Annotated in this window: 52 protein-coding genes, 1 tRNA gene and 1 CRISPR repeat array (2 of these 54 cut by a window edge); of the genes, 16 read left to right on the top strand and 37 right to left on the bottom strand. The window is 71.6% G+C overall.

Going from position 1 to position 56,651, the window contains the following annotated elements; translation table 11 throughout:
- The 11 genes from BLS99_RS00565 to BLS99_RS00615 form a co-directional block, all read right to left on the bottom strand.
- A protein-coding gene (locus BLS99_RS00565; RefSeq protein WP_091041743.1) for a hypothetical protein crosses the window boundary here: on the bottom strand, positions 1-1,657 show its 5' portion. The gene continues 584 nt to the left of window position 1, outside the view; only the first 1,657 of its 2,241 coding nucleotides appear in the window; it begins with the start codon at positions 1,655-1,657; the stop codon falls past the left edge of the window.
- A gap of 3 nt (positions 1,658-1,660) precedes the next feature.
- On the bottom strand, positions 1,661-2,758 hold the full coding sequence (locus tag BLS99_RS00570; RefSeq protein WP_091041747.1) for a glycosyltransferase family 4 protein: 1,098 nt from the start codon (positions 2,756-2,758) through the stop codon (positions 1,661-1,663).
- Complete coding sequence (gene murJ, locus BLS99_RS00575; RefSeq protein WP_091041750.1) at positions 2,755-4,404, bottom strand: murein biosynthesis integral membrane protein MurJ; 1,650 nt, start codon at positions 4,402-4,404, stop codon at positions 2,755-2,757. Before murJ ends, BLS99_RS00570 begins: the two co-directional genes overlap by 4 nt.
- Positions 4,401-5,297, bottom strand: coding sequence for a hypothetical protein (locus BLS99_RS00580; RefSeq protein WP_218126131.1), 897 nt, complete (start codon positions 5,295-5,297; stop codon positions 4,401-4,403). The genes murJ and BLS99_RS00580 overlap by 4 nt, the downstream gene beginning before the upstream one ends.
- 10 nt (positions 5,298-5,307) lie before the next feature.
- Positions 5,308-6,237, bottom strand: coding sequence for a copper transporter (locus tag BLS99_RS00585; RefSeq protein ID WP_176953145.1), 930 nt, complete (start codon positions 6,235-6,237; stop codon positions 5,308-5,310).
- The gene (gene steA / locus BLS99_RS00590) at positions 6,234-7,415 is read right to left on the bottom strand and encodes a putative cytokinetic ring protein SteA (RefSeq protein WP_425432601.1); all 1,182 of its coding nucleotides are present in this window, start codon (positions 7,413-7,415) and stop codon (positions 6,234-6,236) included. Before steA ends, BLS99_RS00585 begins: the two co-directional genes overlap by 4 nt.
- Before the next feature lie 93 nt (positions 7,416-7,508).
- The gene (recN, locus tag BLS99_RS00595) at positions 7,509-9,245 is read right to left on the bottom strand and encodes a DNA repair protein RecN (protein WP_091041760.1); all 1,737 of its coding nucleotides are present in this window, start codon (positions 9,243-9,245) and stop codon (positions 7,509-7,511) included.
- A 59-nt stretch (positions 9,246-9,304) separates the two neighbouring features.
- Positions 9,305-10,204 (bottom strand): NAD kinase, encoded by a 900-nt coding sequence (locus tag BLS99_RS00600; RefSeq protein ID WP_245712118.1) that lies wholly within the window; start codon positions 10,202-10,204, stop codon positions 9,305-9,307.
- 176 nt (positions 10,205-10,380) lie between these two features.
- Entirely contained in the window at positions 10,381-11,178 is a 798-nt protein-coding gene (locus BLS99_RS00605; RefSeq protein WP_091041768.1) for a TlyA family RNA methyltransferase, read from the bottom strand.
- A gap of 68 nt (positions 11,179-11,246) precedes the next feature.
- Positions 11,247-11,447, bottom strand: coding sequence for a hypothetical protein (locus tag BLS99_RS00610; RefSeq protein WP_091041771.1), 201 nt, complete (start codon positions 11,445-11,447; stop codon positions 11,247-11,249).
- A complete protein-coding gene (locus tag BLS99_RS00615) occupies positions 11,444-12,085 on the bottom strand; it encodes a hypothetical protein (protein ID WP_091041774.1) in 642 nt (213 codons plus the stop codon). The genes BLS99_RS00610 and BLS99_RS00615 overlap by 4 nt, the downstream gene beginning before the upstream one ends.
- A gap of 166 nt (positions 12,086-12,251) precedes the next feature.
- Here BLS99_RS00615 and BLS99_RS00620 point away from each other — a divergent pair, with 166 nt between their 5' ends.
- Both BLS99_RS00620 and BLS99_RS00625 read left to right on the top strand, forming a co-directional pair.
- Positions 12,252-12,590: an SCP2 sterol-binding domain-containing protein gene (locus BLS99_RS00620; RefSeq protein ID WP_091041778.1), complete on the top strand. Its 339-nt coding sequence runs from the start codon at positions 12,252-12,254 to the stop codon at positions 12,588-12,590.
- A gap of 207 nt (positions 12,591-12,797) precedes the next feature.
- Positions 12,798-13,145 carry an SCP2 sterol-binding domain-containing protein gene (locus BLS99_RS00625; RefSeq protein WP_091044649.1) on the top strand — a complete coding sequence of 116 codons (348 nt, stop codon included), beginning with the start codon at positions 12,798-12,800 and terminating at the stop codon, positions 13,143-13,145.
- 81 nt (positions 13,146-13,226) lie between these two features.
- Here BLS99_RS00625 and BLS99_RS00630 read toward each other — a convergent pair whose 3' ends face one another.
- Positions 13,227-14,258, bottom strand: coding sequence for an HAD-IIA family hydrolase (locus BLS99_RS00630; protein WP_091041782.1), 1,032 nt, complete (start codon positions 14,256-14,258; stop codon positions 13,227-13,229).
- Positions 14,233-15,396, bottom strand: a complete 1,164-nt coding sequence (locus BLS99_RS25940; RefSeq protein WP_218126132.1) for a hypothetical protein — start codon at positions 15,394-15,396, stop codon at positions 14,233-14,235. Before BLS99_RS25940 ends, BLS99_RS00630 begins: the two co-directional genes overlap by 26 nt.
- Here BLS99_RS25940 and BLS99_RS25945 point away from each other — a divergent pair.
- Positions 15,373-16,731: a hypothetical protein gene (locus tag BLS99_RS25945; protein WP_176953146.1), complete on the top strand. Its 1,359-nt coding sequence runs from the start codon at positions 15,373-15,375 to the stop codon at positions 16,729-16,731. The genes BLS99_RS25940 and BLS99_RS25945 overlap by 24 nt on opposite strands.
- Here the strand turns inward: BLS99_RS25945 and tyrS are convergent.
- Entirely contained in the window at positions 16,721-17,977 is a 1,257-nt protein-coding gene (gene tyrS, locus BLS99_RS00645; RefSeq protein ID WP_091041786.1) for a tyrosine--tRNA ligase, read from the bottom strand. The two genes, BLS99_RS25945 and tyrS, sit on opposite strands and share 11 nt — an antisense overlap.
- 62 nt (positions 17,978-18,039) lie before the next feature.
- On the bottom strand, positions 18,040-19,887 hold the full coding sequence (locus BLS99_RS25950; protein WP_176953147.1) for an RNB domain-containing ribonuclease: 1,848 nt from the start codon (positions 19,885-19,887) through the stop codon (positions 18,040-18,042).
- A 231-nt stretch (positions 19,888-20,118) separates the two neighbouring features.
- Between BLS99_RS25950 and BLS99_RS25955 the strand changes: the two genes are divergently transcribed.
- Positions 20,119-21,099 carry a hypothetical protein gene (locus tag BLS99_RS25955; RefSeq protein ID WP_176953148.1) on the top strand — a complete coding sequence of 327 codons (981 nt, stop codon included), beginning with the start codon at positions 20,119-20,121 and terminating at the stop codon, positions 21,097-21,099.
- Positions 21,100-21,172: 73 nt separating this feature from the next.
- Here BLS99_RS25955 and BLS99_RS00660 read toward each other — a convergent pair whose 3' ends face one another.
- Genes BLS99_RS00660 through BLS99_RS00675 form a run of 4 tightly spaced genes read right to left on the bottom strand, consistent with a single transcriptional unit; the run spans position 21,173 to position 26,314 of the window.
- Positions 21,173-21,895, bottom strand: a complete 723-nt coding sequence (locus tag BLS99_RS00660; RefSeq protein WP_091041796.1) for a cupin domain-containing protein — start codon at positions 21,893-21,895, stop codon at positions 21,173-21,175.
- Positions 21,896-21,897: 2 nt separating this feature from the next.
- Positions 21,898-22,809 (bottom strand): DUF6807 domain-containing protein, encoded by a 912-nt coding sequence (locus BLS99_RS00665; RefSeq protein WP_091041799.1) that lies wholly within the window; start codon positions 22,807-22,809, stop codon positions 21,898-21,900.
- A 36-nt stretch (positions 22,810-22,845) separates the two neighbouring features.
- Positions 22,846-23,943 (bottom strand): Gfo/Idh/MocA family protein, encoded by a 1,098-nt coding sequence (locus tag BLS99_RS00670; RefSeq protein ID WP_091041803.1) that lies wholly within the window; start codon positions 23,941-23,943, stop codon positions 22,846-22,848.
- A 55-nt stretch (positions 23,944-23,998) separates the two neighbouring features.
- Positions 23,999-26,314, bottom strand: coding sequence for a beta-glucosidase family protein (locus BLS99_RS00675; protein ID WP_091041806.1), 2,316 nt, complete (start codon positions 26,312-26,314; stop codon positions 23,999-24,001).
- Positions 26,315-26,583: 269 nt separating this feature from the next.
- Between BLS99_RS00675 and BLS99_RS00680 the strand changes: the two genes are divergently transcribed.
- Positions 26,584-27,603: a LacI family DNA-binding transcriptional regulator gene (locus tag BLS99_RS00680; RefSeq protein WP_091041809.1), complete on the top strand. Its 1,020-nt coding sequence runs from the start codon at positions 26,584-26,586 to the stop codon at positions 27,601-27,603.
- 101 nt (positions 27,604-27,704) lie between these two features.
- Here BLS99_RS00680 and BLS99_RS00685 read toward each other — a convergent pair whose 3' ends face one another.
- Entirely contained in the window at positions 27,705-28,193 is a 489-nt protein-coding gene (locus tag BLS99_RS00685) for a DinB family protein (RefSeq protein WP_091041811.1), read from the bottom strand.
- Between the two features lie 18 nt (positions 28,194-28,211).
- Positions 28,212-29,291, bottom strand: a complete 1,080-nt coding sequence (bioB, locus tag BLS99_RS00690; RefSeq protein WP_091041814.1) for a biotin synthase BioB — start codon at positions 29,289-29,291, stop codon at positions 28,212-28,214.
- Between the two features lie 260 nt (positions 29,292-29,551).
- Between bioB and BLS99_RS00695 the strand changes: the two genes are divergently transcribed.
- The gene (locus BLS99_RS00695; RefSeq protein ID WP_245712156.1) at positions 29,552-30,451 is read left to right on the top strand and encodes a C40 family peptidase; all 900 of its coding nucleotides are present in this window, start codon (positions 29,552-29,554) and stop codon (positions 30,449-30,451) included.
- 52 nt (positions 30,452-30,503) lie between these two features.
- Here the strand turns inward: BLS99_RS00695 and BLS99_RS00700 are convergent, their stop codons facing one another.
- Positions 30,504-31,550: a TerC/Alx family metal homeostasis membrane protein gene (locus tag BLS99_RS00700; RefSeq protein WP_091041821.1), complete on the bottom strand. Its 1,047-nt coding sequence runs from the start codon at positions 31,548-31,550 to the stop codon at positions 30,504-30,506.
- Between the two features lie 269 nt (positions 31,551-31,819).
- Between BLS99_RS00700 and BLS99_RS00705 the strand changes: the two genes are divergently transcribed.
- Positions 31,820-32,110 (top strand): antibiotic biosynthesis monooxygenase family protein, encoded by a 291-nt coding sequence (locus BLS99_RS00705; protein ID WP_091041825.1) that lies wholly within the window; start codon positions 31,820-31,822, stop codon positions 32,108-32,110.
- 8 nt (positions 32,111-32,118) lie between these two features.
- Complete coding sequence (locus tag BLS99_RS00710) at positions 32,119-32,943, top strand: sugar nucleotide-binding protein (protein WP_091041829.1); 825 nt, start codon at positions 32,119-32,121, stop codon at positions 32,941-32,943.
- 33 nt (positions 32,944-32,976) lie between these two features.
- Here BLS99_RS00710 and uvrB read toward each other — a convergent pair whose 3' ends face one another.
- On the bottom strand, positions 32,977-35,034 hold the full coding sequence (gene uvrB / locus BLS99_RS00715; protein WP_091041832.1) for an excinuclease ABC subunit UvrB: 2,058 nt from the start codon (positions 35,032-35,034) through the stop codon (positions 32,977-32,979).
- Between the two features lie 78 nt (positions 35,035-35,112).
- Here uvrB and BLS99_RS00720 point away from each other — a divergent pair, with 78 nt between their 5' ends.
- Entirely contained in the window at positions 35,113-36,528 is a 1,416-nt protein-coding gene (locus BLS99_RS00720; RefSeq protein ID WP_091041835.1) for a hypothetical protein, read from the top strand.
- A gap of 56 nt (positions 36,529-36,584) precedes the next feature.
- Here the strand turns inward: BLS99_RS00720 and BLS99_RS00725 are convergent, their stop codons facing one another.
- The 6 genes from BLS99_RS00725 to BLS99_RS00750 all read right to left on the bottom strand — a co-directional run bounded on the left by BLS99_RS00725 (position 36,585) and on the right by BLS99_RS00750 (position 45,027).
- On the bottom strand, positions 36,585-37,451 hold the full coding sequence (locus BLS99_RS00725; RefSeq protein WP_091041839.1) for a hypothetical protein: 867 nt from the start codon (positions 37,449-37,451) through the stop codon (positions 36,585-36,587).
- Positions 37,452-37,717: 266 nt separating this feature from the next.
- Positions 37,718-38,908 (bottom strand): dephospho-CoA kinase, encoded by a 1,191-nt coding sequence (gene coaE / locus BLS99_RS00730; protein ID WP_091041843.1) that lies wholly within the window; start codon positions 38,906-38,908, stop codon positions 37,718-37,720.
- A 74-nt stretch (positions 38,909-38,982) separates the two neighbouring features.
- On the bottom strand, positions 38,983-40,482 hold the full coding sequence (rpsA, locus tag BLS99_RS00735) for a 30S ribosomal protein S1 (RefSeq protein WP_091041845.1): 1,500 nt from the start codon (positions 40,480-40,482) through the stop codon (positions 38,983-38,985).
- 210 nt (positions 40,483-40,692) lie between these two features.
- Positions 40,693-43,398: a DNA polymerase I gene (gene polA, locus BLS99_RS00740; protein WP_245712120.1), complete on the bottom strand. Its 2,706-nt coding sequence runs from the start codon at positions 43,396-43,398 to the stop codon at positions 40,693-40,695.
- A gap of 119 nt (positions 43,399-43,517) precedes the next feature.
- Positions 43,518-44,135: an ANTAR domain-containing response regulator gene (locus tag BLS99_RS00745; protein WP_091041848.1), complete on the bottom strand. Its 618-nt coding sequence runs from the start codon at positions 44,133-44,135 to the stop codon at positions 43,518-43,520.
- A gap of 151 nt (positions 44,136-44,286) precedes the next feature.
- Positions 44,287-45,027 (bottom strand): 5-formyltetrahydrofolate cyclo-ligase, encoded by a 741-nt coding sequence (locus BLS99_RS00750; RefSeq protein ID WP_091041850.1) that lies wholly within the window; start codon positions 45,025-45,027, stop codon positions 44,287-44,289.
- Positions 45,028-45,155: 128 nt separating this feature from the next.
- Between BLS99_RS00750 and BLS99_RS00755 the strand changes: the two genes are divergently transcribed.
- The 6 genes from BLS99_RS00755 (at position 45,156) to BLS99_RS00780 (ending at position 48,675) form a co-directional block, all read left to right on the top strand.
- Entirely contained in the window at positions 45,156-46,043 is an 888-nt protein-coding gene (locus BLS99_RS00755; RefSeq protein ID WP_176953203.1) for a phosphotransferase, read from the top strand.
- 60 nt (positions 46,044-46,103) lie between these two features.
- Positions 46,104-46,595: a hypothetical protein gene (locus tag BLS99_RS00760; RefSeq protein ID WP_091041856.1), complete on the top strand. Its 492-nt coding sequence runs from the start codon at positions 46,104-46,106 to the stop codon at positions 46,593-46,595.
- Positions 46,596-46,600: 5 nt separating this feature from the next.
- Positions 46,601-47,377: an SDR family NAD(P)-dependent oxidoreductase gene (locus BLS99_RS00765; protein WP_091041858.1), complete on the top strand. Its 777-nt coding sequence runs from the start codon at positions 46,601-46,603 to the stop codon at positions 47,375-47,377.
- A 34-nt stretch (positions 47,378-47,411) separates the two neighbouring features.
- Positions 47,412-47,864, top strand: a complete 453-nt coding sequence (locus BLS99_RS00770; RefSeq protein ID WP_091041862.1) for a MarR family winged helix-turn-helix transcriptional regulator — start codon at positions 47,412-47,414, stop codon at positions 47,862-47,864.
- Positions 47,854-48,564, top strand: a complete 711-nt coding sequence (locus BLS99_RS00775) for a VOC family protein (RefSeq protein WP_091041865.1) — start codon at positions 47,854-47,856, stop codon at positions 48,562-48,564. The genes BLS99_RS00770 and BLS99_RS00775 overlap by 11 nt, the downstream gene beginning before the upstream one ends.
- A gap of 37 nt (positions 48,565-48,601) precedes the next feature.
- Positions 48,602-48,675: transfer RNA gene (locus BLS99_RS00780), tRNA-Leu, on the top strand.
- 312 nt (positions 48,676-48,987) lie between these two features.
- Here the strand turns inward: BLS99_RS00780 and BLS99_RS00785 are convergent.
- The 4 genes from BLS99_RS00785 to BLS99_RS00800 are packed head-to-tail and all read right to left on the bottom strand — an operon-like array spanning position 48,988 to position 52,107.
- Positions 48,988-49,224 carry a hypothetical protein gene (locus BLS99_RS00785; protein WP_091041869.1) on the bottom strand — a complete coding sequence of 79 codons (237 nt, stop codon included), beginning with the start codon at positions 49,222-49,224 and terminating at the stop codon, positions 48,988-48,990.
- On the bottom strand, positions 49,221-50,102 hold the full coding sequence (locus BLS99_RS00790; protein WP_091041871.1) for a PrgI family protein: 882 nt from the start codon (positions 50,100-50,102) through the stop codon (positions 49,221-49,223). Before BLS99_RS00790 ends, BLS99_RS00785 begins: the two co-directional genes overlap by 4 nt.
- Positions 50,099-51,754, bottom strand: a complete 1,656-nt coding sequence (locus BLS99_RS00795) for a TrbL/VirB6 family protein (protein ID WP_091041874.1) — start codon at positions 51,752-51,754, stop codon at positions 50,099-50,101. The genes BLS99_RS00790 and BLS99_RS00795 overlap by 4 nt, the downstream gene beginning before the upstream one ends.
- A gap of 2 nt (positions 51,755-51,756) precedes the next feature.
- A complete protein-coding gene (locus BLS99_RS00800; protein ID WP_218126133.1) occupies positions 51,757-52,107 on the bottom strand; it encodes a pilin in 351 nt (116 codons plus the stop codon).
- Between the two features lie 495 nt (positions 52,108-52,602).
- Between BLS99_RS00800 and BLS99_RS25495 the strand changes: the two genes are divergently transcribed.
- Entirely contained in the window at positions 52,603-53,307 is a 705-nt protein-coding gene (locus BLS99_RS25495; RefSeq protein ID WP_143034638.1) for a hypothetical protein, read from the top strand.
- A gap of 406 nt (positions 53,308-53,713) precedes the next feature.
- Positions 53,714-54,355: a CRISPR direct-repeat array (repeat unit 29 nt; unit sequence CGGTTCACCCCCGCTCGGGCGGGGACTCC).
- Positions 54,356-54,399: 44 nt separating this feature from the next.
- Here the strand turns inward: BLS99_RS25495 and cas2e are convergent.
- The 4 genes in view from cas2e to cas5e are tightly spaced (at most 3 nt apart) and all read right to left on the bottom strand, a layout consistent with a single transcriptional unit that may run on beyond the window.
- Positions 54,400-54,738 carry a type I-E CRISPR-associated endoribonuclease Cas2e gene (gene cas2e / locus BLS99_RS00810; RefSeq protein ID WP_091041886.1) on the bottom strand — a complete coding sequence of 113 codons (339 nt, stop codon included), beginning with the start codon at positions 54,736-54,738 and terminating at the stop codon, positions 54,400-54,402.
- Between the two features lie 3 nt (positions 54,739-54,741).
- Positions 54,742-55,719, bottom strand: coding sequence for a type I-E CRISPR-associated endonuclease Cas1e (gene cas1e / locus BLS99_RS00815; RefSeq protein ID WP_218126134.1), 978 nt, complete (start codon positions 55,717-55,719; stop codon positions 54,742-54,744).
- Positions 55,716-56,399 carry a type I-E CRISPR-associated protein Cas6/Cse3/CasE gene (cas6e, locus tag BLS99_RS00820; protein ID WP_091041889.1) on the bottom strand — a complete coding sequence of 228 codons (684 nt, stop codon included), beginning with the start codon at positions 56,397-56,399 and terminating at the stop codon, positions 55,716-55,718. Before cas6e ends, cas1e begins: the two co-directional genes overlap by 4 nt.
- A protein-coding gene (gene cas5e / locus BLS99_RS00825) for a type I-E CRISPR-associated protein Cas5/CasD (RefSeq protein WP_091041891.1) crosses the window boundary here: on the bottom strand, positions 56,396-56,651 show its 3' end. Its footprint extends 512 nt past the window's final position; 256 of the gene's 768 nt are visible here — the last part of the coding sequence; its start codon lies off the right edge, out of view; the stop codon is at positions 56,396-56,398. The genes cas6e and cas5e overlap by 4 nt, the downstream gene beginning before the upstream one ends.

Raw genomic sequence — 56,651 nt, forward strand, 5'->3', positions numbered from 1 at the left:
AGGCGACCGCGGCGGGCACGGAGTCGCCGAGGAACCCGGCCGAGACCACCAGGACGCCCACGGCGCCCGTGCCGGCCATGACGGGGGCCTGGTAGCGGCGGGGCAGGCGCCACGCCGCGGCGGCCGCGAGGAGCCACAGGGAGGCGATGAACATGCCCGTGGCGACCGGCCCGAGCTCGTTCGAGGCGGAGTCGGCCACGGTGTAGTCGCCCAGGAGAGTCCCCAGGGGGTCCTCGGTGTGGATGATCATGGCCATCACGGTGACGATGATCCCGAAGGCCGACACGGTGATCATGAGGCTCGCGGGGCCGCGGCGGCCGGGGATGAGGATCGCCGCGAAGGCGCAGACCACGGCGATGGCGAGCGCGGTGAGCGGGCCGACGACGCCGGGGCTGGGCGCGGACCACCACCCGAAGAAGTCGGCGAGGATCGCGGCCGCGGTGAACAGGGCGCACACGAGCGCCGAGACGATGTTGAGCCGCATGAGCCATAGCGGCGGGGGCTTCACGCCGGGCTGGCCGGCGCGGCGCAGCAGGTGCAGCAGCGGCCAGGCCACGAACGTGAGCGCGAGGAACAGCAGGATCTGGAGCCACTGGGTGGCGGGCGCGGCGACGGCCGCGGCCAGGAGGCGCACGTCGGTGTCGTCGAACACCGCTTGGCGGTCGTCGTAGGAGAGCGTGTCGGGGGCGGCGCCGGCGGCGGTGCCCTTGACCGATTCCGGGAGCGGGGCGTCCAGGAGCGTCAGGATCGTGGCCGTCAGGTCGGTCAGGCGCAGGTAGCCGGGGCGCTCGGCGGGCAGGTCGAAGAGGTTGTGGCCGTCCTCGGCGCCGAAGTTCGCGACCGCGGCGAGGAGCCGGTTGGGCTTCTCGACCTGGCTGACGCCGGTGACGATGAGCGCGGCGTCGTCGCCGCGGGCCTCGTCGAGGGCGGCGATCATCTCGTCGAGCGCGGCGAGCTTCGACTCGCGCAGGTCGGCGTCGACGGGCAGGACCCCGCCGTCGACGACGGTGAGCGGGCACTCGGACAGGAGCGAGGCGAGGGCGCGCCCGGACGGGAGGTTCGGGGCGTACTCGCCGAGGCTGCCGACCGAGTTCGCGGTGGCGTAGGCGCCGCCGGGGCCGACGCCGGTGGCGCAGGAGGTCCCGGCCGCGAGCATGCCGATCTCGGCGCCCTGGTCGAGGTCGCGGTTGAGCGCGACCAGGTCGGTCATGCCGGTGACGGAGTCGCCGTTCGCGTCGGTGGTGATCGCGTCGCCGGAGACGGGGCCGCAGTCGGCGGAGTCGCCGTAGGAGCCGGCGACCGCGGGCGCGCCCGCGGAGAGGGTGAGCCAGCCGTCGAGGGTGCACGTGAAGCTGCGGCCAGAGTCGGTGTTCAGCTCGGCGAGCGAGCCGTGCTCGGCCAGCGCGGAGAGGTGCGGGGTGGACTCGGCGTCGATGTCGTTCCAGGACAGGCCGCCCACGCCCACGACGATCACGGCGTCGACGGTGTCGGGGATGGTCTCCTCGGGCTCGTCGGGGAGGAGCTGGATGATCGCGAGCGCCGCGAGCAGCGCGGCGGCGATCCACACGGCGACGGGGCCGCGGTTCTCGGCCACGGTGCGGGCCACCGATTTGCGGGCCTTGCGGGCGAGCCGCCCGGCGTCGAGGTTGCGCGCCACCGGTTATCGGCCGGTCAGTTCGAGGTAGAGCGCGTCGAGGGCGTCGAGCATCTGGGCCTCGTCGGGCCAGGTGGCGGCGCGGGCGAGGCTGGCCTCGCGGTAGGAGTCGAGCTTCGCGGCGTCGCCGAGGAGGCCGCGGACGGCCTGGTCGAGGGCGTCGACGTCGCCGACCTCGAAGTAGACGCCGGCGTCGCCCACGAGTTCGGGGATGCCGCCGGTGCGGGTGGTGACGAGCGGGACGCCGGCCTGGAGGGTCTCCTGGGCGAAGAGCTGGCGGGCCTCCCACTGGCTGGTGACCAGGGAGAGGTCGGCGGCGGCGAGGAGGTCGCCGACGTCGCTGCGGTGGCCGAGGAGGCGCACGTCGGCCCCGGCGGCATCGATGAGGCCCTGGAGGCGGTCGCGCTCGGGGCCGTCGCCGGCGACGGCGACGACGGGCGCGGGGTCGAGGGCCTTCCAGCGGGCCGCGGCGGCGATGAGGGTGTCGTAGTCCTTCTGCGGGTGCAGGCGGCCCACGGACAGGAGCAGGGGCCGGTCGCCGATACCGAGCTCCTCGCGGACGGCCCGGGGCTCGCCGGTGGCGCGGCGCGGCGGGGCCGCGACGGGCGCGAGGCGGGCGTCCTTGGCGCCCAGGCCGACCAGGTGCTCGTGGAGGTCGGAGGAGGCGGCGAGGGCGACGTCGACGCCGCGGGCCAGGCGCTTCTCGATCTCGTCGGAGACGCGGCGCTTGACGCCGGAGGTGATGAGCTGGTTGTGCCAGGTGGTGACGAGCGCGGCCCCGGAGGGGCGGGCGGCGAGCGCGGTGATCCCGGCGGTGAGCCCGTGGGCGTGGACGAGGTCGACGCCGCGGCCGGTGATGCCGCCGAGCGCGTTGCGGGCGGCCCACCACGCGAGCGGGAGTTCGGGCGAGGGCTTGGCGGTGATCGGCGCGGGCGCGAAGCGGGCGCCGCGGGCGCGGAAGCCGAAGCGCTCCTCGGTCTCGGGCGGGCCGACGACCAGGACGGCGTCGCCGCGCGCCACGAGCCCTTCGGCGACCGAGGCCACGTGGGTCCCGATGCCGCCGGTCGAGGGGCCGAGTACCAGTGCGATGCGGCGGTGGCTCACGTGTCTGCTCCACGGTTCTCGTCGGGTTGCTGTGCTTCTGACGACCGTATTCTGCCAGCGCGTCGCAGGACCGGGCGCACGACACCGGATCCCCCGATCAGGGCGGCGACGCCGAGGTAGACGACGCCGGTGGCGGCGCCGACGACGACGCCCTGGACCAGCGCCGAGTAGATCGTCTCGGCGTGGCCCCACAGGATGATGAGCTCCCGGGCGGCGAGCACGGCCGCGACGGCGCCGACGACGGCGGCGATCGCGGCCCTGGGGATGCCCGCGAGGCTGGCGCGGCCGGTGTGGCGCGCGATCGCGGCGGTGAGGGCGAGCCCGATGACGGTCATGCCGATGGACCACGCGATGGCGAGCGCGAGCGTGCGGTCCTCGATGGGCATGAGGTCGGCGAGCACGATCGCGGCGACCGCTCCGGCGGCCCAGCCGATCGAGGTGGCTCCGGCGGCGTACTTGTTGCGGCCGATGGCGTACAGGCCGCGCGAGTAGATCGCGAACATCGAGTAGCCGAAGAGTCCGAAGGCGAGTCCGGTGAGCGTGCTCTGGAGCTGGATCTGCGTCGCGAGCTTGCCGTCGGAGGAGACCGAGGCCAGCACGGTGCCGATGGGTTCGGCGAGGCCCGCGAGCGCGGCGACGCCCAGGCCCGAGAGCAGGAGGACGGCGCGGCCGGACTGGGCGAGGCGCCATTGGTATCGGTCGTGCTCGCCGAGGGAGAACGCCTCGGCGAGCACCGGGTAGGCGGCGGTCGCCAGAGGGACGGCGAGGATGGCCCAGGGCAGGAGGAAGAACGTCTGCGAGACGGTGAAGATCGCGGAGGGCCCGTCACCGGCCTGGTTGGCGAGCGCCAGGAGCAGGGCCTGGCACAGCTGCTGGGCGCCCACGGTGATGGCCCCGGCGATGGCGAGGGACTTCAGCCCGGAGGCGACGTGGGTCTCCATGCGCCAGGCGGGTCGGATCTTCAGGTGGAGTCCCCGCAGGGGGAAGATCAGGCAGCCGGCGAGGACCGCGACGCCGCAGGTGGTGCCGAGTCCGAGCAGGAGGATGTCGTTCTGGGAGACGGCGGCGGCTTCGTCTTCGCGGCCGGAGAGGCCGCCGTAGACGACGTACACGCCGGCCATGACGACGCTCGACACGAGCGGGGCCAGTGCCGGCCAGGCGAAGCGGCGGTGGGACTGGAGGATGCCGGTGAGCACGACCGCGACGCCGTAGAGCGGCAGCTGGGGGGCGAAGAGGACGAGCAGTTCGACCGCGGTGTCGATGGTCGCCTGGGCGACGTTGTCGCCGGGCATGAGCAGCGTGATGATCGGGCGGGCGAACAGGGCGACGAGGAGGCCGGCCGGGACCAGGATCGTCAGGGCCCAGGTGAGCAGGGCGGAGGAGATCCGGCCGACCTGGGCGGGGTCGTGGCGGGCGAGCGGCGCGGCCAGGAGCGGGATGACGAGGGCGGCGAGCGCTCCCCCGGCGACGAGCTCGAAGATGATGTTCGGGATGGAGTTGGCGGTCTGGTAGGCCGTACCGAGGCTGGCCAGGCCGATCGCCCAGGTGAACACCATCGTGCGGCCGAAGCCGGCCAGGCGGGAGGCGACGGTGATCGCACCGATGACCGAGGCGGCACGACCGACTTCGCGTCGGGTCTCGGTCAAGACTTGTTCCGACCCAGCTCGTCCAGCTGTCGCAGCACGGGCGTCTCGGCGATGACCTTGGTGAAGCTCCACTTCTCCGAGGCGGCGATGAGCGCGGCGACGCCCGCGAGGGCGACGTGGCGGCCGATCATGCCGGTCCGCGCGATGTAGGCGAGGCCGAGGAGAGCGCCGAGGGCGTTGGCGCCGCCGTCCCCGAGCATGGTCTTGCCGTCGAGGTCGTCGGCCAGGGCGGCGCCCGCGGCGGCCGAGACGGCGAGCGCGGTGTTGGCGCCGCCCCCGGCGGTCGCGCGGCGGGACTTGGGGCCCACGGGGCGCGAGAGCGGTGCCGAGGCGAGCGTGACGACCTTGAGGGCGCGGCCGGGCCGGAGGTCGAACAGGTTGATGACGTTGGCGGCGCCCGCGATGACGCCGCCGCCGACGCCCACGTTCCACACGCGCCGGGCCAGGCTGCGGCGGTCGTCGGTGAGCTCGCCGTTCTGGAGGTCGATGAGGGCCGCGGAGGCGAGCCCGGCGCCGGAGATGCCGAGGATCTTGACGAGGCCGGCGGAGACGCGTCCCTTGAGGAGGGCGCCGACGTGGCCCTTGAAGCCCTTGGCCTTCTCCCCCTTGGCGTCGGCGATGTCGTCGTAGAGGCCGACGGCGCCGGCGGTGAGCCCGGCGGCGGCCGCCGCGGCGGCGTAGGCCGGGGAGTTCGCCCCCAGGACCGCGCCCGCGGTGGCGCCCGCGGTGATGCCGGGGCCTTCGGCCAGGCTCACGGTGTCGCCCTTGTGGTTGATCCGTTCCAGGTCGGCGGCCCACTTGGAGCGTCGGATGAGGCCGATGGCGGCGATCGTGCCGCCCGCCGCGACTCCTCCGAGGAACGCCCTACCGACGGTGCGCGTCAACTGGCTCATGGCCGCGATACTAGGCGGCGTCGGGAAGCAGGCCGGAAGCGCCCTCCCCGATCCCGAGGTGGTCCACGGTCCCGGAGTTGACGAAGTCGGCGAGCGCGGCGATGGCGGCGATCTGACCCTGCGTGAACGCGGCGTTGTCGACGGTGGCGACCTTGCCGGTGTCGTCGCTGCGGATGGTGTTGACCGGGTTGCCGTCGCCCGCGGAGTTCATGGCCCCGTACAGGGTCGGGCTGTCGGCGGCGAACTCGTTGGTCAGCGTGACCATGCCGGCGTTGCGCTGCTCGGCGGTGGAGTCGGTGGAGCCGTCACCGGCGAGGATGAGGACGCCGTCGGCGGTGCCGGTGGGCGTGGTCTCGACCGAGAGCATCGTCAGGCCGTCGAGCGCGGTGGTGACGGTGGTGATGTCGCCGGGGGCGATCTCGACGGGCGCGCCGGCGACCTTCCCGGTGGTGACGGCGGCGAGGACGTAGCTCATGGCCTGGACCCCGTCGTAGGTGACGGGGGTGGTCACGGTCGCCGGGGTGGTGGTGTCGACGAGGTCGACGAGCTGGTCGGCGTTGACCGGGTCGAAGAAGTCGTCGAGGACGGAGATGCGGCCCGAGACGGTGGCCCCGGCGTAGCCGAGCATCTCGACGGCGCTGTCGACGGCGGCGGTGTCGGCGGCGGGCAGGACCACGACGAGGATGTTCTTCCCGGTGAGCTTGCCGGCCAGGTAGGCGGGGGCGATCTCCGCGGCGAACTCCTGCTCCTCGCCGAGCTGCTCCTCCAGCACCGTCACCTGGGCGCGGAGCTGCTCGTTGGAGTCGCGCAGCGTCTGGCTGGTGGTCTCCAGCGCCTCCATGGCGGGGCCGTTGAGGGCGGCGGTGCCGAGGATGAGGCCCACGGTGAGGGCGAGGAACACCGCGGTGAGGCTCACCAGGTGGTAGCGGAAGTTGATCACGAGAACAGCCTTTGGATCTGGAAGAGGAGCCCGTCCCACCAGTCGGCGATCACGTCCACGAAGGAGCGGCCGACGGTGGAGATGGCGACGGCGGTGGCCATGGCCGCGAGGCCGGAGACGATGAGCAGCAGGAGCGCGGAGATCGACATGTCCTGGCGGTAGAGCCGCGAGACGCCCTTGGCGTCGACGAGCTTGCCGCCCACGCGCAGGCGCGTGAGGAACGTCGAGGCCATGCCGCCGCGGCCCTTGTCGAGGAACTCGACCATGGTGACGTGGGTGCCGACGGCGCAGATGAGCTCGGCGCCCTTCTCGTCGGCCATGAGCATCGCGATGTCCTCGGAGGTGGCGGCCGCCGGGAAGGGGATGGCGGGGACGCCGAGCTTGTCCATGCGCTCCATGCCGGGCGCGCGGCCGTCGGCGTAGGCGTGGACGACGATCTCGGCGCCGCAGCGCAGGGCGTCGTCGGAGACCGAGTCCATGTCGCCGACGATCATGTCGGGCGTGTAGCCGGCCTCCAGGAGCGCGTCGGCGCCGCCGTCGACGCCCACGAGCACGGGCTTGAACTCGCGGATGTACGGCCGGAGGACGTCGATGTCCTCCTTGTAGTTGTACCCGCGGATGACGATGAGGGCGTGGCGGCCGTTGAACGAGGTCTTGACCTCGGGGACGCCGACGCCGTCGAGCAGGAGGTCCCGCTCGCGCTTGAGGTACTCCATGGTGTTGGCGGCGAACGCCTCCAACTGGATGGACAGGCCCTCTTTCGCGGCGTCCATGTCGGTGGCGACCGAGTCGGTCGTCTGCACGGTCCCCTCGGCGATCACCTCGCCGCCGAGGTATATCTTGCCGCCCTCGACGGCGACCGTCTTGCCTTCGCGGACCTTGTCGAAGATCGCGTCGCCGACGTCGTCGATGAGGATGATCCCGGCCTTGACGAGCACTTCGGGACCGAGGTTCGGGTAGCGGCCGGAGATCGACTTCGACGCATTGACGACCACGGGCACGCCCGTGCCCACCAAGGTGTCGGCGGCGACCCGGTCGAGGTCGACGTGGTCGATAATGGCGACGTCGCCGGGCTCGAGCCGGCCGCACAGCCGCTTCGTTCGGCGGTCGAGGCGGGCGGTGCCGACCAGCCGTCCGTCGGAGGAGTCGCCCTCCTGGTTCCGCCCGGGCAAACGCAAGCTAGGTACACGCATCGTGCATCATCATGCCATCCAGTGGCCACGCCCCGTGCGACGGCGCGCCGCTCGGGACCGGCGGGGCCCTGCGGACCCCTAGGACTTCATCTTCGCAGCCTCGGCGAGCAGCTCTTCGGCGTGGGCCACGCCCAGGTGGGAGTCGGGCATGCCGGCGAGCATGCGAGCGAGCTCACGCGCCCGGGCCGCGTCGTCGACCACGCGGACGCCGGAGACGGTGACCGCCCCGGACGTGTCCTTCGAGACGACCAGGTGGCGGTCGGCGAAGGCCGCGACCTGCGGCAGGTGGGTGACGACCAGCACCTGGTGGCGGCGGGCGAGCTTGGCGAGGCAGCGGCCGATCTCGATCGCCGCGCCGCCGCCGACGCCGGCGTCGACCTCGTCGAAGACCAGGACCGGCGGGCCGCCGATCTCGGCGAAGACCACTTCGATGGCGAGCATCACACGCGAGAGCTCGCCGCCGGACGCGCCCTTGTGCAGGGCGGCCGGGACCGAGCCCGGGTGCGGGCGCAGGAGCAGCTCGACCTCGTCGGCGCCGTCCTCGGACGCGCCCGAGAGGGACTCCTCGATGGCGAGGTCGACGCTGCCGCGCCCGGCCGGGCGCGGCTCGACCGCGGCAACGACCTCGGCGTGCGGCATGGCCAGGCCCTTGAGCTCGGTCGAGACCGAGTCCGAGAAGCGCGCGGCGGCGGCGCGGCGCGAGGCGCGGAGCTGGGCGGCGAGGTCGGCGGCGCGGGCGGTGAGCTCGGTGTGCTGGGACTCGAGTTCGGCGACGCGCTCGTCCGAGACGTCGAGCTCGCCGAGCCGCTTGGTCGCGTTGTCGGCCCACGCGAGCACGCCGGGCAGGTCCTCGGCGTACTTGCGGTACAGGGTCTTCAGGGCGGCCTGGCGCTGGTAGATCTCCTCCAGGCGCCGCGGGTCCGCGGAGAGGTCGTCGAGGTAGGACGAGAGGTCCACCGCGGCCTCGGCCAGGAGCGCCCCGGCCTCGGCCAGGCGCTCGGCGAACTCGGCGAGCTTGGGGTCGGAGTGCGCGTCGTGCTCCAGGGCGCGCGCGGCGGCGCCGACGGTGTCGGTGGCACCGCCCTCGCCGGTGGCGGGGTCGCCGGTGATCGCGCCGTGCGCGGTGGCGGCGGCCAGGCGCAGGGCCTCGGCGTTCTCCAGGCGCAGGGCCTCCTCGGCGAGTTCGGCCTCCTCGCCCTCCTGCGGGTCGACGGCGGTGATCTCGTCGAGTCCCAGGCGCAGCAGGTCGGCCTCGCGGGCCATCTCGCGGGCGCTGGTGCGCAGGCGCGACAGCTCGGCCGCGCAGGCGCCGAGCTCGTGGAAGACGGCGCGGTAGGCGTCGAGGACCTTGCCGTGGTCGGCCCCGGCGAAGCGGTCGAGCGCGGCGCGCTGCTCGGCGGGCTGGAGCAGCCGCATCTGGTCGGACTGGCCGTGGACCGAGATGGCGAGTTCGCCGAGTTCGGCGAGGACGCCGACGGGCGCCGAGCGGCCGCCGACCCAGGCTTTCGAGCGGCCCTCCGAGGAGACCGAGCGGGCCAGGAGCAGCTCGCCGTCCTCCAGGTCGGCACCGGCCTCGATGGCGCGCTCACGGAGTTCGAGCGCGGCCTCGGCCACGGCGAAGCGGCCCTCCACAAGGGCCCGTTCGGCACCGAGGGGGGCACGGGAGGCACGACCGCCGAACAGCAGACCCAGACCGGCGACGACCATGGTCTTGCCCGCGCCGGTCTCGCCGGTGATGCAGGTCAGGCCGGGATCGAGCGGCAGGGTGGCGTCAGCGATCACGCCCAGGTTCTGGATGCGAAGCTCCTCCAACACAGTTCAAGACTGTACTCGCACGCACCGACATCGGGCGGCTGAGTGCTCCGGAGTGCGAGCTAGATTCGGCCGTGGCGCCAACCGTCAACGGGGAGAGAGAGTTTCGAGACCAGGCGGGAGGCGAAGGGGCGGCCGGACATGCGGACCAGGCGCACCGGGCGCGCGGAGCGGCGGATGGTGACGGTGGATCCGGCGGTGAGCCGGGTGAGCTCCTTGCCGTCGGCGATGAGCGCGCCCTCGGTGCCCACCGACTCCACGCCGATGCGGATCTCCGAGGAGGAGTGGACGACCATGGGCTTGGCGAACAGCGCGTGCGCGTTCATGGGCACGACCACCAGGGCGTCCACATCGGGCCAGACCACGGGGCCGCCGGCCGACATCGCGTGCGCGGTGGAGCCGGTCGGGGAGGCGACGGCGACGCCGTCGCAGCCGTAGCGGGAGATGCGGGTGCCGTCGATCTCGATGAACAGTTCGAGCATCCGGGCGGGCTCGGCCTTCTCCACGGCGATGTCGTTGAACGCCCAGGAGGCGTGCTGCTCGCCGTCGGTGCCGGTGGCCTCCACGGTGAGCGCGGTGCGCTCCTCGACGCTGTAGTCACCCTCCAGCAGCCGCGAGACCACGGTCTCGAGTTCGCCGGTCTCGGCCTCGGCGAGGAAGCCGACCTTGCCGAAGTTGACGCCCAGCAGCGGCACGTCGGCCTTCACGGCGAGCTTGGCCGCGCGCAGGACGGTGCCGTCGCCGCCGAGGGCGAGCACGAGGTCGGCGGTGTCCGAGGTCTCCTCGTCGACGACGAGGAGGGCTTCGGGGCGGCTGAGGACGCGCATCTCGCCGGTGATGATGCGGACCGCGACGTCGGCGGAGCGGAGTGCGGCGGCGAGCTTCTCGGCGAGTTCGGCGACGTCCTCGCGGAGCGGGTGCGTCACGACCAAGACGCGGCCGGGCTTCTGCTGCGACCCCACTCGCGCTCCTTCACAGACGGTTACAGGGCCTCGAACTGTACACCGCGCGCGATGGGGCGCGGTATCGGTGAGCATACCGAAGAGAACGTTTTCCGATCACGGTTCGGGCACTTCGCGCGGGGAGCGGTCCCCGGGCGTGCGGTCGGCTTGGGACGCAAGGCGTTCCCGCGGCGGGGTCAGGCCCCGCCGGGACCGGCCGCGACCACGGCGTCGACGGTGTCGCGGGCGACGGGTTCGCCGTCGGTCTGCATGCGGCAGAAGAACTCCACGTTGCCCTTGGGGCCGGGGAGGGGGCTGGCGGCGACCGCGGTGGTGGTCCAGCCGAGGCGTGCGGCGGCCTCGACGACGTGCCAGACGGCGCCGGCGCGCTGGGCGGGGTCGGCGACGACGCCACCCGCCCCGACCTGGCCCTTGCCGACCTCGAACTGCGGCTTGACCATCGGGAGGATGAGCCCGGTGGGCCTGGTGCAGGCGGTGAGGGCCGGGAGGACGAGTTCGAGCGAGATGAACGAGAGGTCGCCGACGGTGAGGTCCACCTGCCCGCCGAGCTGGTCGGGGGTGAGGTGGCGGACGTTGGTGCGGTCGTGGACGCGCACGCGCTCGTCGGTCTGGAGCTTCCAGGCGAGCTGGCCGTAGCCGACGTCGACGGCGAGGACCTCGGCGGCGCCGCGGCGCAGCAGGACGTCGGTGAAGCCGCCGGTGGAGGCGCCCGCGTCGAGGACGCGCAGGCCGCTCGGGTCGACGGCGAAGGCGTCGAGGGCGCCGATGAGCTTGTGGGCGCCGCGGGAGACGTAGTCGTCGGCGTCGCCGACCAGGCGGATCGAGTCGTCACCGGTGACGCTGGTGGCGGCCTTGGTGGCGGGGATGCCGCGCAGGTGGACGCGCCCGGCCGCGATGAGTTCGCGGGCGTGCTCGCGGGAGCGGGCGATCTTGCGGCGCACGAGTTCGGCGTCGAGTCGGTAGCGCGTCGGCATGGCGCGGTCGCAGGCTTTCTAGTGAGTCGCCGCCCGGCCCGCTGGCGCGGCCGGGCGGTCGGGTGGCGTCAGGCGTCGTCGACGTTGCTGAGGATCTCCGAGAGGCGCTGCTGGACGCCCTCGAAGACGGCCACGTGCTCGGTGACGGGCAGGTCCGGGAGCGCTTCGAGGCGCCCGAGGGCGGCCTCGACCTCGGCTTCGACGTCGTCGGTGTCGGCGTGCGCGTGCAGCCGGGCCGCGACGGCCCCCGGATTCGGTGCGTCGGTCATGCGTCCCTTTCGTCGTCGCTGCGGTGCGGCGGGGCGGCGTCGGGGTTCGCGGGGGCGTCGGTGGAGGCGGGAGCGGGTGCCTCGGCGGGGGCCGGGGGCTCGGTGGGCTCCGCGGCATCGGCGGGCTCGGTGTCGCTCGCGGTCTCGGCATGCGCCGGGGCCTCGGTCTCGGGCCCGGCCTGCACCGGGGCTTCGGCCTGCCGCGAGGACTCGGCCTCGGCGGGCTTCGGAGCCTCGGCCTCCGGCGCGGTCGCCGCGCGCTGCGGGGCCTCGGTCTCGTGCGGCGGGTCGGCGAGCTTCGCCGCGGTGGCGGCGGCCTCGGCCTCGGCGAGACGGACGCGCAGTTCGCGGATCTGCCCCTCGGAGTGCTCCAGGCGCAGGTTGAGGTCGTCGAGGTCGGCCTGGGTGGCCACGCCCATGCGGGTGAGGCCGGCGTCGAGCTCGGCGCGGATGAGGCGGGCGACGTCGTGCGCGGTGCGGCCGCCGTGCTCGCGGAGCCGCTGGGCCCCGGAGCGGGCGTTCTCGGAGCCGGAGCGCAGGTCCTCGCGGACCTTGCCGGCGAACTCGCGGGCGCGGCGGGCGGGCTCGCCGGCCATGCCGAGCACGGTGTCGAAGTAGGCGCGGGCGCTGTCTGCCATGCGGTCCCACTCCTTTCGGGTCTGCCAGGTTCCCGGGACGGGGTCATGTCCCTTCAACGGTACTGCCAAGCTACCTGTGACCGGTCGCGACCGACGTGCCGTACTGGTCGGTAACATTCTGGTGGGCGCACTGCCGCGCCCGCGCCGAACGAAACAGGAGGGCCCCATGGCCACCATCGACGAATGCCGGACCGCCCTGGAGCAGTTCGCGGCGAACCTCGCTTCGAACCCGAAGACCGTCAAGAAGCTCACCGGCTTCGAGCGCGGCCTCGCCGCCGACATCAAGGACCTCGACGCGTCGTTCAACGGCCGCTTCGAGGGGGGCAAGCTGGTCGGCATCACCGACGGCGACAACCCGGACGCCGAGATCCGCATGATCGTCGGCTCCGACGACCTGCTCAAGCTGGTCGCGGGCGAGCTCGACTTCATGAAGGCGTTCACCGGCGGCCAGGTGAAGATCAAGGCCCCCATGATGGACCTGATGAAGCTCCGCCAGGTGCTCTAGGGCCGCTTGGGCCTCCGGGAGGAGGACCGCCCTGCGGCGTAGGGTGCGCGGGCGCGGGCCGTGAGGCCCGTCCCGCCCCCTGCGGCCCGCGGACGGTCAAATGCGTCCCGGTCGGACGCAACAGCATTCAGGCCACGTTGTAATCTCTGCGCAGCCGACCTCGCAGCCGAGCGGGTCGAGCTTCGTATGCACTACCGGGAGGACCGCATGGCCACTGTTGACGAAGTCCGCAACGTGTTGGAGAAGCTGGCGGGCAAGGTCGCCAGGAAATCCGACGAGCTCAACCTGGAAGACGACTTCGAACGCACGCTGGCCGTCGAAGTCACCGACCTGGGCCAGTCGTTCAGCGCGAAGCTGGCCGGCGGCAAGCTGACCGACCTGCTCGACGGCGACGCCCCCGACGCCGAGGTCCGCATCATCATCGGCTCTGACGACCTGATCGCCCTGTCCAAGAAGGAACTCAAGCCCGCCAAGGCGTTCCTGACCGGCAAGATCAAGGTCAAGGCGTCCGTGAAGGACCTCGCGAAGCTGCGCAAGGCCCTCAAGGTCGACTAGTGCCGCCGGGGCCGCGAGGCCCCGAGAGACGACGAAGCCCGGACCGCGGCAGTCCGGGCTTTTCGCTTGCGTCCGAACGGGTCAGGCCAGCAGCTTCTCGGCCGCCCCGCCGACCGCGACGGGCGCGCTGGTCGGGTCGTAGCCGGTCATGTCGGCCGCGGCCCAGCTCAGCTCGCACAGGGCCCGCCAGGCGTCCAGCTCCTCGCCGGCGCCGCTGAGGCGGATCTCCCCGCCGTCCAGGACGGCGGTCCAGCCGCCGCACTCGATGCGGTCTACCTCGTCGTTCCAGTCCGGTTCGGGGTGCGGCTCGGTCAGGGCCGCGAGGCTCCAGCCGAGGTACGTCGGCCGCTCCTCCGGCGCCAGGCGCAGCGCCAGGCGCGGCGAGACCACCCCGGTGAACACCAGGAGCGAGTCGAGGCCGGCCCGGTTCGCGCCCGCGATGTCGGAGTCGGGGCGGTCGCCGACCATGACGGCCCTGGCGCCCGGCTTGCGCGCCATGGCGAGCCGGTAGATCGGCTGCTCGGGCTTGCCGGCGACGAAGTCGGGGCCGCGCCCGAGCGCCGTGGCGACCGCGCCGACGAGCGCGCCCATGCCGGGCAGCGGACCGTCCGGAGTGGGCAGTGTCGCGTCGAGGTTCGCCGCGGCCCAGAACGCGCCGCCGCGCACCGCGATCGTGGTGTCCGCGAGCGAGCGCCACGTGGTCTGCGGCGTGTACCCGAAGGCGACCGCGCCGGCGGCCTTCGGGTCCTCGACCGGTACGAGCCCCGCATCGGTCACCGCGGCGCGCAGCGCCTCGGAGCCGGTCACGAGGACCTTGCCGCCCTTGCCGATCCGTTCGAGGATGCCCGAGGCCACCACCTGCGCCGAGGTGAGGACCTGCTCGGGCTCGGCGGGGATGTCCATGCCGCGCAGGGACTCGGCCACCGTCTCGGGACTGCGGGACGCGTTGTTCGTGACGAACACCGGGTCGCAGTGGAGCCCCGGAAGGGCCGCGAGGGTCGCGGCCGCTTCCGGGATCGGCTCGTGCAGCAGGTACACGACCCCGTCGAGGTCGAGCAGCGCCAGGTCGTAAGCGCTCGCGAGCGCCTCAGCGGCGCCTTTCAGTCGGGTCATCGGAATCCTCAGCGTCGGGGTTCGCCTGCTCGGAAGCCTGGCCGGACACCTGACCGGAGGGCTCGTCGGACGCCGGCCCGGACGGCTCGCGCTCCTCGCGCGGGGCCTCGGGCTCGTCGTCGTCCTCGTCCTCGTCGCCCTCGCCGTCGAGGTCGCGGTCGCGGTCGTCGTCTGCGTCTTCGCCGTCGAGGTCGTCGTCCTCGTCGTCGTCGTCCTCGTCGTCGTAGTCATCGTCTTCGGCGTCGCCGTCGAAGTCGTCTTCGCCGTCGCGATCATCGCGGTCGAGGTCGCCGCGATCGCGGTCGTCGCGATCGTCGTCCTCCTCGTCCTCGTCATCGAAGTCGTCTTCGTCGTCGAACTCGTCGTCATCGTCCTCGTCGTCGAGTTCGTCCTCGATCTCCTCGAAGTCGATACCCTCCAACTGGAGCAGGCGCTCGGCGGCGCCGGTCTCGCCCTCCTCGTCGGCGGCGACGGCCTTGGACAGCCACTCGCGGGCCTCGTCCTCCAGGCCGTCGGCCAGCAGGCCCTCGGCGTAGGCGTAGCGCAGGCGCGCGAGCCACGGCTCCGCCTTCGGCGAGTTGAGCGCGCCGACCTTGAGCATCGCGGTGGCGGCCTCGCCCATGCCCATGTCGCGGCGGGCGCCGGAGGCCACGATGAGCAGTTCGACCCGGACCTCGGCGTCGATGGTCTCGTCGCTGCCGAACTCCCGGTAGAGGTCGATCGCGCGCTCGGGGTGCCCCAGGGCGCGCTCGCAGTCGGCGATGAGCGCGACGTGGTCGTGCGTGCCGCTCAGGCGCTGCGCGGCGCGCAGCTCGTTGACGGCGAGCTGCCACTCCTCGGCGCCGTACGCGGCGACACCGGTCACCTCACGCACGATCGCCACGCGGGACGCCTTGCGGCGGGCGTAGCGGGCCTGCTCCAGGGCGCCTTCGACGTCGTCCTCGGCGAGGAGCGCGGCAGCGGCCAGGAGCCGGTTGCCGACGGCCTCGGCGAGCTGCTTGTTCAGGCTGCGGAGACCTTCACGGGTCTCCTTGTCGAGCTGGTCGAAGCCGTACTCGATGCCCTCGGGCAGGTTCGGGGCCTCGTCGGACTCGCCCATGCGGATCGGACCCTCGTGGCCGGCCTCGCGCTCCTCCAAGGGGCGCAGGTTGTCGCGCCCGCGGCGCTCCCTGCCGTCGCGGCCGTAGCGGTCGTCGCCGCGGTCGTCACGGCGCGGGCCGCGGTCGTCGCGGTTGCCGTAGCCGCCGCGGCTGCCACCGCGGTCGTCGCGGAAGCCGCGCCCGCCCCGGTCGTCGCGGTTGCCTTCGTAGCGGCGGGGGCCGCGGTCGTCGCGGTTGAACCCGCCACGCTGGCCGCCGCGATCGTCGCGGTTGTAGCCACCGCGGTCGCCGCCGCGGTCATCGCGGCGCGGGCCGCGGTCGTCGCGGTCGAAGCGGCGCGGGCGGTCGTCGCGGTCGAACGTGCGGGGACCCCGGTCGTCGCGGTTGCCTTCGTAGCGGCGCGGGCCGCGATCGTCGCGGTTGAAGCCTCCACGGTTGCCACCGCGGTCATCGCGGTTGCCGAAGCTGCGCTGGCCGCCGCGGTCGTCGCGGTTGCCGTAGCCGCGGTTGCCACCCCGGTCACCGCCCCGGTCGCCGTCGAAGCGGCGCGGGCCGCGGTCATCGCGGTTGTAGCCGCCCCGGTCGTCGCGGTTGAAGCCGCCGCGGCTGCCACCGCGGTCGTCGTCGCGGCGCGGGCGGTCGTCGCGGTTGCCTTCATAGCGGCGGGGGCCGCGGTCGTCACGGTTGAAACCACCGCTGCGCTGGCCGCCGCGGTCATCGCGGTTGAAGCCTCCACGGTTGCCACCGCGGTCATCGCGGTTGAACCCGCCTCGCTGGCCGCCCCGGTCGTCGCGGTTGAAGCCACCGCGGTTGCCACCGCGGTCGTCGTCCCGACGGGGACGGTCGTCGCGGTTGCCCTCGTACCGGCGGGGGCCTCGGTCGTCACGGTTGAAACCACCACGGCTGCCACCGCGGTCATCGCGGTTGCCGAAGCTGCGCTGGCCGCCGCGGTCGTCGCGGTTGCCGTAGCCGCGGTTGCCACCCTGGTCACCGCCCCGGTCGTCGTAGCGGCGCGGGCCGCGGTCGTCGCGGTTGTACCCTCCGCGGTCGCCGCCCCGGTCGTCGCCGTCGCGGCGCGGGCGGTCGTCACGGTTGCCCTCGTAGCGGCGCGGCCGGTCGTCCCGGTCCTCGTACCGCCTCGGGCGGTCGTCGCGGCCTTCACTGCGGCCGTAGCCGCCCCGGCTGCCCCCCCGGTCGTCCCGGCGGTCCCCGCCGCCTCGGCCCGAACGGTCGCCGTAGCCGCCGCCCTCGCGACGGCCGTAGCCGCCTCGTCGGTCTTCTCCACCCTTGCGGGCGCGGCCGTCTTCAGCCACTTGTGTCTCCCCCTCTGTTCACCGCGACAAAACCAATCAAGTGTAGGACTTACCCGATGATCTCCACCCCGGCGACGGTCTTCTTGCCGCGCCGGATCACTCCGTATTTGCCGTGAAGCAGGTCAGAGCGGTTGATAACGGCCTCGGAGTCACTGACGCGGACGTTGTTCAGGTAGGCCCCGCCCTCCTTGGCGGCGCGGCGCGCCTCGCCGAGGCTGGCCACGACCCCGGCCTCCTTCATCGCCTCCGCCACCGTGGCGTCCGGCTTGTGGATCTCGGCCAGGCCGGCCTCCACGAGCGCCGCGCGGAGCGTGGACTCGGGCAGCTCGCCGAGTTCGCCGCGGCCGAAGAGGGCCTGCGAGGCGGCGGTGACGTTCCGGGTCTCCTCCTCGCCGTGCAGGAGCGTCGTCAGCTCCTCGGCAAGGGCCTTCTGCGCCAGGCGCGCGGCGGGCTTCTCGGCCGTGGCGGCCTCCAGCTCCGCGATCTCCTCGTGCGACTTGAACGAGAAGTACTTCAGGTAGCGCACCACGTCGGCGTCGCCGGAGTTAAGCCAGAACTGGTAGAACGCGTACGGGCTGGTCAGCTCCGGGTCGAGCCAGACCGCGCCGCCCTCGGTCTTGCCGAACTTGGTGCCGTCGGCCTTGGTCACGAGGGGGGTCACGAAGGCGTGGACGTGGTCGCCGGTGCGGCGGCGGATGTAGTCGACGCCCGCGGTGATGTTGCCCCACTGGTCCGACCCTCCGAACTGGAGGGTGCAGCCGTGGCGGCGGTTGAGCTCGAAGTAGTCGTGGGACTGGAGCAGCTGGTAGGAGAACTCGGTGAACGAGATCCCGGCCTCCAGGCGCGACTTCACGACGTCGCGGGCGAGCATCTTCGAGATCGGGAAGTGCTTGCCGACGTCGCGCAGGAAGTCCACGACGCTCAGCTCGGAGGTCCAGTCCAGGTTGTTGACCGGGACGGCGGCGTTGTCGCCGTCGTAGGTGACGAAGGGAGACACCTGCGCGCGGATCTTCTCCACCCAGCCCGCGACGACCTCCGGCGGGTTGAGCGACCGCTCCCCCGCCTCCTTCGGGTCGCCGATCTGGCCGGTCGCGCCGCCGACGAGCAGCAGCGGGCGCAGCCCGGCCCGCTGGAGGCGGCGGGCGGTGAGCACCTGCATGAGGTGGCCGACGTGCAGGCTGACGGCGGTCGGGTCGAAGCCCACGTAGAACGTGAGCCCCCCGGCGTCGATGGACTCGCGGAGCGCGTCGGTGCCGGTGGAGTCCTGGATGAGGCCGCGCCATGCGAAATCGTCGAGAATATGCACGGTCTCATTGTGCCTTAGCGGCCGAAACGCGTTTCGGCGTGCGCGCGGGCGCGTGGCACGGCCTACGCCGGGGAGCGGTCGCCGGTCTCCCCGAGCGCGAGCCCGGCCTCGATGAGGACGCGCAGCTCGACCGAGGCGGCGGTCTTCGCGGCCTGCTTCGTCGGGCCGCTGCCCTCGGCGGCGACGGTCTCGCCGGTCGCGCGCAGCCGGCCCTCGCCGACGCAGGTGAACACCCGTTCGTGTGACGGGCCGTCGACGCTGAAGTCCCAGACGAGGTCCTCGACGACCCCGCGGGCGGCGTAGATCTGGACGGCCTCGGCCGGGTTCACCGCACCGTCCACCAGGAGCTTGCGCTGGACCTCCACGCGCGGTTTCGCGGCCGCGTCCACCGACAGGTCCGGCAGGTCCGCGAGCTGCGCCGCCAGCGCCAGCGCGGCCTGGTTGCGGGCGTCCTTCTTGTTGCGCTGCAAGCGCTTCGGAGACTCGACGCGGGTGTCGCCGTAGACGAGGGCGACCTGGGCGGAGAAGAGCGGGCCCTCGAAGGCGGGTTCGGCCTCGACTTTCCAGTGGACGTTCGTCTCGTTGCTGACGGGGCCGCCGAGGCGGTCCTGGAGGTAGACGTTGAGCACGGACTGGGCCTGCTGGGGCTCGTCGGCGAGGCGCCGGTTCATGCGTTCGCGCAGGGCCGCGAACTCGCCGCTGCCGTAGAGGTAGACGGAGGCGAACTCGCGGAGCTGGAGTTCGCGCGCGTCGAGGCGGCGGGCGGTGTCGGCGGCGAGGCCGGCGGGGGCGTCGCCGCGTTCGACGGCGTACTGGAGGACGCGCGCGAACTGCTTGTAGGGCAGGGTGGCGAAGTCGGCGGCCTCGGCGTGGCGGGCGGTCTCGGCCTGCGCCCGCTGCTTGAAGAACTCGGCCTTGGCGCGGCGCTCGGCGTCAAGGGCGTCGTTGACGTGCGCGGCGGCGTCGGCGAGGGCTTCGGGGCTGTAGGGGCTGGGGCGGCCGAGGGCGGCGGCGAGCAGGATCCGCTGGGTGACCAGGTCGGGGTAGCGGCGGATGGGGCTGGTGGCGTGGGTGTAGACGGGCAGGTTGAGGCCGTGGTGGCCGTGGACGGTGGGCCCGTAGGTGGCGGCGCGGGAGACCATCTTCATGCGGGCGCGGAGCGTCTCGAAGGCGGCGCCGTCCCCGGCGGCGGCGAGGGCGTCGAGTTCGTCGCGCAGTTCGGCGGGGTCGCCGGCGACGGCGGCGAGGCGGTGGTTGCGGAAGAGGATGGGGAGGTCCTCGCGCACGGCCCAGGCCGCGATCTGCGCGTTCGCGGCGATCATGAACTCCTGCACGATGATGTAGCCGGAGTTGCGCTCGCCGGAATCGAGGCGGACGATCTGGCCCTCCTCGTTGGTGGCGAAGCCGGAGAGCAGGTCGTAGAAGGCGAGCGCTCCCGCGTTGCGGCGGGCGGCGAGCATGGTGTGGGCGAAGCGGAGTGCGAGCGCGAGGGTGGCGTGGAGGGGGTGCGCGGGGTCGTTCGCGGCGGTGGCGGCCTCGGCGTGGGTCATGGTCCAGGCGCGGGTGAGGCGGCCGGGGCCGAGTGCGGCGTCGAGGACGCGGCCGGCGGCGTCGATACGGAGGTGGACGGCGAAGGTGTCGTTGGGCCGGTCGGGGGTGAGGGAGGCGGCCTCGACGACGGGTGCGGGGAGCATGTGGCGGGTGTGGTCGGACCGGTAGCGGGTGTGGACGCGCTGGCGCGCCTCGGTGTCGGTGGGGCCGCCGGTGCGCACGTGGTCGGCGGCGCGGGCGATGTGGATCCAGACGTCGAAGCCGTCGCGGTGGGGTTCGATCCAGACCGCGTCGTCGCGGTCGACTGTGGTCGCGGTGTCGATCATGACGCCGCATTCCGCCGGGTCGTATTCGGCCAAGTGCGCTCCTTCGGGTCCAGCCGCAATCTTGACATCCCCGCCGCCTTGACTGACAGCGATCCCCGCCTTACGGCGCGCTGCCGCGGTGGCCCGCGGCGGGCGGGTGGTGTGCGGTCGCGGCGCGCGATCGGCGGCGCCGTCGCCGTGGCGGGGGTCGGATAGTGTCGCGGCGGCTCCCTGGTTCTGCTCGGCCGCAGCGGTTTCGGCGCACGGGGCCGGGAGGTGGTCCGCATGGAGTTCGCTACGGCCTTCAACGACGCCTGGCGGCGGCAGCCGGACCCGGACCCGGCGCAGTGGCCCGGGGGCCGCGGGCCGTCGAACCCGGCCTGGGTCCTGGTCTCGGCGCTGTGGCTGCTCGCGGCGTGGGCGCCCGAGGACGCGCCGGGCTGGGCGGCGACGGTCGCGTTCGACCCCGCCGGTGAGGACGGGGAGAACGTGGAACCCGCTCCTCCTGATGAACTCGTCTCGCTCATCTCCGCTGCGGCCCATGTCGACGACGCGCGGCGGGGGTCGCTGGTGCGGTGGCTGGCGAACGGCATGTACGGCGACCTGGCGCCGGTCGCGGGCGCCCCGGGCGACCCGGCGGTGCACCTGCGGTACCGCGACTACTGCGGCACGGCGCGGATCACGTTCGCGCCCGCGCCGGCGGTGCGACGGCCGCCGGTCCTGGCCGCCGACGGGGCCGACGGGGCGCTGCGCACGCGGATCGGCTGCCTCGCCACGATGCTGAGCGAGCACCTGATGGTGAACAACAACAACTCGGTCGACTTCCGGTTCCGGATCGGGACCGTCCCCGATGCTGAAACGCCGGAGGACGAGCGCCTTGCGGCGGCCGTCCGCTGGTGGTCGACCACCCGCGAGGACGCCGAGGAGCACGCCGACGAGGAGCCGGTGTTCCGCCCGGTCACGTTCGCGCGGCTGCGGACGGCGCTGCACCACGTCGCGCGGCTCTCCCTGGTCGAACTCATGGACGGCGAGTGGAGCGGCATCGAGGAGATGCCCGAGACGCCGCCCGGCCACATCGTGACCCATGCCGTGGACGACCTGGTCGACCTCATCGAGGCCCGGCTCGGCGGCGCGCTGGTCGCGGTGGACGGGTTCCTGCCCGACGAGTGGCCGCCGCAGGACATGGAGGAGGGCGAGGAGGAGGTCCACGTGCTGTTCGTCCGCGGCGACGAGGTCGGCGTCCTCGACCTCGACTTCACCTGCTGAGCACTTCGAGGCTCCTGGACAGGGACCGATGCGGGGCCGGGCGTCGCACGCCCGGCCCCGCATCGGCGTCGTCCTAGTGCGGGCGGAGGTCCCAGGTCTCCAGGCGTCCGCACATCCCCCACCTGCCGGCGGCGTCCCCGGCGGAGCCCACGTGGGCGTCGCAGAGGTGGGCCGATTCGGCGCGGGCGAGGGCGTCGAGGTGGTCGCCGGTGGCGTCCGCCTGGGCCTTGGGGCCGTCGGCCCAGAGCTTGCGCCAGTCCTCGGTGCGGTCCGCGACGATCCGGGCGGCGCGGTCCCACAGGGGCTTCATGGCGTCGGGGCCCTCGCGCTCGACGCGCTCGCGCAGGGCGAGGTAGCCCTCGACGGCGAGGTCGCGGCGGGTGCGGGTGGCGGTGCCGCGCTCCTCGTCGGTGAGGCCGGGCGCGGCGGGCGCGGTGGCGGCGGCGGCGTAGGCCGCCGGGTCGTCGAGGACGTGCTCGGGGAAGGTGAAGACGGCGTCGCCGGCCTCGGGGATGCCCGCGTTCGACATGACGACGACGAGCTGGAGGTCGCCGGAGCCGTTGACGAGGCGGTGGACCGTGCCGGGGGTGAACCACAGGACGGTGCCGCGGGCGAGGTCGCGGCGCTCGTAGCCGTCGCCGGAGAGGGTTTCGACCGCGCCGGTGCCGCCGGTGACGACGTAGCCCTCGGTGGAGGCGGTGTGCAGGTGCGGGGAGCCGCCGGCCTGGCCGTCGACGGTGGGCCAGTCGTAGACGGTGACGATGGAGACGGCGGTGCCGCCGGGGAATCCGGCCATGGTCAGGCCAGCTTCGCGAGTTCGGCGGCGGCGAGGCCGGCGGTCTTGGCGGCGCCGTCGACGCCGGTGTCGCCGTTGACGATCGCGACGGCGTGCCGCAGGGTCACGGTGTCGCCGGGGGCCATCGGCAGCTCGGTGTCGAAGAACGGCGCGGGGCAGACCGCGGCGAACGGGGTCGAGCGGACGAACCACTTGACGGGCGCGCCGGGGTTCTCGGGGTGGTCGGTGAAGACCAGGGTGGAGGCGGCGTCGACGGAGTCGTGCGCGCCGCGGAAGGCCATCCAGTCGCCGCGGACGCCCATGAGCTCGTCGCCGCCCTCGCCGTCGGCGGTGTAGACGCGGCCCTCGGTGAAGGAGCGCGGTCCGCGCCAGAAGAAGCCGCCGTAGCCGGCGTTGTCGCGGCCTTCGGTGGTGGGGCTGCCCATGACGACGGTGTCCTCGGTGTCGTTGGTGAACGCGGTCGAGAACGACAGTACCCAGGTGTCGTCGGACAGGACGGTGATCGCGAAGGCGCGGGTCTCGGAGAAGAAGTGGCGCCCGTCCTCGGTGATCCAGTCGAGGCGCTCGACGGCCTTGACCCCGTCCTCGGTGGCGGCGAGCTCGGTGAACTCGCGGTGGACCATGGCGCCGTCGTTCTTCTCGTCGACGTAGCCCAGGTCGCGGCGGAAGGTGCGCCCGCCCCAGAAGTTCTCGGGGCCGGCGTTCGGGAGCGAGAGGGCGATGCCCTTGTGCCACACGTGGTCGTGAGGCCGGTAGAGGCTCACCTGGCGCCCGGCGAGGTCGCGCAGCGGTTCGAAGTAGGGCCGGGGGGATTCGAACTGGGCGTTGTCGGGCCGGTAGACGTAGCGCAGGATCTCCAAGTCGGCCTTGGTGATCGAGAGCGCGGTGCCGTCATCGTCGAGTTGCAGCGTCATCGGTGTCCCTCCGTCGGGTGGTCGCGGTTCGGTCGTTCACTTGCGGTCGGGCCAGGGCGCGCCCGACCCGTCCATGCGCTGGTAGAAGGGGGAGGTGGGGTCGATGTCACCCGCGCGAACGCGCTTGCCGGTGAAGGCGGAGGCGTAGATCGCGGCGAGGAGTTCGAGGGTGCGGCGGGCCTCGTCGAGGGTGACGGGCGGCGCGGTGCGGCCGTCGAGGGCGTCGGCGATCCGCTTGAACTGGGCGCCGTGCCCGGACGCCTGGCCGCGCGGCTCGCCGGCCCAGGCGCGCTGGACGTCCTCGGCGGCGGACGGGATCGGGTGGATCCGCCAGTTGTCGTCGCCGTACCCGTAGAGGTGGTCGAGCTCGACGGTGGCGGTGTCGTAGTCGAGCCGGATCTGGGAGGTCTCGCGGGGGGAGAGCAGCGAGTTGGTGACCACGACCGACGCGCCGGACTCGAGGGTGACGATCGCGTGCGAGACGTCCTCGGTGTTGGTCTGCCGGCGGTGGCGGTGCGCGGTGGCGACCACTTCGGACCAGGGGCCGACGAGCGACAGGAGCGTGTCGATCTGGTGGATGCCGTGGCCCATGGTGGGGCCGCCGCCCTCGGTCTCCCAGCGGCCGCGCCATTCGACCGCGAAGTACTCCTCGGGCCGGAACCAGAGGGTGTCGCACTTGGCGACGGCGAGGCGGCCGAGGACGCCGGAGGCGGCCATGTTGCGCACGCGCTCGGCGGCGGACCCGAAGCGGTGCTGGGAGATGACGGCGAAGTCGGCGCTGGAGGCGGCCGCGGCGGCGGCGATGCGGTCGAACTCCTCCAGGCTCAGGGCCGGGGGCTTCTCGCAGACGACGCCGACGCCCGCGTCGAGGGCCGCGATCGCGCCGGGGGCGTGCGCGACCGGCGGCGTGCAGAGGTCGACGAGGTCGAGCTCCTCGTTCGCCAGCAGCTCCTCGATCGTCGCGTAGCCGCGGGCGACGCCGAACCGCTCCTTGAACGCGTCGAGGCGGGCGGTGTCGGGGTCGACGGCCGCGGTGATCTCGATGCGGTCGGGCACGTGCTTGCGCAGTTCGTCCGCGTGCAGGTGGGCGATGCCGCCGGTGCCGACGACGGCGAGGCGGTAGGTGGAGGACACAGGTGGCTCCTTTGGCCGGGAGGTTCGGTAAACGTTTTCCAGCGTCGTGGCAATACTAGCGGACAGCGCTTTCGACGGTGACCTGGGTCGCCAGCGCCCGGGTGCCGGGTTCGAGGCGGCGCGCGCCGGTCACCTGTACGCCGAGGACGGCCTCGATGTCGGCCGAGGAGCGGCCCAGGCGCAGCTCGAGGGCGCCGGCCTCGACGGTCCAGTCGCCGTCGAGTCCGATGAGCGCGGCGAGGTCGACGGGGACGGCGAAGCGGGCGCGCGCGGACTCGCCCGGAGCGAGGGTGAGGCGGGCGAAGCCGACCAGGCGCTGCACGGGGCGGACGGTCGAGGCGACGGGGTCGTGGAGGTAGAGCTGCACGACCTCGGTGCCCTCGCGCGCGCCGGTGTTGGCCACGCGCACGGCGACCTCGATCTCGCCTTCGGGACCGGTCTCGGGGCCGGACACGAGTTCCGCTTCGTCCCAGGCGAACTCGGTGTAGGTGAGGCCGTGGCCGAAGGCGTACCGGGCGGTCGGGTCGTTCGAGGAGACCTCGGAGCGGCGGGCGAGCTGCGGGGCGAGGTAGGTCGCGGGGGGCGAGTCGCGGCGGGCGGGGACGCCCACGGGCAGGCGGCCCTCGGGGGCGGCGGCGCCGGTGATGATCGCGCTGACGGCGGCGGCGCCCTCCTCGCCGGGCAGGAACGCCTGGAGGATCGCGGCGGCCCGCTCGGGGGCGGTGCCGAGGGCGTAGGGGCGCCCGGAGACGACCACGACGACGGTGGGGGTGCCGGAGTCGAGGACGGCTTCGAGGAGGTCGGCCTGGCGTCCGGGCAGGGCGTGGTCGGGGGCGTCGCAGCCCTCGCCGGAGGTGCCGCGCCCGAACAGGCTGGAGCGGTCGCCGACGGCGACGACCGCGAGGTCGGCCGCGGCGGCGGCGTTCGCGGCGGCGGTGATCTCGGCGTCGGTGGCCTCCAGGACCCAGCCGCCGGGGACGTGGTCGACGGCCGTGCCGGGCAGGTCGGCGGTGATCCGCTCCAGGATGGTGGCGATCGCGACGCCGGTGTCGACCTCGGGGTAGCGCTCCCCCGACGCCGGGTCGTAGCGCATGTGGTGGTTGGGGAAGGAGTAGCAGCCGAGCATGGCGGCGCGGTCGTTCGCGACGGGGCCGACCACCGCGACGCGCGCGGGGGCGGCGGCCAGCGGGAGGGTGCCGTCGTTGGCGAGGAGCACGATCGACTTGCGGGCGGCCTCGGCGGCGAGCGCGCGGGCCTGCGGCGGGTCGAGGTCGACCTCGGTCGGGGCCTCGGGCAGCTCGTCGAGGAGGCCGAGTTCGATCTTCTGGGTGAGGACGCGCTCGACGGCGCGGTCGAGGGCCTTCTCCTCCACGCGGCCGTCGGCGACGGCGTCGCGGAGCGGTTCGCCGAAGCAGTCGGCGCCGGGGAGCTCGACGTCGACGCCGGCGCCGAGGGCGAGCGCGGCGGCCTCGGAGCGGTCGCCGGCGACGCCGTGGAGGGAGTTGAGGAAGTTGACGGCGAAGTAGTCGCCGACGACGGTGCCCTCGAAGCCCCACTCCTCGCGGAGGATCCCGGTGAGGAGGCGGACGTTGGCGTGAGAGGGGACGCCGTCGTTGGCGGCGTAGGAGGGCATGACGGACTTGGCGCGGCCGAGGCGCACGGCCATCTCGAAGGGGGTCAGGTAGGTCTCGGCGAACTGCCTGGGGCCCAGGTAGACCGGGCCGAAGTTGCGGGCGGCGTGGGAGGCGGAGTACCCGGCGAAGTGCTTGACAGTGGCGACCAGGCCGGCGTCCTGGAGGCCGGTGACGTAGGCGGTGCCGAGGACGCCGGTGAGGTAGGGGTCCTCGCCGATGGTCTCCTCGGTGCGGCCCCAGCGGGAGTCGGCGACGACGTCGAGGACGGGGGCGAGGCCCTGGTGGATGCCGACGGCGCGCATGGTGTCGCCGATCTGGCGGGCCATGGCCGCGACCAGGTCGGGGTCGAAGGTGGCGCCCCAGGCGAGGGCGGTGGGGAAGGCGGTCGCGCCGTGGGCCATGAAGCCGGCGAGGCATTCGTCGTGGGCGAGAGCGGCGATGCCGAAGCGGCTGCCGGAGCGGATGCGCTGCTGGAGGTCGGCGAGGCGGGCGGCGCCGGCGGCGGGGTCGACGCGGGCCGATCCGAAGGGGCGCGTGAGCTGGCCGAGGCCGTGGGCGAGGCCGTCGTCGGCCGCGGTACCGCCGGTCTGCTCGCTCTGGTGGGGGGCCATGTCGCCGGCGTCGGCCTCGACGCCGCGCCACAGGCTCGACAGCTGCGCGCACTTCTCTTCGAGGGTCATCCGCTTGACGAGTCCGGCGGCGCGCTCGGCCGCCTCCACGGGGGTGTCGGTGTGCATGCTGCTCCACTCAAAGCGGCCAGGGGTGTGCCGAGGCGGCGGGTACCGGCCGATAGTTTCTGAAACTTTTCTGATCGTTTTCGATCCGGGTTCGCACACCATAACATTGATGCAGCCGCACTTCTAGCGTCAATCTGACGTTGGGATGCGCTTGCCCAGCATCCTGATTCACGACTTCCGGCCGAAACTTTCGGCCGCGCTCCGGGAGCCGTGGAGGCGGGCTATAGGATGTGCAGGCGTACGTTGTGCACCGGACCAGGAGGAGACCCTTGAGCGAAGCCGAACACGGGCGGATCACCATCCGCGCCATCGCCGACGAGGCCGGCGTCAGCGTGCCGACGGTGTCACGTGTCATCAACGGCCGCTCCGATGTCGCCCCCGAGACCCGCCGCCGCGTCGAGGAGCTGCTGAACGAGCGCGGGTACCAGCGCCGCCGCTCGACCCGGACGCCGAGCCGCGCCCGCCTGGTCGACCTGGTGTTCAACGAGCTGGACAGCCCCTGGGCCGTGGAGATCATCCGCGGCGTCGAGGACGCGGCCCACGCCTCCGGCGTCGGCACGGTCGTCTCCGCGGTGCACCGCCGCCGGGCCTCGACCGAGCAGTGGCTCGACAACCTCCGCACGCGCGCCTCCGACGGCGTCATCCTGGTCATCTCGCAGCTCGCGTCCCCGATCCTGGAGCAGCTGCGGCACCTGGGCGTCCCGATGGTGGTCCTCGACCCCTCCGGCGGGCCCACGATGGACGCCCCGGCGATCGGCGCCACCAACTGGGCCGGCGGCCTGGCCGCCACCGAGCACCTGATCTCCCTGGGCCACCGGCGGATCGGGTTCATCCACGGCCCCAAGCAGGTGCTGTGCTCCCGGGCCCGCTTCGACGGCTACCGCGCCGCCCTGGAGGCCGCCGGGCTCGAGTTCGACCCGTCCCTGGTCTACGACGGCGACTTCTACCACCAGTCCGGCTTCGACGCCGCCAACGCGCTCATGCACCTCGACGTGCCGCCGACGGCGATCTTCGCGTCCTCCGACCAGATGGCGTTCGGCGCCTACGAGGCGATCCGGCAGGCGGGCCTGCGCATCCCCGAGCACGTGAGCGTCGTCGGCTTCGACGACCTCCCCGAGTCGCGCTGGACCTCCCCGCCCCTGACGACGGTGCGCCAGCCCCTCGCCGAGATGGGCGCCCTCGCCGCCCGCACCGTCCTGGAGATGGCCGCGGGCAACGAGATCGACTCCCCCCGCCTCGAACTCGCCACCGAGCTCGTCGTCCGCGAGTCGACCGCCGCGCTCACCTGAGGGCGCTCTCACCTGACGCTGCCCTCACTTGACTGCGCCTTCACCTGACCGCGCCTACATCTGACGCCGCCCTCACCCGAGGGCGGCCAGCCGGGCCGCGCTCACGCCCCGGCGGTGATCTGCTCCCTGAGGATGTCGCCGTGCCCGGCGTGCCGGGCGAAGTCCTCGGTCAGCAGCAGGTACACGAACCGCAGGCTGACGTCGCCGGCCAGGCGGTGCGGCCTGGTGTCGTCCAGGTCGAGCCCGGCGGCGATCTCGCGGGAGCGCCGGCTCGCGCGCTCGAACTCGGCGATCACGTCCGCCACGGTCTCATCATCCGCGACCGCGAAGCTGCCCTCGCCGCCGGAGGCGTAGCCGTCGCATTCGGACTCGGGGAGCCCGAGCATGGTGCGCTGGAACCAGATCCGCTCCGCGGCGGCGGCGTGCTTGACCAGCCCGATCGGCGTGGTCGCCGAGACGACCAGGCGCCGCCGGGCGTCGGCCTCGGACAGCCCGCGCAGGGTGTCGGCGACCGCGCGCCGGTTGCGGTCGAGCATCTGCTCCAGCATGGCCCGCTCGGGCCCGGCGGTCAGGTGCGGCCAGGTGAACACGCGGTCCTCCGATCCAGGTCAGGCGTTGGGCGCGACGTCGGTGCCGGCGCCGCGCCTGCGGGGCCTGACGACCTCGCGGACCTCCTCGGGCACCGCGTCGAGGCCGAGCGGCACGAGGCCGGCGTCGGCGATGAGCGCGAGGTCGTCCTTGGCGGCCTGGCCCTCGCTGGTGAGGTAGTCCCCCAGGAAGATCGAGTTGACGACCTGGAGCGCCGTCGCCTGGAGCGTGCGCAGGTGCACCTCGCGCCCGGCCGCCAGGCGGACCTCCGCGGCCGGGTTCGCCAGGCGCACCATCGCGAGGATGCGCAGGCACCGGCGCGGGTCCAGGTCCCACTTCGCCTCCATCGGGGTGCCGTCGAACGGCAGCAGGAAGTTGACCGGGATCGAGTCCACGTCGAGCCCGCGCAGGCCCAGCGCGACCGAGACGAGGTCGGCGTCCGATTCCCCCATCCCCGCGATGAGCCCCGAGCACGGCGACAGCCCCGCGCCGTGCGCGGCGTTGACGGTGTCGACCCGGTCGGCGAACGTGTGCGTCGAGCAGATCTCGGCGTACGTGTCCTCCGAGGTGTTCAGGTTGTGGTTGTACGCGTCGGCGCCCAGGTCGGCGAGGCGCTCGGCCTGGCCGTCCTTGAGCAGCCCCAGGCACGCGCACACCTCGACGCCGGGGGCGGCGTTCTTGACCGCCGCGATGGTCTTGCCGACCCGCTCCACGTCCATATCGGTCGGACCGCGCCCGCTCGCGACCAGGCACACCCGCGAGGCCCCTCCCGCGACCCCGGCCGCGGCCGCGTCGGCCGCCTGCTCGGGGGTGAGCCACGTGTACTTGAGGACGTCGGCCTTCGAGCCCAGGCGCTGCGAGCAGTAGTTGCAGTCCTCGGGGCACAGCCCGCTCTTGAGGTTGACGAGGTAGTTCAGCTTGACCGTGTTCCCGAAGTGGCGGAAGCGCAGCCGCGCCGCGGCGGCGACCACGTCCATGAGCTCGGCGTCGGTGCTCGCGAGGACGGCCTCCAGGTCGGCCGCGGCCGGGACGGCGCCCGCGTCGGCGGCGTCGGAGAGTCGTGCGAGGGCGCCGTGGAGTGCGCCGTGGAGTGCGGTCATGGGCACGATCCTGCCACAGCCGCGGGTTGCGGGACTTTCCGATGGTGCGGGTGGTATCGGGCGGAATGCCCTCGCGACATCACGCTCGGGCCGGAGCGTCGCGATCCGCCTACACTTGCTACAGTGGGTGGTCGGTGCTGCGAAGGACGCTGCGGGCTGGTGGAGATCCCCCCTGTTCGCGTCTCGACTTGTGAACCGCCCGAACCATCCGGAGAGAATCAACCGTGCCGATCGCACCTGGACAACCGGCGTTGATCGCCGTGGCAGTCGCGACCCTCTGGGCCCAGCCCTCCGCCGCCGGTCCCGAGGACCGGCTCGCGCTGGGCGTGCCGTCCGCCATCCGCGAATGGGTCGCGAGGCTCACCAACGACATCCGCGCCAACGGCCTCAAAGGACGCGTGCGCACCCAGTGCCTCCTCGGCACCCGCGTCGAGGTCGAGCAGGTCGCCGACGGCTGGGCGAAGGTGAGCTGCCCGTCGCAGGAGACCTCGGGCTGGGTCCCCCTCGACCAGCTCGCGCACGCCGCCGACGGCGGCACCGGCGGCACCGAGTACCTCGTGAGCGCCACCGCGACCGCCGTGCGCGACGAACCCGGCGGCGACGTGTCGATCCCCGGCGTGACCCTGGGGACGCGCCTGCGGGTCGTGGGCGAGGCGTACCGGGGCTGGGTGCCCGTGGCCCTCCCGGGGCCGCAGCAGCCCGGCTGGGTGCCCCAGCGCGACCTCACCGCCGAGCCCGCCGCCGACCTCTCCTCGCCCTCGACCGCGATGGTCGCCGCGGGCCTGGACGCCGTCAAGCTCGCCCAGCAGCTCCTGGAGATCCCCTACCTGCACGGCGGCATCAGCGCCTACGGCATCGACGCCCCCGGCCTGGTCTGGATCGTCTACCGCCAGTTGGGGATCGACGTCCCGCGCTTCAACGCGGCCCTCATAGAGTCCGGCGAGGCCGTCGAGTTCGAGGACCTGCACCCGGGCGACCTGGTGTTCCTCGAGCACGGCGGGGACGCCCGCACCCCGGCGATCATGGCCGAGCGCAACCAGTCCGACCTGCCCGAGGTGATCTTCTCCTCGCCGGTCTACGGCAAGGTGGTCGTCGAGTCGCTGCGCGACGCCGAGCTGGCGCGCATCACCGCGTGCCGCCGCCTGCCCGTCCGGGCCTGAGACGCGCGATACGGCCCGCCTCCTCCCGGGGAGGCGGGCCGTATCGCGTCTGTCAGAGCTTCTCGGCGCCCGCGGTCGCCGGGACGTGCTGCTCGGCCTCGGCCTCGGCGAACAGCTCCTTCCAGGTCTTGCCCTCGCGGCGCAGGAGGAAGTGGTTCACGACGATGACCAGCGTGAGCACGCCGGCGATGACGCTGAGCGAGAGCGCGGTCGGGATCTCGGGGATCGCGTCGATGTGCTCGCCGCCGTTGATGAACGGGAGCTGGTTCTCGTGCAGGCCGTGCAGCACGAGCTTGACGCCGATCCAGCCGAGGATCGCGGCCAGGCCCAGCGAGAGGCCCTTGAGCGACTTGAGCAGGGCCGCGAGCAGGAAGTAGAGCTGGCGCAGGCCCATGAGGGCGAAGATCGTGGCGGTGAAGACCAGGTAGGGCTCCTGGGTCAGGCCGAAGATCGCCGGGATCGAGTCGAGCGCGAACAAGATGTCCGTGGAGCCGATCGCGAGCATGGCCAGCAGCAGCGGCGTGACGTACTTGACGCCGTCGATGCGGGTGGAGAGCTTGCCGCCGTCGTAGTCGGGCGCGACGCGCAGGCGCGACTCGGCGAACTTCATGAAGCCGTTCTGCGGCAGCTCCTCATCGTGGCCGCCCTTGTCGCGCAGCTGCCCCCACGCGGTCCAGATGAGGATCGCGCCGAAGATGAGGAAGACCCAGCTGAACTTCTCGATGAGCACCGAGCCGACGGCGATGAAGCCGCCGCGCAGGATGATCGAGAGGACGATGCCGACCAGGAGCACCCGCGACTGGAGCGCGTCCGGGACGCGGAACGCCTGGATGATGAGCAGGAACACGAAGAGGTTGTCCACCGAGAGGGCGAGCTCGGTGAGGTATCCGGCGTAGAACTGGCCGCCGAACGCCGGGCCCTCGGTGACGAGGATGAGCGCGCCGAACGCCAGCGCGGCGCCGACGTAAACGCCGGCCCAGGTCGCGGATTCCTTCGTGGAGAGTTTGTGGGGGTTGCGGACCGCCATCACCAGGTCGAACACGACGACCGAGGCGAGACCGAACATGGTCAGCGCCCAGGCCCAGGCCGGGAGTTCCAATGTGTTGCCTTCCTTGACATCTGGAGGGTCACATGGTCTCTCCCGATCCTCGCGGACCAGCGTCACCGGGGACCGATGGCGGTCCCGTGCATTGACGACGACGCTAACAGCGCTGCGCGCTGCGGGATACTCCCCACATACCTGATTTTGAACAGACGCGACTATTCTGCCTGTCGGAATCCGACTTGTCATCAGTCGGGTTTGTGACTTCTCTCTCGACAGTACCGCGGGTGGACGGAGTGTGAGGGAACCTGTGGGAGGCTCCGCGCATGGTTCTGGAAGTCGCTGAAATCAAGATCACCCCCGGCCAGGAGCAGGCGTTCAAGGAGGCGTACCTCACCGCCCGCGAGCTCGTGAAGGTCTCCCCCGGTCTGCGCACGATGCGCATGACGCAGGGCGTCGAGAACCCGAGCCGCTTCGTGCTCCTCATCGAGTGGGACTCCGTCGAGGCCCACGAGCAGGGCTTCCGCGACACCGACCGATTCCCGAAGTGGCGCGAGGCCATCGGCCCGTTCTTCGCCGAGCCCCCGTTCGTCGAGCACGTCGAGGACGTCGACTAGGGGGCTTCGTGAACGGGTCCTCGGTCCTCCTCTTCGGCTGCGGCAAGGTCGGCGTGCGCCTCGGCGGGGCGCTGATCGCGTCGGGGCACCGGGTGTTCGCGGTGCGGCGCCGCATCGAGGCGCTGCCGGAGGCGTTCACGGGCATCGCGCTCGACTACCGCGAGCCCTTCGCCGCCGCGCTCCCCGAAGTGGACGCGATGGTCGTCACGCTGACGCCGGACCGGGCCGAGCGGGACTCGCCGGACCTGACGACCCCGCTGCACCGGCTGGCGGCAGCGCTGCCGGTGCGGCCGCGGCGGGTGGTGCTGGTGTCCTCGACCGGGGTGTTCTCCGGCGACCCCGGCATCCGGCCGCTCACCGAGGACGACGCGCCGCGGCCGCGGAACGCGCGCTCGCAAGCGCTCCTGGACAGCGAGGACGAGGCCCGGCACCTGTTCGACGCGGTCGTGGTGCGCCCCGCCGGGATCTACGGTCCGGGGCGCGAGCATCTGCTCCGGCAGGTGGCGCGCGGCGCCGTGATCGACCGCGAGCGGCGCACCAACCGCGTCCACGAGACCGACCTGGTGCGGGCGCTGCACGAGTTGGTGCGGTCCCCGGAGCCGCCGCGGACGCTGCACGCGGTCGACGGGCGTCCGGCCTCGCTCGGGGAGGTCACCGACCACATCGCGCGCCGCCTCGGGGTCCCGGCGCCGCCGGCGTCGGACGCCGGACCGAGCGGGCACGTCGTCTCGGGCGAGCGCTTCGCGTCGTTCATGGGGACGCTGGCGTACCCCGACTACCGGTCGGGGTACGACGAGATCATCGCGTCCGGCGGCGTCGAACGCTGGCGATGACGGGCCCGCGCCGGAGCGGGCGGGCCCGCTGCGTCAGCCTCCGGCCTGCTCGATCTCGCGGAGCTCGCGCTTGAGGTCGGCGATCTCGTCTCGGTAGGCCGCGGCCAGCTCGAAGCGCAGTTCCCTCGCGGCCGTGAGCATCTGCTCGTTCCGCTCGTCGATCTGCTGGAGGATCTCGGAGCGGACCTTGCCCGCGCCCTTGGTGTTCGCGGCCTTGCCGCGCACGGGGCGCTCGGCGGCGACGAGCTTCGCGGTCTCGGCCGCGGAGTCGTACAGGTCCTCCATGATGTCGCCGATGCGCTTGCGCAGCGGCTGCGGGTCGATGCCGTGCGCCTGGTTGTAGGCGACCTGCTTCTCGCGGCGGCGGTCGGTCTCGTCGAGCGCGGCCTTCATCGAGTCGGTGAGGTTGTCGGCGTACATGAGGACGGTGCCCGAGACGTTGCGGGCCGCGCGGCCGATCGTCTGGATGAGCGAGGTCGCCGACCGCAGGAAGCCTTCCTTGTCGGCGTCGAGGATCGCCACGAGGGACACCTCGGGCAGGTCCAGGCCCTCGCGGAGGAGGTTGATGCCCACGAGGACGTCGTAGTCGCCGCGGCGCAGCTCCCCCAGCAGCTCGATGCGGCGCAGGGTCTCGACCTCGGAGTGCAGGTAGCGGACCCGGATGCCGTTGTCGAGGAAGTAGTCGGTGAGGTCCTCGGCCATCTTCTTGGTGAGGGTGGTCACCAGGACGCGCTCGTCCTTCTTCGCGCGCTCGCGGATCTCGTGCATGAGGTCGTCGATCTGGCCCTTCGTGGGCCGGACCTCCACGTGCGGGTCGACCAGGCCGGTCGGGCGGATGACCTGCTCGACGAACTTCCCGCCGGTCTCGGCGAGCTCCCACTTGCCGGGGGTCGCCGAGAGGTACACGGTCTGGCCGACGCGGTCGCGGAACTCGTCGAAGCGCAGCGGCCGGTTGTCCTGGGCGCTGGGCAGGCGGAACCCGTGGTCGACGAGGTTGCGCTTGCGGGAGGCGTCGCCCTCGGACATGGCCCCGATCTGCGGGACGGTCTGGTGGGACTCGTCGATGATCGTGACGAAGTCGGAGGGGAAGTAGTCGAGGAGGGTGTGCGGCGGCGATCCGGCGGGGCGGCCGTCGATGTGCCGCGAGTAGTTCTCGATGCCGTTGCAGGTGCCGGTCTGCTTCATGTTCTCCAGGTCGAACACGGTGCGCATGCGCAGCCGCTGCGCCTCCAGGAGCTTGCCCTGGCCTTCGAGCTCGGCCAGGCGTTCCTCCAGCTCCACCTCGATGTCGCCGATGGCGCGCTTCATGCGGGCGTCGCCGGTGGCGTAGTGGGAGCCGGGGAAGATGAGGACCCGGTCGACCTCGCGGATGACGTCGCCGGTGATCGGGTGCAGGTAGTAGAGCCGGTCGATCTCCTCGCCGAACATCTCGATCCGGATCGCCAGCTCCTCGTAGGCCGGGATGATCTCGATCGTGTCGCCGCGGACCCGGAACGTGCCGCGGGTGAAGGCGATGTCGTTGCGGGCGTACTGGACGTCCACGAGGCGGCGCAGCAGCTTGTCGCGGTCCCACTCCTGGCCGACCGAGACCTCGGTGGCCTGTTCGAGGTACTCGGCGGGCGTGGCGAGGCCGTAGATGGCCGAGACAGTGGCGACGACCACGACGTCGCGGCGGGTCAGCAGCGAGTAGGTGGCGCGGTGGCGCAGGCGCTCGACCTCCTCGTTGATCGAGGCGTCCTTCTCGATGTAGGTGTCGGTCTGGGCGACGTACGCCTCGGGCTGGTAGTAGTCGTAGTAGGAGACGTAGTACTCGACGGCGTTGTTGGGCAGGAGCTCGCGGAACTCCTTCGCGAGCTGCGCGGCCAGGGTCTTGTTGTGGGCCATGACCAGGGCGGGCCGCTGGAGCTTCTCGATCAGCCACGCGGAGGTGGCCGACTTGCCGGTGCCGGTGGCGCCGAGGAGCACGGTGTCGCGCTCGCCGCCGCCGACGCGCTCGGCCAGCGCCGCGATCGCGGTCGGCTGGTCTCCGGAGGGCTGGTACTCGCTGACCACCTCGAAGCGCCCGTCGGCGCGGGGAATATCGAATGCCACGGCCCAACGGTAACCCCGGGGTCCGACACTCCTGGGCTCCGGCGGTGACTTTTCCGGTTCCGACTCGTTGGTCCCTGCGTGAGCTCCACTACCTCGATTCCATTCAGATCGGCCCTGCTGTGGGTCGTCGCCATCATCGCGACCGTCGCCGTGGCCGGCTGGTTCGCCGTCTCGTGCAGTCCGGGCGGGTCGCAGGCCGAACGGCCGGTCAGCGAGGAGGAGGCGGCGCTGCTGGCGGGCATGCGCGAGAAGAACCACGACGCCGCGCCGGTCGCGCTGCGCATGAGCCTGCCGGTGGACGGCGAGACGCTGACCGTGGACGGCTACCTGGACTGGCAGGTCCCGATGGCGTACGCGCGCGTCCCGGACGGCGAGGGCGGGTTCCGCCTGGTCCAGGCGGTGCCGGGCCTGATCGCGAGCCGCGCGGACGACGAGGCCGCGTTCGGCGAGGTCCGCGTCCCCGAGGACGGGTGGACGACCCGCGCGATGCTCTCGGGCGCGGGGACGCAGCTGGAGACGACGCTCGACATCCTGGTGTCCTCGCTGTTCACGCTGACGGCCGAGCAGGCCGACGACCCGGCCGCGCTGGCGGAGGCCGCGACGTGGCGCGAGGAGGGGGTCATCGACGGCGAGTCGGTGGACTCGTTCCGGGCGCCGATCATGGTCGAGACCGACGCGCAGGCCGGGGAGGCGGCGGGTGCTGCGCCCGAGGCGCTGTACTCGCTCGACGGCGAGGGGAACCTGCGGCGCTTCCAGGTGAACACGGGCGCGGAGGCCCTGTCGGCGGTGGACTTCCTGCGGGACGTGTCCTTCGACGCCGCAGGGCTGGTGCCGAACGACATGCTCGGGGGCGCGCGGATCGCGCCGGAGCCGGTCGACGAGGACCTGGCGGAGACGCTCGCGGAGCTGCGGGCGGAGAACTGGTCGGAGTCGGCCGAGGTCGAGATGGCCGTGCCGGTGGCCGACGGGCAGGCCGCGACCGGGTTCGGGTCGGTCGACTGGCGCTCGATGACGGCGTACCTGCACGTGACGGACGCGAGCGGGCAGCGGCTGCTGCTGGCGCGGCCGGGCGGGTTCGCGACCCTCGCGGTGGAGGACGGCGAGCTGCCCGAGACCCCGCCGACGGAGGGCTGGGAGGTCCACGAGCTGGCCGGGGAGGACACCGCCGAGAGCTTCGGCCCGGTGGAGTCGCTGGTGTACCGGCTGCTGGAGATGGCGGCCGAAGAGGGCGACGACGAGGACGTGATCGCCGAGCGGGCGTCGCTGCTGCGCGTCGACGGCACCGAGGAAGATCCGGTGTACGTGGTGGAGTTCCCGGTCAACGGGGACGCGGAGGCCGAGCCGGGCCGCTCGGCGTACCGGTACCACGTCGCCGACGACCGCCTGTCCGAGGTGGAGATGATGACCTACTACGGGGTCGCGAGCGCCGAGGTGGCGTACGAGGACTACCCGATGGTGCCGGTCCCGGCCGGCGTCGAGGAGCGCATCGGCTGAGCCGTGGGACGACGCGGGGCCCGGTCATCGGACCGGGCCCTTCGCGTTCGTGCGGGTCAGACCGCGCGCTGCGCCTCCAGGCGCCTGAGCGTCGCGAACAGGTGGGTGCGGGCCTCCTCGGGGAGCTCGCGGTTCTCCACCCATTCGAGGAGGAGCTTGTACGCGGCGCGGACGCGCAGGAGCACCAGTTCGGCCGCCGCGGTGATGCGGCGGATCCACAGGGTGTCGGGCGAGCCGGCGATCTGCCACAGGACCTCGACCGCGGCGGTCCGGTTCACCTGCGACCAGTGGCGGACGGCCTCGATGCGGACGCCGAAGCTCACCTCGGGGTCGGTCGCGAGCGCCTTGGTGGACTCCTCGGCGTCGCGCGGGGCGAGCGGCTTGAGGGCGACGGCGGCGCGCAGGCGGCATTCGGCGTCGCCCGCGGCCCTGGCGATGAGCAGGATCGCGAGGCGCTGCTGGGTCTCGTCGGCGATGAGCCGGGCGGCCTTGAGGCGCGCGAAGGGGTCGTTGGCGGCGTCGAGGGCGAACAGGAACAGGGCCTCGACGGCGGCCTCGGGGTCGCAGCGGCGGTACTCTTCGGCCATCGCGAGCCGGTGGCCCTGGTCGAGGTAGCGGTCCTGGATGGTGTTGCGCAGCGTCCAGCGGGAGACCTCGTCGGCGCCGGGGCCGTGGGCGAGGTCGTGGACGGCGCGGTCGCGGTCCTCGCTGTCGTGCTTGGGGTCGAGGATCGCGGCCCGGGCGTCGCGCTGGACGTCGCGGGGGTCCTTGATCCTGGTGTCGATGTGGCGGCATTCGGACCGGGCGGAGCGCCGGCCGAGGCCGATGAGGCCGAGGACGCCCGCCGCGGGGCGGCGCTTGGCGTGTCGGGAACGGTCGCCGGGCCTGCCGGCGGGGGCGGACGGACCTTGCCGTGAATCCATTGTGGTGGCGTTGCCTTCTCTACTCGGTCAAGCCGACCCGAACCGGCCCGCACCCTCTCGGTGCCGGTGCCGATTCGCGATGGGAGCCGCGGAACGGGCGGTCGAACGGGGACCGAACGCGACTGTTCAGCGTATCAGAATCGGACACCGCACGTCATACCAGCAATTCCGTCACCTTATTGCTACTAATGGTCACCGCGGGGCGGACGCGGACGCGACCGGGCCCGCGGCGGTGCCGCGGGCCCGGTCGTGTCGGTTGTGGATGGTCAGCAGAGCGGCGCGTGCCAGCCGTGCTCCTCGGCCCAGCGGTTGGCGCGCGGCCAGCCCTCGGCCTCGAACCAGGGCTCCTTGGCCTCGGCGTACTCGGTGACCGAGTCGGCCTTCGCCGCCAGCACGCCCTTCGCCTGGGCGTAGTCGGCCCGCGCCTGCGGGTCGGCGCGGAGCCAGTCGCGGAACAGCAGCGCGAACCGCTGCCCGGGCGTGTCGATCGAGCGGAAGTGGAGGTGCGCGATGTTCCCGGGGTCGGCGTAGCCGTAGAGGCGCTTCTCCCACATCGCGATGTCCGGGAACTCGGGCTTGGGCGAGTCGAACTTGACCCCGCCGTAGAACCCGGCGTCGCCCAGGGCGTCCTCGAAGGCGTCCACGACGTGCAGGGACACCACGGTCACCTGGATGTCGATGACGTCCTTCGCGGGCACGCCCGCGACCGCCGTGGAGCCGACGTGGTCGATGCGGACCGCGCTCGGGCCCATGACGCGGCGCAGGCGCGCGGCCAGGTGCTCGAAGCGGCGGAACCAGGCCGGGTCGGACTCGACGAACTGGAGCTTCTCGGGCCGGCGCTCGGCGTGCCCGTGCCGGAGGTTCTCGGCGAAGGGCTTGATGCGCTCGTCCCACAGCAGCGCGACGCGCCGCTGGAGCTCGTGCACGTCGTGGTCGTTGTGGAGGACGACGTCGCACACCTCGCGGCGGTCGGCGTCGGACGCCTGGGCGTCGATCCTGCGGAGGGCGTCGGCGCGGTCGAGGCCGCGCGCGGCGAGCCGTTCGAGCCGGAGCTCTCGCGGCGCTTCCACGGCTATGTTCAGGTGGAAGCCGGGCGCCTGGCCGGTCTCGGCCAGGAGCGGGATGTCTTGGACGACGATGGCGTCCTCGGGCAGGGCATCGGTGAGCTCGCGGGCCCGGGCGCGAACGCGAGGGTGGACGATCGCCTCGAGTTCGGCGCGCGCCGGCGCGGACTCGAAGACGACGGCGGCGAGTTTCGCGCGGTCGAGCGCGCCCTCCGGGGTCAGGACCCCGGGGCCGAAGCGTGAGACCACCGCGGCGAGGCCCTCCGTGTCGGGGGCGACGACTTCGCGGGAGAGGGCGTCGGCGTCGATGACGCTCGCCCCCAGCTCCGACAGCTGCTTCGCGACCGTGCTCTTACCGGCTCCGATGCCACCGGTCAATGCGACTTTAAGCACAACTAAAACACTACCCGCCCCAGGCGAACGGCCTGGGACGGGCAGTGGTCTGTCAGTTGAAAGAGTGACAGCTGCTAGTTGCCGGCGAGCTTCTCGCGGAGAGCCGCGAGCGCCTCGTCGGTGGCCAGCGTGCCCTGGGGCTCCGCCGGGGCCGACTTCTTCTCGGAAGTGGCCTTCTTGGCGCCCTTGTCGCCCTTCGGCGCGGCTTCGCCCTCGGCGGGCTTGGCCGGAGCCTCGGTGATGACGCGCTCGGCGATCTGCTTGCCGTGCTCCTCCCAGCGGGCGCGGGCCTCGGCGTACTGCCGCTCCCACTCCTCGCGGGCCTCGTCGAAGCCCTCCACCCACTCGCCGGACTCCGAGTCGAAGCCCTCCGGGTAGATGTAGTTGCCCTGGTCGTCGTACTGCGCGGCCATGCCGTACAGCGTCGGGTCGAACTGCTCCTCGTTCTCGACGTAGGCCTCGTTGGCCTGCTTGAGCGACAGGGAGATCCGGCGACGGTCCAGGTCGATGTCGATGACCTTGACCATGGCGTCGGAGCCGACCTTGACGACCTGCTCGGGCACCTCGACGTGGCGCTCGGCCAGCTCGGAGATGTGCACGAGGCCCTCGATGCCGTCCTCGACGCGGACGAACGCGCCGAACGGGACGAGCTTCGTGACCTTGCCGGGCACGATCTGGCCGATCGCGTGGGTGCGGGCGAACTGGCGCCACGGGTCTTCCTGGGTCGCCTTCAGCGACAGGGAGACGCGCTCGCGGTCCAGGTCCACTTCCAGGACCTCGACCTCGACCGGCTGCCCGACCTCGACGACCTCGGACGGGTGGTCGATGTGCTTCCAGGACAGCTCGGACACGTGGACCAGGCCGTCGACCCCGCCGAGGTCGACGAAGGCGCCGAAGTTGACGATCGAGGAGACCGTGCCCTTGCGGACCTGGCCCTTCGCCAGCTGGTGCAGGAACTCGGTCCGAACCTCGGACTGGGTCTGCTCGAGCCAGGCGCGACGCGACAGGACCACGTTGTTGCGGTTCTTGTCGAGCTCGATGATCTTGGCCTCGAGTTCGCGGCCCACGTACGGCTGGAGGTCGCGCACACGGCGCATCTCGACCAGCGATGCGGGCAGGAAGCCCCGCAGGCCGATGTCGAGGATGAGACCGCCCTTGACCACTTCGATGACAGAGCCGCGGACGACGCCGTCCTCTTCCTTGATCTTCTCGATGGTCCCCCACGCACGCTCGTACTGCGCGCGCTTCTTCGAGAGGATCAGACGGCCTTCCTTGTCCTCCTTCTGGAGGACGAGGGCCTCGACGTGGTCGCCCACTGAGACGACGTCTTCAGGGTCGACGTCGTGCTTGATCGACAGCTCGCGCGAGGGGATGACGCCCTCGGTCTTGTAGCCGATGTCGAGCAGGACTTCATCCCGGTCGACCTTGACGACGGTACCTTCGACGATATCGCCGTCGTTGAAGTATTTGATGGTCGCGTCGATCGCGGCGAGGAGTTCCTCGTCCGAGAACGTTTCTTCGACCGTGGTGCTGTTCTCAGCGTTGCTCGAGGTGGCCTCGATGCTGCTCGTCATGTGGGCTGGTGCTCCGGATACGTATCAATCGTGGGCTCGCGCACGCACCCTGGCCGGACGCGCGCACTCGCGGTTCAGTCCCGGGCTGCCCTTGCCGCCGGCGGCGTCCTGCTCCATTCTGAGGACGCGGACAAGCCCAGGCCAGTCCAGGTTACCGTGCGCGATAATCCCGCGCCAGTCCGGGCCGGGGACCGGTGTCGATCGACACCGCTAATGGGCGGCCGCCTCCCACGACGCGCCGAAGCCGGCGGACACCGTCAGGGGCACGGCGAGCGTGGCGGCGTTCGACATCTGCTCCCGCACGAGCGCTTCGAGCCGCTCCGCCTCACCGGGTGCGACCTCGCACACGAGCTCGTCGTGGACCTGGAGCAGCACCCGCGAGTCGAGCTTCGCCTCGCGCAGCGCGCGGTCGACCCCGAGCATCGCGGTCTTCATGATGTCGGCCGCACTCCCCTGGATCGGGGCGTTCAGCGCGGCGCGCTCGGCGATCTCGCGCAGCTGCCGGTTGTCCGAGGTGAGGTCGGGGAAGTAGCGGCGCCGGCCCATGATCGTCTCGGTGTACCCGGTCTTGCGGGCCTCCTCCACGACGCGGTGCAGGTAGTCGCGGACCTTCCCGAAGCGGGCGAAGTAGTCGTCCGAGAGCTGCTGGGCCTCGGCGTTCTCGATGCCGAGCTGCTGGCTGAGCCCGTACGTGGACAGGCCGTACGCCAGGCCGTAGGACATGGCCTTGATCTTGCGGCGGTGCTCGGCCGAGACCTCGCCCAGCGGGACCCCGAAGACCTTCGCGGCGACGGCCGAGTGGATGTCCTCGCCCGCGATGAACGCCGAGATCAGGCCCTCGTCGCCGGTGAGGCTCGCCATGATCCGCATCTCGATCTGGCTGTAGTCGATCGTCATCAGCGACTCGAAGCCGTCGGAGACGACGAACCCGGCCCGGATCGCGCGCCCGGCCTCCGAGCGCACCGGGATGTTCTGGAGGTTCGGGTCGGCCGAGGACAGGCGCCCGGTGGCGGCCACGGTCTGGTGGAACGTGGTGTGGATGCGCCCGTCGGTCTGGATCGTGGCGCGCAGCGTCGCGACGATCTGCTTGAGCTTCTCCACGTCGCGGAAGCGCAGCAGCTGCTCCAGGAGCGGGTGCCCGGTCTTCACCAGAAGCTGCTGGAGCGCCTCGGCGTTGGTGGTGTACCCGGTCTTGGTGCGCTTGGTCTTGGGCATGTTCAGCTCGTCGAAGAGGATCTCCTGGAGCTGCTTGGGCGAGCCGACGTTGAACGGGCGGCCGACGATCTCGTGGGCCTTGTCGGTGGCGTCCTTGGACTGGGCGGCGAACCCGGCCTCGATGTCGGCGAAGTGGCCCTCGTCGGCGGCGATCCCGGTGATCTCCATGCGCGCGAGGACGCCGATGACCGGGAACTCCAGCTCGTCGGCGAGCACCGCCTGGTGGCGCTGCTCCAGCCGCTCGGCCTGCACGGCGGCGAGTTCGGCGACGACCGCGGCGGCGGCGCAGTCGGCGTTCACGCGCGCGGTGTCGTCGTCTCCGGCGGTGAGCGAGGCGTCGCTGAACAGCGCGCCGTCGTCGGCGGGCGAGGCCGCGGCGGCGAGCTCCTGGCCGAGGTACTGCATCGCGAGGTCGCCGAGCGCGTACGAGCGCTGCTCGGGCTTGAGAAGGTACGCGGCGATCATCGTGTCGGCCTTGAGGCCGGCCGGCTCGGGCCAGCCCGCGGCGTCGGCGCCCCACAGGAACGCCTTCGCGTCGTGCACGAGCTTGGGCTTGGAGGCGTCGGCGAGCCAGGTCGCCCACGTCTGCTCGTCCTCGGCGTCGAGCTGCGAGGGCTCGAACCACAGCGCCTGGCGGTCCTCGGCCAGCGCGATCGTGTCGAAGGACCCGGCGCCGGAGGCGAAGCTGCCGGTGAAGGCGATCGCGACGTCGCCGGTGCGGGCGGCGAGCCAGGCGTCGAGTCCGCCGGGGACGAGCGCGGCGGAGTCGACCTGCGCGGTCTCGGCGACGGGCGCGACGATGGCGCCGACGGCCTTGTCGGCGAGGTTGGCGTTGAGGCGGTCGCCGAGGGCGCGGAACTGGAGGGCGTCGAAGAGCGCGTTGGTCTCGGCGACGTCCCAGCCCTCCCATCGCAGGTCGGCGACGGTGCGTTCGAGTTCGACGTCGGTGACCAGGGCGTTGAGGCGGTGGTTGCGCAGGACGTCGTCGAGGTGGTCGCGCAGGCTCTGCCCGGCCTTGCCGGTGATCTCGTCGGCCTTGGCGACCAGGCCGTCGAGGGAGCCGTACTTGACGATCCACTTGGCGGCGGTCTTGGGGCCGACGCCGGGGATGCCGGGGAGGTTGTCGGCCTTCTCCCCCACGAGCGCGGCGAGGTCGCGGTAGTGCCCGGGGGTGACGCCGTACTTCTCCTCGACGGCCGCGGGCGTGTACCGGGCGAGCTCGGTGACGCCCTTGACCGGGTAGAGGAGGGTCACGGTGTCGTTGACGAGCTGGATGGCGTCGCGGTCGCCCGAGGAGATGAGGGTGGTGAGGCCGGCGGCCTCGCCCTGGGTGGCGAGGGTGGCGATGATGTCGTCGGCCTCGAAGGTCGGCTTGCTCAGCCACGTGATGCCGAAGGCGTCCAGGAGCCGCTGGATGATCGGGATCTGGCTCTTGAACTCCTCGGGGGTCTCGCCGCGCCCGTCCTTGTAGGCGGGGTACTCGTCGGTGCGGAACGAGTGCCGCGAGACGTCGAAGGCGACCGCGATGTGCGTGGGCTCCTCGGCCTTGAGCAGGTTGATGAGCATGGACGCGAAGCCGTAGACGGCGTTCGTGACTTGGCCGTCGTCGGTCGCGAACTTCTCCGCCGGCAGGGCGAAGAACGCGCGGTAGGCCATCGAATGGCCGTCGATCAGGAGCAGGCGGGATTGCGAAGCGGTCACGCTCCTGAGCCTATCGAGTGGGTGCGACAGGATCGGGGCAAGTCCGCGACGGCGTGGCCCGCGAATGCCGGAGGGCCCGCGACCGGTGCGGTCGCGGGCCCTCCGAGTGCTCGGTGCGCCTACTCGGCGTCCTGGGCTTCCTTCTGCTCGGCCTCGGCGATGACGCGCTCGGCGACGGCCCGCATGGACAGGCGGTGGTCCATGGCGGCGCGCTGGATCCAGCGGAACGCGTCGGGCTCGGGCATGCCGTACTGGGTCATGAGCAGGCCCTTGGCGCGGTCGACGAGCTTGCGGACCTCCAGGCGCTCGGTGAGGTTCTCGACCTCCTTCTCCAGGGCGGTCATCTCGGCGAAGCGCGTGAGGGAGAGCTCGATGGCGGGGACCAGGTCGGACTTCTGGAAGGGCTTGACCAGGTAGGCCATGGCCCCGGCGGAGGTGGCCCGGCTGATGAGGTCGCGCTGGGAGAAGGCGGTGAGGATCACGACCGGCGCGATGCGCGCGGAGACGATCTTCTCGGCGGCCTGGAGCCCGTCCATGATCGGCATCTGGATGTCGCAGATGACCAGGTCGGGCAGGTGCTCCTGGGCGAGGCGGACGGCGGCTTCGCCGTCGGCGGCCTCGGCTACGACCTCATAGCCCTCCTCGGTGAGCATCTCGGCCAGGTCGAGGCGGATGAGCCCCTCGTCTTCGGCGATGAGCACGCGCTTGCGCGGCTCCTCGGCGGCCTTGCTCGTCATGCGGGTCCGTACCTTTCGTGCGCGTCTGGACGGTGCGGCGTGCGCAGTGGTGGCACGTCCGGACGCTAGCTTAGCCGCCGCGTGTTACGTCCGCACGCTCCTATGCCGAGCGTTTCGGACGGCAGGGCCGAAACGTGAGGCGCGCAACCCCTCACGCGGGGCGGTCGGCGCCGCCGGGGAGGTCCGCCATGAGGGCGTCGAGCAACGGGATCTCGGCGCGCTGCTCGGGGGTGAGGCGGTCCTTGTGGAGGCCGTGGGGGCGGCGGGTGCGGGGGCAGCGGATGATCCGGGTCGGGGTGACGATCAGGTCGACGCGGAAGTCGTGGGGCTCCTCGGGGAGCGGTTCGTCCAGGACCTGGAGGTCGTGGACGGTGGTGGCGATGACGGTGCGGTCGTCGATGAGTCCGGCCTCGGTGAGCATCCCGTACTCGATGTCGGCGTAGCCGCGGCCCTTGCCGATGCGGGCGCCTTCGCGGTTGACGGCGACGGACCCGGAGACGACCAGGTCGAGGCGCTGCATGGCCTCGGCGCCGACGAGGAGGCTGTGCGCCTCCGCGGCGTCCCGCGTGGCGGCCTCCTCGGGCGTGTAGCTGGGCAGCAGCGAGTTCAGGAGGTAGAACGGCTGGTCGAGGGCGAGCTTCGGCACGGCCATGTAGGTGGCCTTGGAGGCGGCCAGCGCGAGGGCGCGGACGGGGTGCTGGGCCTTGTCGGGGTTGACCTTGGCGGCGTTGGCGGTGCGCCACTGGTCGGTCGAGGCGAGGAGCTTCGCGGCCTCGTCGGCGCCGTGGAAGCGGGGTATGTGCCCGGCCGGGTCGCCGTCGACGGCGCCTTGGCGCGCGAGCAGCGTCCACACGCGGTGTCGAATCTCATCCTTCGCTTGCGCCGACGACATTCGGGTCTCCTCAACGCCCAGGGGTGTGCGCCTCCAGGCTCCCACACCTCCACTGTGCCCGTCACCCTCCGGGGCGGGGAAACCGGCTTGCCGAGGGGGCCGGGCGGTGCGACGCTCTCGTCATGCAGATGCACGAGGACCAGCTCACCGTTCCCGTTGCCGCTGTTCGGGAGCTGATCGACGCGCAGTTCCCGCGGTGGCGGGGGCTGCCTGTCGCGCCGGTCGCCATGGGCGGCACGGTGAACGCGATCTTCCGCGTGGGCGACGGGCTGACGGCGCGGTTCCCGCTCCAGCCGGGCGATCCGGCGGGGGTGCGGGCCTGGCTGGAGTCGGAGGCCGAGGCGGCGCGGGAGCTGCTGGGACGCACCAGGTTCCCGAGTCCCGAACCGCGGGCGATCGGCGAGCCGGGGGCGGGGTATCCGCTGCCGTGGTCGGTGCAGACGTGGGTGCCGGGGACGACGGCGGACGAGGCCGATCCCGGTGCGTCCGAGTGGTTCGCGCGCGACCTGGCCGAGTTCATCACGGGCGTCCGGGCGATCCCGACGGAGGGCCGTGTCTTCTCCGGGGGCGGTCGCGGCGGGGTGATCGCGGCGCACGGGTCGTGGATGGAGACGTGCTTCCGGGAGAGCGCGGGGCTGCTCGACGTGCCGGCGCTGCGGCGCCTGTGGGCGGAGATGCGGGACCTGCCGCGCGGCGGCGATCCGGACGTCATGTGCCACGGCGACCTCATCCCGGGGAACGTGCTGGTGCGGGACGGGCGGCTCGCGGGCGTCCTCGACGTCGGCGGGCTCGGCCCCGCCGACCCGGCGCTGGACCTGGTCGGCGCCTGGCACCTGCTCGACGCCGGGCCGCGGGCGGTGCTGCGCGGCGTCCTCGGCTGCGGCGACGCCGAGTGGGACCGGGGCCGGGCGTGGGCGTTCGTGCAGGCCATGGGGGTCGTCTGGTACTACGCCGAGTCCAATCCGGCCATGAGCCGGTGGGGGCGGCGGACGCTGGCGAGGACCGCCGCGGACTGACGCGTCCCACATGAACTCAATCGGGTTGCTCCCCTTGGCGTGCGGTGCGAGACTGCCCCGATGGACGACACCGACGCCACCATCGACGCCCTGCTCGCCGAACTCGGCGGGACCTGGGAGACCGTCGAGCAGATCACGACCGCCCGCGAACGGCTCATAGCCGCACTCCCCGACTGGACGCTCCCGGCCGCGTACGGCATCGCCACGGTCGACGCGGCGGGCGCCGTGGCGTTCGCGCGCGCCAACGTCGGCGTGCACCCGCTCCCGGCGGTGGTCATGGCCACGGTCCTGGGACACGACGGCGGTTCGGCCGCGTACCTGCTGGACGCGACCTCCTTGGACCAGGCGATCCGGCTCCTCGCCCCGGCGGAGGCGTGCACGGCGTACGAGCACCCGAACCTGGCCGTGTGGCGCGAGGTCCGCAAGGCTCTGGACGCGGGCGAGACCGCCGTGGCGGTGTTCCTCGCCGACCTCGAGTACTCAGGCGCCGATCCGGCCGTGCTCGCGCTCAAGGACATCGCGCTCGAGAAGTCGGCCGCCGAGGCAGACTAGGGGCCATGAGACGGGCAGTGGTCGTCACCGGCGGCGGACGCGGCGTCGGCCGGGCGGTCGCCGAGCGGCTGCTCGGCGACGGGAACGCCGTAGTGGTCGTGGAGATGCGACACGAAGCGTGGCTCGAACCGCTCGTCGCCGACGGGCGCGCGGCGCTCGTCCTCGGCGACGCCGGTGACGACGATGTCGCGGCCAGGGCAGCCGCGGAGGCCCAGGCGCTCGGCACGCTCACCGGCTGGGTGAACAACGCCGCGGTCTTCCGCGACGCCTGGCTCCACGAGGCCGGCGGCGCCGCCGTCGCCGAGCTGATCCGCGCGAACCTCCAGCCGTGCCTGGCGGGCGCGGCCGCCGCGGTGCGGGCGTTCCGGGCCGCCGGGACGGGCGGCGCGATCGTCAACGTCTCGTCCCACCAAGGCCGGCGGGCCGTCTCCGGCGCGCTCCCGTACGCGACCGCGAAGGCCGCCATCGAAGGGCTCACCCGCTCGCTCGCCGTCGACTACAGGCCGCTCGGCATCCGCGTCAACGCCGTCGCGCTCGGCTCGATCACCACCGAACGCATGGAAGCGGCGCTCGCGGACATGACGGAGGCGGAGCGGACCGCGCACGCGGGCACGATGCGCGACCTGCACCCGCTCGGCCGCGCCGGGTCCGGCGACGAGGTGGCCGACGCGGTCGCGTACCTGCTCTCCGACGCCGCCTCCTTCGTCACCGGCGCGATCCTCCCCGTCGACGGCGGCCGCAGCGCCCAGGGCCCCGATCCGGAGGCCCGCCGACTCGATTGACAGGTACCTGTCAATATCTGCTAGCCTCATTCCCGTGGCAGCACTCAGTCCGCGCGCCCTCGACGTCTCCGATCTCGTCATCGAGGTCTTCCGCGCCAACGGCGCCCTCATCGCCGCCGGCGACGGGCTCGCGCAACCCGCCGGGCTCACCAGCGCGCGCTGGCAGGTCCTCGGCGTCGTCGACGAGGAACCGCTCACCGTCGCCGACGTGGCCCGCACCATGGGACTGCGCCGCCAGAGCGTCCAGCAGACGGCCGACGCCCTCGTCCGCGACGGCCTCGCCGCCTACCGCGACAACCCGAACCACCGCCGCGCCAAGCTCATCGCGCCCACCCCGGCGGGCCTGACCGCCCTCGCCTCGGTCGAGCGCCGCCACGCTTCTTGGGCCGACGCCCTCGCCGCCCGCCTCGGCCCCGAGGCGATCGCGTCCGCCAGGTCCGCGCTCCGCGAACTCCGCTCCGCTCTGGAGGCACCGCATGGCCGGTGAGACCACGATCCCGCTGCTCCCCTGCCGGTCGATCGACGAGACCGCCGAGTTCTACCGCATGCTCGGCTTCACGGAGACCCTCCACCAGACCCGGCCCAACCCGTACACGGTGCTGGTCAGCGAGGACATCCAGCTCCACTTCTTCGGTGTCGACGACCTCGAACCCGAGACCACGCTGGGCACCTGCCTGGTGATCGTCCCCGACACCGGCGCCCTCTTCGACCGCTTCGCCGCGGGCATGCGCGCCGCGCACGGCAAGCTCCTCCTCACCGGCATCCCGCGGATGACCCGCCCTCGCAAGCGCGCCAACACCGGCAACCGGGCCGGCTTCTCCGTGGTCGACCCGGGAGGCAACACCATCCGCTTCTTCCCCGCCGCCGAGGACGCCGAGGAGCGACCGCCGGCCACCACGAAGCTCGGCAAGACCCTCGAACGGGCGATCGTCCTGGGCGACGCCAAGGGCGACGCGTCCCAGGCCGCGAAGATCCTCGACGCGACCCTCGCGAAGACCCCCGACACCGACCCCGATCTCCTCGAAGCCCTCGCCTATCGGGCCGAACTCGCCACCCGCCAAGCCGACCACGCCCGCGCCCGCGAACTCCTCGACCGGATCGACACCCTCGACCTCACCGACCAGGCCCGCGCGACCCACGCCCCGACCCTCGCGGCCGCCGCCGACCTCAGGACACAACTCCCCTAACCACCAGGTATCATTCACACCGGCCCGCGAGGGCCCCGGCCCGGTATTCCAACTGGCAGAGAAGACGGATTCAAAACCCGTACAGTGTGGGTTCGAATCCCACTCGGGCCACAAACGGACATCCAGTTAGCAACACCCCATAACGAATGATCCAGCCTAGCTCTCGTTCGGCATTCCGAGGGACGCGAGTCTCGCCGTGATTAAGTATGGCGAAGACACTCCACATACACGATTCTGGAGGCAGTCCGAACTGTCCGCCGTCCACGCCGTTGTGCTGACGCCCCGCGAGCTCTTCTTCGGCCAGCAGCCGGAACCACCTCGGATATCCCCGCTTCCATCAGCTATGCACGGACGTCGACGACCGCTTCGAGAGTACGGATGCGGCGCTTAAGGCACTAGAACGCCACCGAGTGGGAGTCCTTGCTACCCGGCATCCGCCGCCGAGCACACCGTCTTTGATGCTAGCCCTGACCCTGCGCACTCCACCCCCGGCGGGAGCGAGGCCGGATACCCGACCAGGACGAGCACGGCGGCCCAGCCGTCGCCTGCGCGCATGCGCCGCAGCTCGACGGCGGCCGTGTCGGGCCACAGTTCGGCCGGGACGGGGAAGTCGCCCCTCCCGCGGGCTTTGCCCATGAGGCGGTGCAGCAGGGTGGTCATGACGGTGCCTCCGTTCGGGCGGGTGAGCCGTACGGGTCGATCCCGTACCGGACTCGCGCGGTGAGCTCGGGGGCGGCAAGCAGGCGTGAGGGCACGCCGATGCCTTCGGCCATGGCCCGGACCTGGCCGGCGGCGTAGCGCGCGCCTTCGGCGTCGGGGCAGCGGACGGTGACGGTCACCTCGCGGCGCAGGAGTTGGCGTGAGGCGACGACCTCGGCGAGCCAGGCCCGGTGCTCTACGGCGGCGGCCCGCAGGCGCGGCGCATCGAGCACGGCGGCGTGCGCCGCGAGGGATTCGAGGTAGGCGGTGAGGTCGACCGGTCGGGTGGAGAGGCAGATTTGCAGGTGCGCGTCCGTGGCGCAGAGGAGCCGGGCGAGCGCGGCGCACAGCATCGCCTGCTCGCTGGCCGAACGCAGCCCGAAGTTGAGGAAGCCCACGTCGACGGCGACCGCCCACCCAGCCGGTCCCAGATCGATCGCGCCATCGGATCGCACCGCCCGGACCGGCCCCCGGGCAGCAGCGACCGCCTTGGAGTCAAGGCGCCTGCCGAGGACGCGGGACAGGCTGCCCGCAACCGCTTCGGCAGGGGCGCCGGCGGCTATCGGGCGCCTCGGCTGGCGGAGTGCGGCCAGCGCGATCCGGTCCAGTCCGGCCCCGTCGAGGCGACCGAGGGCCAGCGCGACGGCTGCGGCGGCGACCGGCGCAGTCGCGAGCAGGAGCACCGCAATCGGGACGGTCCCGGCCATGCCGCGCCAGGCGGCCAGGAGGCCCAGCGCAACGGGGGCGAGGATGAGGGTCTGGCGGGCGGTGAGCCCGAACAGGACTTTGTCCTCCACGTTCACATCCGCCGGGACGCTGACACTGCCACGACCGCTCATGGCTCCGCCCGCCCCTCGTCGTCCCGGTCCTCGGCTGCGTCGCGGGCCCGCTGCGCGGCGATGTCAGCGGCGGTCCGGTCGCCCGGAGCCTGCCAGAACCGGGCGTCGCCGAGCATCGGCTGATCGGGACCGCCGGTGTGCGCCTCGGGCCGGACAGGTGCCGGGCCTTCGGCGGCTTCGGCACCTCGTGCGAGCGGCCCCGTGGCGCGGTGTGCCGGGTCGGGGAAGAGACCCCGTTGAGTCCAGGACGGCTGGGCCCGGCGCAGCGGCGGGACGTCGGCGATGCGCCGCCCTGTCCTCGGGCGCACACCCGCCTGCCGCAGGCGGCGCTCCTCGGCTTCGAGCTGGGTGCCTTCGGCATCGGTGAGCCGCTGCTCCATGCCGCGGCGGCGGCCCTCGTCGGTGGCAAACCCGCCAAGCCTGCGTGAATGGTCGAGCGGGTTGGCGGGCTCGAACATCGAGTCGTATGCGCCCTCGCCGGGCCGGGCAGGCTGCTCAGGGGCTGCTCCGGGCGTCCGGTCCCACCACGGCGCTGTCCGGGGCGCGGTCTCGGGCGACCGGTGGCCGAACGCCGATCCCAGGTGGTTCACCTGCGAGGCGCGACCGGGGCCGCGGTGACCGAATGCAGAGCCAAGCGGGGTCACCGATGAGGCGCGGCCCTGGTGCTTGCCCCACCAGAACTTGCCGCCGTCGTTAGCGGCTGCCGGTGCCTTGGGCTCCGGTCTGCCACCGCGTTTGCGGAACCGCCCGGTCACTGCGCCGACCGCCAAAGCAGTGGCAGCGCCGGTCACGAAACGTGAGCCGGGCACCCGCAGCGGCCGGCCGCGCGCGATCCGGAAGGCGTTCTGGTGGATCTGCCACATCATCCAGATGACGACGACCAGGTACAGGCTGTGGACGCCGATGTGCCCGATGTGGCCGAAATAGCGGCCTGAACCGTCTCGGCCCTCGGGCCACAGCAGGCTATTCCACACCCAGATCAACACCGCCTGCCCGATAGAGGACGCCATGCAGGCGCCGAACATCCGCCACCACAATTGCGCCGCCCACTCGGTGACCGGGAGGGCGTGGCACGCCAGCGCGATCGGACTGAGTGCCACGAGAAAGAACCACACGATGTTCCGCATGATGGAAACGAGGAACAGCAGTAGCAGGCATACGATCGTCAGGACCACCCACAACAGGTCGAACAGCATGACATCGATGGAGGGAGTCTCAGACCCCAGATCGCGGGTCGCCCGCAATTCCCAGAGTGCATTCGACTCCGGCTGATCCTCGATGTAATAAATGTCTGATTCAAGGAACGCCGAGGCGATGTCGTAGTTCGCATCGAGCGCCTGGAGAACGATGACGAACGAGCATCCTGCCAAGAGGAACCCGACGATCAGACGCGGGGCGAGCTCGCGAGCCGTATAGCGGGTTTGCAGCGTCTCATGCGCCATGAGGATCAAGCCGCCGACGACGATCAGGAGCGCATAGGAGGCGTAGACGATGGCGACGAAGTGCCCGCGAAGTTCGAGACCCCAGTCCGTGAAATCCTCCGAGAGCAGGACCCAGTTCGCTTCGCTCAGCGCATCGCTGATTGACCGCCGAAACACGATCGCGCGGTCGGCGAGCCAGTCAATCATGCCGTCGAGAATCTGCTCGTACATGACTACTCACCCGACAGAATCTGTTTGAGGATGGCGACGAGGATCGGTGCGAGCACGACGATGCCGAAACCGATCGCAGCGCTCCGAAGTGCCGATTTCGCCCGCTCGGTCTCCCCGGGCTCAGAGGCGAGAAGATACCGGAATCCGGCAAAAGTCAGCATCACCGCAACCGCAGTCCCGGCAATGACAACGATGACCAGCTGCAATCGGTTCAGGACGTCGATGACGCCTTGCGTATTCGCCATCGCAGGCTCAGCCATGAACACGATAAATGCCGCGACGAGTCCGGAGAATAGTCCTGCTGTGCATAGCCGATGCCGCCTTGTCGGCCTCGGTGCGTCGTGCGTGCGCATCTTCTGCGCCTCCCTCGGAGGACTCGTGCAGAAGACCGGCCCAGAATCGCGCCGAAACCCGAACCCGGGCCGGTCGACACGCCACCGATTCGCTTCGATGCGACGGAGACATCACCTCCTCCGATGCGAGTGCCAAGAGCTATGTCCAGGCCGCACCGACCTCGGCAGCGCGTCAAGCCAACGTCCATTCCGTCGACTCACCAAGAAAAGACACAGGATTACCGACCACCCGAACCACCCAGCGCGTAACCAAAGCGATAACCAGTCGCTGAACTGGGATTTCACCTTGAGGCAAATATCAGAAACCACCGTCTAACAGCTTTATGAGATCGGGGATCGGCAACGCAGCGCGGGGAGGTTGATAACCACGAATAACCAATATCCAAGGCCCGGTTACCAAGGGTTACATTCTGACTTGCACATCAGCCGAAAACGCGGCCTCATGGGGATACGCACCGACGAACAAGCGTCGAATCTTACTCATGGAGGCTCATCATGCGAATCTCAACCATCGGCAAATGTGAGCGCGAATTCAAACGAATCTGCAACCACACCGGAACCCGCACCGGCGACGGAAAGTGGTCTTTGAGTGTCGGAGGAACATCGATCTCCACCGGAGAGCTCGGCCGCACACTCCTCAGCAAGGACACCGCGCAAACCGAGCGCGATAGCGCGTGGGCAACCATCGTTGACCAAGCCCGAAAAGCGCAGGAGCCCTGGCTGATCATCGCCGTCGGCGTCGCCATCCCAGGCATCCGCAACGCCATCAAGTTCGCGTCCGTATATGCGCCTGAATACTCGGACCGGACCGAAATCGAAAGCGCCGCACTAGCCGGATTCGTCACCGCAGTCCACGACATCGACACCACTCGCGGAAAAGTCTGTGCACGCCTCTGCAATCGCGCCTACATCGCCGCAAGGCGCTGCGCGATAGAGATATCGCGATACCAAAGGCAGTTGCACTCACCTATCTTCGAGTCACACCCTCCTGCCAAAGAGTTCGGACACCCCGATCTCGTCCTAGCAAAGGCGATCGATAACGAGATCGTAACCAGACTTCAGGCAATACTCATCCTGAAAGTCGTGATCGAGAAGCTGCCGATCAGCGCCGTCGCCGAAGCCGAGGAAATAACGGAAGAATCTGCATCCAACCAGATTCGCGCGGCGAAGGCGCAACTTTGGGAATGGCTGACGCAATGAGTCATCATAGTGGTAGGAGAGTGGAACTTCCGATATTCATTGAAAAGCTCAGCCGGGAGATGCGCGCGTCAGGATATGGACTCCTGCTGTTGTTCGGTGCCTTGCTGATCACAGGATGGTGGCTCATGCTGGGCATCAGAGTCGCCCATGCAGAATGGCTTCGAGGGATGCCGACGATAGGGTATCTAGGCGCGGCGCAGCCCTGCGCCGCACTTCTAGCAAGGTGCGCAGTCAAACAGCTATGGCGCGCTACTCGCCCCCGACGCATCTGAAATCGGTATTCGCTTCATCCCACTCGGGACGGGGATTTCTGCGACGAGTTCGAGCCAGGCATTCTGCGGACCGGTTCCCCCGCTCGGGCGGGAACTCCGCCGAGCATCCCGGTGTTCATCCCGGTGATGAAAAGAGGTTCATCCCCGCTCGGGCGGGGACTCCGGACGCCCGAACGCCTGGCAGCTCAACACATACGGTTCACCCCCGCTCGGGCGGGGACTCCACAACTTGACAATCTGTCTACCTCGTGAGACGCGGTTCACCCCCGCTCGGGCGGGGACTCCGCGAGGTGGGCTATGAGGAGGCTGTTGGGGACCGGTTCACCCCCGCTCGGGCGGGGACTCCTCCGGGCCGCGGCCGACCGAGACGTGCATGTGCGGTTCACCCCCGCGCGGGCGGGGACTCCCCGACGACGAGGACGTGGTCGGCGAGGCGGATCGGTTCACCCCCGCGCGGGCGGGGACTCCATCTACGTCACCTCCGCCCCGGGTTCGAGGATCGGTTCACCCCCGCGCGGGCGGGGACTCCCTCATAGCCGAGGTACTTAAGCTGACGCTGTCGCGGTTCACCCCCGCGCGGGCGGGGACTCCCTTGGTCAGCCAGTAGTCGAGCCAGGCGTCGAGCGGTTCACCCCCACGCGGGCGGGGACTCCGTCATGCCGAGCGCGTCGAGCGTGGTGAGGAGCGGTTCACCCCCACGCGGGCGGGGACTCCCGGGGAGGCGCCGTTCGTGCTCATGAATGACGACGGTTCACCCCCACGCGGGCGGGGACTCCCTCTTCTTGACTTGCAGGTTTAGGCACCTAATGCAGTTCTGTGATCAAAAGTCGGTGGGCCATTCGGACTCCGCCGACGTCGTATCCGGATCGGGCGATTGAGCAACGAATCTCACCAAGGTCAGTCCATCGAAATCCTCAGGGCGTCGGCGCCGTTCGCCTGCGGTTTTTATCGAGAAGCCTTGTTCGTTCGCGGCTGTGTGGATGAGGACGGCGGCGCCGTCGGCAACGGCCTGCTGGGTGAGGTCCCAGAGCTGTTCACGTACCCGCTTGGAGGTGGTGCCGACGAAGACGCCAGGCGCGACTTCGATGGTCCATCGGCTGAGGGCACCTTTTAGGTGTAGTGGGACGGAGGTGGTGGCGATGACCATCATGGTTGCCATGTGTCAGTCGTTTTCGGTGTTGCTGTAATTGGTGCCTGCCGGGACTGCACCGGTTTCGGGATCCCATAGGTGAACAAGCCGGACGGGCTTGCGTTCGTCGGAGCTGCGCGGTTTGGCGTCGTCGGGGGCAAGTACGCCCTGGATGTCGCCGACGATGCGTGGCAGGAGCCGGAAGAGCCGCAGTTGCTCGCGCAGTTTGCGGCGGGCGTCGGATTCTGGATTGTGGGAGTCGTGAAGTGAGAACGCGAGGGGGAGCGTGAGTTCGGCTTTGTACAGGTCGGCGATGTCGTAGACGAAGGCGTGTTGTTTGCCTTGGTGGACGAATCCGAGGGCGGGTGAGCACCCGAGGGCGAGGATTGCGGCGTGAACGATGCCATAAAGGCAGTTGTTTGCGGATGAGAGGGCCTGGTTTACAGCGTCCTGCTGGTCCCAGTCCTCTGGGTTGTAACTGAGCTTGAAGGGCTTGATCCGGTGTCGTTGCGCGAGGAGCCGGTACATCGCCTTCATGCGCTGGCCTTCGAGGCCGCGCAGGCGCTCGAGCGTGGTGCCGCTGGGCACGGTTTCGCCGAAGCGGTGCTCGTACATGCGGACCGCGACCTCAAGTCTCCGGTCGGGTTGTGCCCAGGCGGTGGCTTGGTGTTCGAGCCAGGTAGTGGTGAGTCCTTCGGGGGTGATCGCGGCGTAGGAGCGGACGCCGCCGGCCCCGGTGCAGATGACGGTGGTGCCGTGGCGGGCCAGGGTCGCCAGGGCCCGGGTGGTGATGGAGGCACCAGGTCCGAGCAGGAGGCAGGAGAGTGCCGCGGTGGGCAGCTCCACGGTGTCGATACCGCGCCTGGTTTCGATCTTGGCGCTGATCCCGGTGTCGTCTTGGATGATGCGGACGATGTCGAGATAGAGGAACGACAGGGAGTCACCGATGCGGGGAAGCATCGCCAGGCTGGGTGCGGCGAGCCTGGCGCGGAAGTCGCGCGGCGGGCTCATGCCGGTCCGGGCAAGATGGTGAGCAGTCCGGCTCCGTAGGGTTTGGCGCGGCCGATGCCTTCAGTGAGTGCGGTGCCCAGGAGGGCGGGGTCGGTGATGGTGGCGATGCCGTCGTAGCGGCACAGGGTGAAGGTGATGGCGCCGCGTCCGGTCCGGGCGTTGCGTGGTGGGGGCCATGCGGGTGCGGTGGGCAGCAGGGTGTGGACTGTGAGCCCGTTGGCGGCGGCGCGCTCGCGCCACCAGGTGTCAGCGTCGGCACCGGTGAGCGCCCGCACGATGCCGCGCGGCCGTCTCGGGCGTTCGGAGTCGGCGTTCGCTGCGGTGAGGGCGGAGCGGCGCTCGCTGCGGGTGGGGTTGAGGTCGATGCGGTAACGGACGGCCATGCCCGCACGAAGGGCTCGCAGCAGTGGCGAGATGTCCTTGCGTTCGGTCGTGCCGTATCCGGTGGGCAGGTTGGAGGGGAGGAGCGGGTGGCTGGCTTGGGCCAGGACGGTAATGCCGCGGGGGTCGTCCTCGACGCGGAAGAGGAGGTTCGCTTGTTTGCGTGGGTCCTCGCCCATGGCGTCGGGGAGGAGGCGCATGAGCGTGGTGTGCATCTGTTTGGCGTCGCTGAGGTCGCGTTGGACGTCGCGGCTGGCGGTGTTGAGGGTGATGCGGACCAGGTTGAGCGAGGTGGTCATCGCGTGCTTCCGATCGCGTAGTCGAGGAGGCGTTGCCGGGCCTGGTAGGGCTCGCAGACGAGCGTGCCCGGCAGGTGCTCGGTCGTGCGCCACAGTCGGCGGGTGTGGAACTGGCGGGCCGCGCCAGAGGGCTGGTCGGTGATCGTGAACGCGGCAGCAGCGGGGTTGGCGGGCTGATGCTCCCAGATGAAGTCGACCGCGACCGTCGGTGCGTCCCTTTTCGCGGTGGTGCGGGCTTTCGTGGTCGTGCGG

Source organism: Glycomyces sambucus, assembly GCF_900102815.1.
In the GTDB taxonomy this organism is placed as follows: Bacteria; Actinomycetota; Actinomycetes; order Mycobacteriales; family Micromonosporaceae; genus Glycomyces; species Glycomyces sambucus.

Coding starts and splice junctions, on each gene's coding strand:
- BLS99_RS00760 (WP_091041856.1), top strand. CDS start 46,104: ATGGACGACACCGACGCCACCATCGACGCCCTGCTCGCCGAACTCGGC.
- bioB (WP_091041814.1), bottom strand. CDS start 29,291: ATGACCGCACTCCACGGCGCACTCCACGGCGCCCTCGCACGACTCTCC.
- BLS99_RS00775 (WP_091041865.1), top strand. CDS start 47,854: ATGGCCGGTGAGACCACGATCCCGCTGCTCCCCTGCCGGTCGATCGAC.
- BLS99_RS00605 (WP_091041768.1), bottom strand. CDS start 11,178: ATGCCGACGCGCTACCGACTCGACGCCGAACTCGTGCGCCGCAAGATC.
- BLS99_RS00610 (WP_091041771.1), bottom strand. CDS start 11,447: ATGACCGACGCACCGAATCCGGGGGCCGTCGCGGCCCGGCTGCACGCG.
- cas1e (WP_218126134.1), bottom strand. CDS start 55,719: ATGAGCCCGCCGCGCGACTTCCGCGCCAGGCTCGCCGCACCCAGCCTG.
- BLS99_RS00620 (WP_091041778.1), top strand. CDS start 12,252: ATGGCCACCATCGACGAATGCCGGACCGCCCTGGAGCAGTTCGCGGCG.
- BLS99_RS00795 (WP_091041874.1), bottom strand. CDS start 51,754: ATGTACGAGCAGATTCTCGACGGCATGATTGACTGGCTCGCCGACCGC.
- BLS99_RS00800 (WP_218126133.1), bottom strand. CDS start 52,107: ATGCGCACGCACGACGCACCGAGGCCGACAAGGCGGCATCGGCTATGC.
- BLS99_RS00625 (WP_091044649.1), top strand. CDS start 12,798: ATGGCCACTGTTGACGAAGTCCGCAACGTGTTGGAGAAGCTGGCGGGC.
- BLS99_RS00665 (WP_091041799.1), bottom strand. CDS start 22,809: ATGACGCTGCAACTCGACGATGACGGCACCGCGCTCTCGATCACCAAG.
- BLS99_RS00630 (WP_091041782.1), bottom strand. CDS start 14,258: ATGACCCGACTGAAAGGCGCCGCTGAGGCGCTCGCGAGCGCTTACGAC.
- BLS99_RS00580 (WP_218126131.1), bottom strand. CDS start 5,297: ATGAGCCAGTTGACGCGCACCGTCGGTAGGGCGTTCCTCGGAGGAGTC.
- rpsA (WP_091041845.1), bottom strand. CDS start 40,482: ATGACGAGCAGCATCGAGGCCACCTCGAGCAACGCTGAGAACAGCACC.
- BLS99_RS00705 (WP_091041825.1), top strand. CDS start 31,820: ATGGTTCTGGAAGTCGCTGAAATCAAGATCACCCCCGGCCAGGAGCAG.
- BLS99_RS00765 (WP_091041858.1), top strand. CDS start 46,601: ATGAGACGGGCAGTGGTCGTCACCGGCGGCGGACGCGGCGTCGGCCGG.
- BLS99_RS00615 (WP_091041774.1), bottom strand. CDS start 12,085: ATGGCAGACAGCGCCCGCGCCTACTTCGACACCGTGCTCGGCATGGCC.
- BLS99_RS00785 (WP_091041869.1), bottom strand. CDS start 49,224: ATGACCACCCTGCTGCACCGCCTCATGGGCAAAGCCCGCGGGAGGGGC.
- BLS99_RS00675 (WP_091041806.1), bottom strand. CDS start 26,314: ATGCACACCGACACCCCCGTGGAGGCGGCCGAGCGCGCCGCCGGACTC.
- cas6e (WP_091041889.1), bottom strand. CDS start 56,399: ATGACCACCTCGCTCAACCTGGTCCGCATCACCCTCAACACCGCCAGC.
- BLS99_RS00750 (WP_091041850.1), bottom strand. CDS start 45,027: ATGTCGTCGGCGCAAGCGAAGGATGAGATTCGACACCGCGTGTGGACG.
- BLS99_RS00725 (WP_091041839.1), bottom strand. CDS start 37,451: ATGGATTCACGGCAAGGTCCGTCCGCCCCCGCCGGCAGGCCCGGCGAC.
- BLS99_RS00745 (WP_091041848.1), bottom strand. CDS start 44,135: ATGACGAGCAAGGCCGCCGAGGAGCCGCGCAAGCGCGTGCTCATCGCC.
- BLS99_RS25495 (WP_143034638.1), top strand. CDS start 52,603: ATGCGAATCTCAACCATCGGCAAATGTGAGCGCGAATTCAAACGAATC.
- BLS99_RS00755 (WP_176953203.1), top strand. CDS start 45,156: ATGCACGAGGACCAGCTCACCGTTCCCGTTGCCGCTGTTCGGGAGCTG.
- BLS99_RS00660 (WP_091041796.1), bottom strand. CDS start 21,895: ATGGCCGGATTCCCCGGCGGCACCGCCGTCTCCATCGTCACCGTCTAC.
- cas2e (WP_091041886.1), bottom strand. CDS start 54,738: ATGGCAACCATGATGGTCATCGCCACCACCTCCGTCCCACTACACCTA.
- BLS99_RS00790 (WP_091041871.1), bottom strand. CDS start 50,102: ATGAGCGGTCGTGGCAGTGTCAGCGTCCCGGCGGATGTGAACGTGGAG.
- BLS99_RS25955 (WP_176953148.1), top strand. CDS start 20,119: ATGGAGTTCGCTACGGCCTTCAACGACGCCTGGCGGCGGCAGCCGGAC.